The following is a 50,872-nucleotide window of genomic DNA, read 5'->3' on the forward strand; positions in this document are numbered from 1 at the left end:
TCGTTGGACTGGTATTTCGGCAAGCGTGATTATTTACCACCCGCCCGAATTATGAGTGTCGCTGCTTAGATTGGAACTATTCCATTCACACTGAGTCCATAATTGGTTTAGGGAAGCAATCAAGCTAAGACCTTATGGAGGCTCTAGATTAAGATGAAACCGATCATGTTATTACTTGGATCTGTAGGTTTAGTGGCGAATCTAGCACTAGCCGATACCAATAGTCTTTTGCCAGTACAGGATGCCATGGCTGCAGAAGCGCCGGTAGATGCAGATAGTAACAAACTCATGCAAGAATTGTGTGAGAGCTATGCTGAGGATGAAGGTTTGCAGGATGCTGCGCGTGATAGCAGTATCCAAGATTGTTTGGCTAGTATGACCATCGACCTCTCAGATATGGAAACGACGGCGAGTCCTTCAGCAGAGCCTGCTGAGCAACCTGTGGATGAAACTATAAGTCATCCGGAAGCCTTAATTGCGAATGAACTGGTAGAAAAACCGTTGCCCGGTGCGGAAGAGCTAGTGCCCGAAACCTCCTTAAAAACTGAATAGCTATTGACCTGCTGGAAAATAACTCTTAAGGTGTTTGTATAAATATATCAAAGACCTAGGGCTTAGGGTCTAAACACGGGGGCTTATATGTCTGGCAATCCAATTCTTGATAAGGATGTAAACAATCTCTCTACTCCTTTGCCACAAGCGCAAGTATTTGAGGGTGGGCGTTTTTTATTAGAGCAGGGCATTAAAGGCGATTTAGCTAAATTAGAGCAAGTCGCACAAAATTTTGATAACGATCCTTTGACTTTACGCTTGTTGAGTACCTATTTGCGTCGTTGGTATGCAGGACGTTTAAATGGTTTAGAAAGTATCCCTATCCTCTTCGATCAGCGTCCCACAGGACGTGCACTGCGTCGCCTATTAGCTGCTTTTGAAATGAAGTTAGCCGGTGCTTCTGATATGAGTTTGCTGTATCTCGTAAGTTTAAGTGATCAGCCAGTACCTCAATTGCCCATGAAGCTTATTTTCCGCTCAACTTTTGTCGAGCGTTGGTTAAGTCGGCGGGATGATTATGTGCGTTTTTTGGCACCACTCGGTCGTCTGAATGAGGATCATTGGCATTGGGTGGTTGAAAACCTGCGGCGTTTAAACCTGCTGGAACAGCCTATTGCGGGGCATCATGATCTGTTGTTAGTACCTGAGCGGATTCGCCTCTATTTGCGCGAAGAGTTGCGCTTAAAAAATCCAGTAGCTTACAAACAAGGTTGCATAGATCTGGAGAAACTCTTCCGTGAAAATATTGTGCCACTCGTTACACTTGAGGCAGTGGTTGAGGAAAAGCCTAAACCTATCTTGTGGGAAATGAACGAATTAGATGTGGCACAGCAGCAAGTTTTAGCTCTACGTTGTTCCTTAGCTGCACTGCGTCAGCATAGTCACGAGGTACATCAGCACTTATTGAGTATGCATACTGTGAATTTGATTACAGCAACCCAAGAAAATAATCCCACACTGGCCTAGTCAGGTGAAAAACGAGCTGAGATAATCTGTCAGCATGGCATTATTACATCTACGCAATATTCACCTCGAAAACGGGGATAATCGTTTGTTCGACGGCATTGAGCTGCAAATCGAAGCAGGCGAACGCTTATGTCTAGTGGGGCGTAACGGTACGGGTAAATCGACGCTGATGAAGCTCTTGTGCCGTGAGGTGCTAGCGGATGATGGTGAAATTATCCACTCTCCTGATTTAAAAATTGCTCGTTTGCAGCAAGATGTGCCGCATGGTAGCAGCGCCAAAGTATTTGAGATTGTCGCGGCTGGTTTAGGCAATTTGCACGCTGAAGAAGAGTGGCAAACACAATGGCAAATCGAGGCGGTTTTAAGCCGTTTAAACTTAGACGGCGAGCAAGCTTTTGATGATTTATCCGGTGGTTGGAAGCGGCGTGCCTTATTAGCCCGTGCGTTAGTTGCTAATCCTGATCTTTTGCTATTGGATGAACCAACCAATCATTTAGATATTCCAGCGATTGAATGGTTGGAAAACTTCCTACTTAACTACAAAGCCACGCTACTTTTTGTTAGCCATGATCGGGCTTTTGTGCGTAAATTAGCAACCCGCATTATTGAGCTAGATCGTGGGCGCTTAAGCAGTTGGACGGGTAATTTCGATAAATATGTCGAGAATAAACAAGCGGCTTTGGATGCTGAGGCTCAACAATCCGCTCTGTTTGATAAGCGTTTAGCGGAAGAAGAGGTTTGGATTCGCCAAGGGATTAAAGCGCGTCGGACACGGAATGAAGGTCGTGTCAGACGCTTAGAGGCGATGCGCGAAGAATACCGGCAACGACGTAATCTACAAGGCAAGGTTCAAGCTCAAATCGGTCAAGCAGAAGCTTCGGGTAAGGTGGTCTTAGAAGCTAAGCAAATCAGTTATGGTTTTGAACAACAAGTTTTAATCAAGAACTTTAGCACCACCATTTTACGTGGCGATAAAATCGGTATTATTGGCTCGAATGGGGTGGGTAAAACCACCTTAATTAAACTGCTGCTGGGTGAGCTAACTCCCCAAACTGGTGAAATTAAGCAAGGAACTAATTTACAGATTGTTTATTTTGACCAGCACCGGTCACAATTTGAGGATGAGAAGAATCTACGTGAGAATATTGCTCCCGGTTCTGATTTTGTGGAGATCAATGGTCAACGCAAACATGTGATTAGTTATCTGCAAGATTTTCTATTCACGCCTTTGCAGATTCAAAAGCCCGTTAAAGTTTTGTCGGGGGGGGAGCGTAACCGTCTATTATTAGCCCGATTGTTCGCTCAGCCTTCCAATCTTCTAGTGCTTGACGAGCCCACCAATGATTTAGATGCGGAAACTTTAGAACTTCTCGAAGAACTATTGATTGATTATGCAGGTACGTTAATTTTGATCTCGCATGACCGTAGCTTCCTAAATGCAGTGGTGACGCGTAGCCTTGTGTTTGAAAATGATTCGCTCTGTGAATACGCAGGTGGTTATGATGATTGGCTCATGCAACGCCCTGAGCCGTTGACTGAAAAACCTACGGAAAAATCAGCTTCCAAAGCTAATGGGCTTAGTAAAGAAGACACTAAATCAACTGTAAAAGCTAAGAAGCTGAGTTACAAAGAACAACGTGAGCTTGAGCAATTACCGCAATGGATTGAGCAACTGGAAACACAAATGGCTGAATTACAAGCAACCATGGGAACTGCGGAGTTTTATCAGCAGGATGCAGCAAAAATTACCACAAAACAACAAGAGCTGGCGCAAGTAGAAATACAACTCGAAATAGCGTTTGCTCGTTGGGAAGCTTTGGAAAACGCTTAAGTAAGCCACCGCTCATCGTTTTTCTGTTTTCATATCAATAATTAATTGTGTCTAAGAGAGGCTTTTGTTAATTTGGTTTAAGCCCTTTACTTATTAATAACAACACTTAGGCATGAATCAGCTCAAGCCCCTTCTGTGCTTATTAGCTAGTCTCAGTTGGCTAGTTGCTTCTCATACGCAAGCAGCTCAGTCTGTGCAACCTACCGTGCCTATACAGTTTGCTGATGGCCTAAGCACTATTCCAGTGAATCTGACCTATACCGTTACCAGTCCTGAAACTGAAAACACCGCTGGTTTAGCCTTACGCATACACTACAACTCTATGGCCTTAGATTTTACTAGCCAAACCCCTTACACAAGCCAATTACAACCTCTGGGTGTGCTCAGTGACGATACGCAAAATTTGGATGGTGATCTAAATACTGATAAATACTGGGTTCTCGTTTGGGTTGATGTTAATGCTGCTTGGCCGGGTACGGGTAAAATACCCTTAAATTTACTCAGCAGCAGCTTTAGAACAAAGGCGGGTTTTGCTGGTTCATCTGTAGTGCGCTTGACGGCAGCAAGTACAGCAAAAAATACGAGTTTTCAAACAAGTCCTGTAGTAATTTGTGCTAAACCAGTGGTGTCTATCAGCGTGACTGATGCTATTGCTAATGAAAAGAATGCAAACACCGCTAGTTTTCAAGTGAGTCTTGCTGCCGCCTTGCCACTAGAGTGCGGCAATCTGAAGGTGAATTATCAGCTAGCTGGTACAGCTACAGCGGGCAGTGATTACGCGTCTTTAACCGGTAGCGTGATGATTCCAGCCGGTAGCCAACAAGCTAGTATTTTAGTGACACCGCTTGTAGATGGATCAATGGAAGCGGATGAATCAATCACTCTAAATTTACAGGCCAATAGCAACTATCAGTTAGCTAGTAGCACTCAAGCCAGTGCGATTTTGCAGGATGCGAGTGTTAGTTCTCTACCAATGGTCATGCTGACTAGTGCTAAAACACAAGTGATCGAAGGCATAGATACTAGCCTTAATCTTACTCTAGCTCGCCAAACTACCGATCTCAGTCAGGCGCTAACTATTGATTTGCAAACCAGTGGTTCAGCGACTATGGGTAGCGATTATCAAGCTCTACCCAACTCAATCCTTATTCCTGCTGGACAAACCCGAACTAATTTCGTCTTAAATTTATTCAATGATACTCAGCAAGAACAACAAGAAACTCTAAAAATTAGTTTACAAGCGAATCCTCTTTATCAATTAGCTGATCTCAACAATTTAGATATAACACTTCTAGATGATGAGGCTTTAAATAATACAAATTTAGCCTTGGATGAGGGTAAAGCTCAAGCTATCCCAAGTTTAAGTCAGTTGATGCTAATGTTATTAAGTGCTTGTTTAGGCCTATTAGCTCTTATGCAACTGAGGTTGTATCAGCATTTAAAGCTAAGGGCCAAAGCATGAAGAAAATTATTTTGCAGGTTTTAGGATTAAGTTTAAGCACTCTACTTAGCTTCAGTAATCCCAGCCAAGCGGATGAGTTAGTAGAATCTGAAATTTATCAGCCAGCACCCTATGCCTCATCTGCTAATCAAGCGCAACTTAAATTGACTAGCTTAAACCCTGCGCAGCGTGGTTTAAGTGCACTACTTTTCCCTGCGCAGTCCATGCATTTGGGTAAACCTAGTTCAACCGAGTTGAGTGGACTAACTCAGCAAGATACGCGATATAGAGCCTTAAAAATTGGCATTGAGCGCACTGTTCCCGCACTCCCCACTTTAAAAGATTGGGTCTGGCAGCCAGTACTAGGCGGGCAAGCTGCGCAATTTATTATTAGCTCGGAAGCTGCCGCGAATTTGCGCGCTTTAATTCAGCTTGAGCAGGCCTTACCCACTGGCGTAGAACTACGTGTCTTTGCTCCCATGCACGCTGATGAGATTTATGGGGTTTATCAAGTTAGTGATTTTAAAGCGCTGGAAGGCTCCAAGCAGTTAGAACTATGGACGCCCACGCTTACCGGTAGCCAAGTAGGTTTAGAAGTATTTGCGCCTGATGGTGTTGATGTAGGACAGATTCAATTAAGTGTTCCACAAATTTCACATATTGACTATGACTTTCAAACATCCCAATTTAAGTTGGCCGATGAATCTGTTTTAAAGTTTTCTAGTTGTGATGTGAGCATGGCTTGTGCCTCGTCAACTTGGCAGCCGACTGCTCAAGCTGTGGCACGTTATATTTTTACGAATAGTACAGGTAGCAGTTTTCTATGTACCGGTACACTGCTGGTAGATAAAGATACTGGCACGCAAATACCGTATTTTATTACGGCGGCGCACTGTATCAATGATGCAGTTTTAGCGGCCAGCATGGATTTTTACTGGTTTCATCAAGAAACAAGCTGTGGTTCAGGTAATGCATCTTGGGCACGTACGACAGGGGGTGCTGATTTATTAGCTTACCGCACTGAGTTGGATAGTAGTTTAGTACGCTTGCGAAGCTCACCACCAATAGGGGTTATGTTATCAGGCTGGACTTTAAACAGTTTAGCCATGAGTGCTCCCGTTGTAGGCATTCACCATGGTTTGGGTTATCCCAAGCAATTCAGCCAAGGCAATTTTGTAAGCTATGCGAATATGAGTTCTACCACTAGCGGTTTTATAGTAACTAAAGATCCAGCCGGTAGTTTTACGCAAGTGGCTTGGACTCAAGGGATTACAGCACAGGGCAGCAGTGGTTCGGGTTTATGGACGACTATCAATGGCGTACCCTATTTGAAAGGTACTTTAGTCGGGGGTGCATCCAGTTGTGCTACGCCCAACGCGCCCGATGAATATACGCGCTTGGAGCGTTTTCATCCGTATGTGACGACTTGGCTGGAGGCTACCGGTGGTACAGTAACCAGCTTGGTGAATCCTAATCAGCCGTTAACTGCTTTAGTAGATGGTATAATTATGGCGCGCTATTTAGCGGGTAAACATGGGGTTGAGCTAACTAATAATCTTACAACTGCTACAATAAACTTCGCTCAGCTTGAAACTAAACTCGATTTAATGAAACCCACCTTAGATTTGGATGGAGATGGTTTGTTGGAGGCGAACAAAGATGGAGTGCTAATGATTCGCTATCTAGCAGGGTTAACAGAGGCTGCGTTAATTGGGGAGTTTGATTTTACTCATTCTAAAAGAAAAACCGCTACGGAGATTAAACAATACATTGAGACAATTTTATTTTGAGCAAAATTAGTCGCTTAAAATACGGCTCGGATCCAAGTTAATGTTTCCGAGCCAGAATGGGCTACAGGTTTAGTGCACTGTAGCTAGTTTCCTCACTAGCGGTTGAGGAATGAAAAACGAATCAAGTTAAGTCTTGGATGTAGACTTGAGTTTAATCAAAAAATTGCAGAAGTCAAATCTATCTTACCCATAAAGCATTGATTTCAAATATTTTAGTTTATTAGTGAATTCTAAAATATGCGTGCTTTAGCAATTACACTATACTAGCCGATTCCTTTCTCGCAGTAGCACTCATGGCCGAATTTGAATACATTGATAAACCAGAACAATTAAATGCTTTTTTACAAAAAGCTCAGCATTCTGAGTGGATTAGCTTAGACACTGAATTTATTCGAGAAAAAACCTATTACCCACGTCTTTGCTTAATTCAATTGGCCACTGCCGATGATTTAGTTTGTATTGATCCTTTAAATATCGAAGATTTATCAGCCTTTTTTACTTGGTTACAAAATCCTAAGATGCTGAAAGTCTTTCATGCAGCTTGGCAGGATTTGGAAATTCTATATCACCTTAGCGGGCAAGTGCCTGCACCTATTTTTGACACGCAGATAGCGGCTGCAGTCTTAGGCTTAGGGGATCAATTAGGTTACGCACGCTTAGTAGAAGAGTTGTTGGGCGTGCAGTTGGATAAGTCACAATCGCGTACTGATTGGGCACGGCGGCCATTGACTCATCAACAACTCGATTATGCGATTGATGATGTTCGTTACCTACGTCAGATTTACCCACTGCTTAAACAGCGTCTACAAGAAACTGGACGCTTAAACTGGCTGAATAAACCATTTGAACGCTTGACTGAAGCTAGCGAATATACGCCTGATCCTTGGCTGAGTTGGGAGAGGGTCAAAGGTGTACAGCTCTTAAAGCCTAGGCAATTAGCAGTTTTGCGTGAACTATGCGCTTGGCGTGAAGAGCTAGCGATTCAGAAGGACTTGCCCCGCCGTTGGCTATTGACTGATGAAGTATTGGTCGACATGGCACGGATGAAAAATCGGGATTTGCATGATTTTGCGGATATTCGCGGCTTAAGTACTGAGCAGATCGCTCGCTATGGGCAAGGTTGGTTAGAGCTGATTCGGCGTGCGCAAGCTTTACCGGCTGAAGAATGGCCTGACTTACCACGGCGGCGTAAATTGGATGCTGAATTATCCTTAGTAGCTGATTTATTAATGGTCATCGTGAATCAACAAGCGCTGGCTCACAATATTTCAGCCACGATGCTGGCTAATCGTGTGCAAATTGAAAAAATGCTCACTGAAGGTCGTACTCAGCTCTCAGATGATTGGCGGGGTAGTTTAGTGAATGACTTATTCGCCCATATTTTAAGTGGTCGAGCTTGTGTGCGGGTACAAGATCAATCCTTAAAGATCGACGCCTAATCTTATGTAGATCTGTGTTAAACTGCGGTTTTAGCAGTTTGAACTTATAGGCGATGGGTATGACCGAGCGTATTGCTACTGTAGAGCGAAATACTTTAGAAACCCGCATTTCCGTGACGATCAATTTGGATGGCACGGGTAAATCTAGTTTTAATACAGGGGTTCCTTTTCTGGAGCACATGCTCGATCAAGTAGCCCGACATGGGATGATGGATCTTACAATTACTTGCCAAGGCGATCGCCATATCGATGATCATCATAGTGTAGAAGATATTGGGATTACTCTAGGTCAAGCCCTGAGTAAAGCGGTGGGCGATAAGAAGGGCTTACGGCGTTATGGTCATGCTTATGTGCCTCTAGATGAAGCTTTATCCCGAGTCGTTGTCGATTTCTCTGGTCGCCCGGGTATTGAACATCATGCTGATTATCGGCGCTCTCATATTGGTCAATTTGATACGGACTTATTCTTCGAGTTTTTCCAAGGCTTTGTGAACCATGCCTTATTGACTCTGCATATTGATAATTTGCGTGGTCACAATGCGCATCATATTGCTGAAACGATTTTTAAAGCGTTTGGGCGTGCTTTGAGAATGGCGCTGGAGCTTGATCCGCGGATGGCGGGGATTATGCCTTCCACGAAGGGCAGCTTGTAATGAAAGTCGCGATTATTGATTACAATATGGGCAATCTGCATTCGGTGGGACGGGCAGTAAGTCATGTTGCCCCAGCCGGTACTCAGGTTGAAATTACTGCAGATCCTGATTTTATTCGTCATGCTGATCGGATTGTCTTTCCGGGGCAAGGAGCAGCACGCGATTGTATGCGCGAACTGGAGACGCGGGGCTTAAGCGAAATCGTGCGCGAAGTGGCTAAAACCAAACCCTTTCTAGGTATTTGCATGGGCATGCAAGTGCTGATGGAGTTCTCAGAAGAGAACGCAGGGGTGGAGTGCATGGGAGTTTATGCGGGTAAAGTGAACTACTTTAAGCACTTAAATATCGCTCATTTAAAAACGCCGCAAATGGGTTGGAATCAAATTCAGCAAAAAACTGCGCATCCACTCTGGGCTGGAATTCAAGACGGTGCACGTTTTTATTTTGTGCATAGCTACTATGTAGAGCCAACGGACAAGAACTTAGTGACGGGTGAAACTGCTTATGGTTTGAACTATGCTTCAGCGATTGCCAAGGACAATGTGTTTGCGATTCAAGCACACCCTGAAAAGTCGGCAAATGATGGTTTACGGCTGCTCGCAAATTTCATGCAGTGGCAGCCGTAATAATGGTGGCTTAGACTAGCTTATCGTCAAAATCCCACATCACCGTTGCTTGTTGTTTAGCTGCTTTCTTAAGCAGCTCTATCATTGGATAAGCGCGGCGGTTAACAGACACGGTTTCTTCTTCATCCTCATGTTGTTTTGGCGCAACATGCTGATTTTCTTGTTTAGACGCTTCGGTCAGACTCGTTTGAAATGTCTGTAAGGTTTTTTCGATATCAGCCCCTAAAATAGCTCCCGGAATCGTATCGCTATGCCCCATAAGTGTGATCATATGGCGTGCATCCTTTTCAAACATAGAGAAAGTACCGACTTTACTATCAAAACGAACTAACATGGTTTAACTCCTTATCAAGATGTGAGTGTGCTATTTCTGACAGATCAGACCTTTCAAATAATAGCCCTCCGGAAAAGCTAAACGGGTAGGATGATCGCTCGCTTGATCCAGCTTACGAATGATTTGTGCATCACAACCGGCATCCACCGCAGCATCAGCCACGATTTTTTGGAACAAATTGCTATCCATTAAACCAGAGCATGAAAAAGTAAATAGTAGACCATTGGGTTTCAATAACCTAAAGCCTAGTAAATTTATATCCTTATAGCCACGCGCTGCCTTCTCAATTTGGCTCTTATTTTCGGCAAACTTAGGAGGGTCTAAGATGATTAAATCAAATTGGCGACCTTCATCTCGATATTGGCGCAATAGTTGGAAGACGTCGCCTTGAATATTCTCCATCTGCTCTGATGTGAAGCCATTGAGTTGAGCGGCTTGTGCGGCTAAGTCCAAAGCAGTTTGGGAGGCATCAATATTAATAGCTTTGCTTGCGCCACCTTTGAGAGCAGCGATTGAAAAACCACCGGTGTAAGAGAAGCAATTAAGGACAGTTTTACCGTGTGCATAGTGCTCGACTGCTGAGCGATTATCCCGTTGGTCTAAATAGAAACCCGTTTTATGCCCATTGAGTACATCGACGCGATAATGACGGCCTTCTTCAAGAATATCGATACAAGCAGGCGGCATTTCTCCGGCCAATAAGCCTGTGGTAGTACTTAAACCTTCTTTTTTACGAATATCCACATCAGAACGCTCATACACACCTTTGCAAGGAAGCTGTTCCATCAATAGCTCAGCAAGGGTTTGTTTCCAATGCTCTGCGCCAGCCGTGAGGGCTTGCATAATGAGCCAGTCACCAAACTTATCCACAATAACGCCGGGTAAGCTATCCGATTCAGCATTGAGCACTCGATACGCCGTGTTACGTGCAGTGATACCTAAGGCTTGACGTTGCTTTAAAGCGGCTTGGATTTTTTCAGCAAAAAATGCGCGATCAATGGTTGCTCGCCCGACCGCCCATAAGCGTACTTGAATTTGTGATTGTGGCGACCAAGCACCCATGCCAAGCAAATCGCCATGTTCGGAGCGTACTTCAACGGTTTCCCCTAGAGCCGGCTCCCCTTTGACGCTAGCAATCGCACCGGAAAAGACCCAAGGATGGCGGGCACGAATATTTTTATCACGGCCGCGTTGTAGAACCACTTGTGGATAGGACGGTCTAGAAGTAGAGGCTTTAGTAGTCAAGACAGGGTCTCCGATTTACAGCTTGCTGTTATACCTGCCAGCTTTCCCTTTGGTCAATTAAGATCGTATCAGCTTTTGGTAAATGGCTAGCTTGCTCTCGTTGCAGCCGAGGCGTAGAGTATTTTTTTGTAAATAGTTAAGTTCAATCATGTCTGAGTTTCTCGTCTCTTTAGCCTTTTCCCTAAATGTCACAGGCCCGATTTTTCTGATTTTAATGCTGGGGGTTTATTTAAAGCGCATTGGCATGTTAACTGATGCTTTTGTCGAAGCAGGTTCACGCTTAGTTTTTAATGTGACTTTACCGGCATTATTGTTTATCAGTGTCAGCAAAACGCATATCAGTGAAACGGCCAATTTCCAACTGATCGGCTTAGCTGCGTTACTAACGATTGGCACTTTTCTTATCCTAGAGGTATTTGCCTATTACACGGTTAAGCCAACTGAGGATCGTGGTGTGGTTGTGCAGGGTGCTTTCCGTTCCAATATGGGCATTATCGGCCTAGCCTATTGTGCTAATGCTTATGGTGAAGCAGGGGTAGCGGCAGCTTCCTTGTACTTAGGCTTGATCACCATTCTCTTTAATATTCTTTCAGTGATTACATTGAGCCGCTCTCTGCATAAAAAGGATCAAGGGATTATGCCGGTTCTGCAAGGCATTGCGAAAAATCCTTTAATTATCGGTATTTTACTTGCCCTGCCGGTTTCTTATATGGAATGGCAACTGCCAGAGATTGTTCTAAAATCAGGCGAATATTTTGCTCAAATGACGTTGCCCCTCGCGCTAATGTGTACGGGAGCCTCACTAAGCTTTAAATCGATGCGTCAAGATATGCACAATACCGTGAGTGCGAGTTTGGGTAAGTTGATTTTTATTCCTTTTTCATTCACGGCTGGTGGAATTTGGGTGGGATTTAGTGGGATTGAGCTAGGTGTATTAGTCCTGATGTCCTTCGCTCCAACCGCAGCGGCTAGTTATGTGATGGTTAGAGCGATGGGGGGCAATAGTGTATTAGCCGCCAATATCATTGCCTTGACCACCATAGGTTCGGTCTTAAGCACTAGTATGGGTTTTGCTATCGTGAAAAGCCTGGGTTTGATGTAAATCAGGTTTAGGCGGTATCGTCGACCTGCAAGGTAAAATCTCGTTACAATAGGCCACTTTCTGTTTAGCGAGCACGAGCACCAACCATGACTCAACCGGATATTGAAGCGGTTAAGCGCTATTTACTAACCTTGCAAGATGATATTTGTGCGCAATTGAGCGCTGAAGATGGTCAAGCCCAATTCATTGAGGATGCTTGGGAGCGTCCTGGTGGTGGCGGTGGGTGCACCCGAGTTTTGGCAGACTGTGCTGTCTTTGAACAAGGCGGGGTAAATTTTTCTCATGTCTTTGGTTCAACACTGCCACCTTCTGCTACGGCTGCGCGCCCTGAATTAGCCGGGCGTAGTTTCCAAGCGATGGGTGTGTCTTTAGTGATTCACCCGCATAATCCCTTTGTCCCGACCTCACATGCGAATGTACGCTTTTTCATCGCTGAACATCCAACAGAACCTCCAGTGTGGTGGTTCGGTGGTGGCTTTGATTTAACCCCCTATTATGGGTTTGAAGAGGATTGTATTGCTTGGCATCAAACCGCTAAAGAGGCTTGTGATCCTTTCGGCTCTGAAGTGTATGCTAAGTATAAACGCTGGTGTGATGAGTACTTTTTCCTAAAACATCGCAATGAACCGCGTGGAATTGGTGGGCTATTCTTTGACGATTTAAACGAATGGGGCTTTGATCAGACTTTTGCTTTTATGCAAAGCGTGGGTGATCACTATATTCAAGCTTATCGCCCAATTGTGCAGAAGCGTAAAAACTTACCTTTCACTGAAACTCAGCGTGACTTTCAACTCTATCGGCGCGGGCGCTATGTAGAGTTCAATCTGGTCTGTGACCGTGGAACCTTATTCGGCCTACAATCCGGTGGACGCACGGAATCGATTCTGATGTCGCTGCCGCCTTTGGTGAAATGGCGCTATGATTGGCATCCTGAACCAAATTCTGTTGAGGCAAGTTTATACACTGATTTCTTAAAGCCTCGCGATTGGCTGGGTTTAGGCGGCAGCTAAAACGCTCTGGCTGAACTTACCAAGATTTTTCGCCGGGCTGGGGCTTATGATTCGACAGTTTCATAAACTTCCAGAATAGGTAGGCCAGGAAGCCTAAAATGAAAATAATGGTAACGCTCGACATAAATAAAATGCCATTAAAGCTGCTGAAAAAACTTGACATAGCTTGTCTCCTAGTTGAACTGTGACAAGCATAATTTTGAGCTGAGCCTAAAAAACCACTTTGATTTTAATCAAACGCAATCCGCCAAATTGTAGGTTTATTGGCTTATGTCAAGTTTTATGAGAATTAAATGTTAGCGAGCAGCGCGTAAAGCAGCTAAAGCGCGATCTACGTTGACTAATCCATAGCCATAATCATTGTCACGGCCTTGAAGACCTAAATCGATAGCGGTTTGTTCTAAGAGGTGCGGCGTAACCCCTTGTTTATTCATTGAGAGTAAGAGTGCAATTAAGCCAGTTACATGTGCAGTTGCCATGGAAGTGCCAGTTGCTAAATCAAAAGTGCCTGCAGGTGAAGTAGTGAAAATATTAACCCCGGGCGCTGCAACATCAATATAAGCTCCACGGTTAGCACGGCCAAATACGCTTTCCTGCTCATCCACAGCAGTGACTGCTAAGACATTATCAAACGCAGCAGGATAAGCGGGTTCAGCTTGAGGGCCACCATTCCCTGCCGAGGCCACCACAATAATATTGTTTTCGACGGCTTTCTGGATCATTTTGTTAACTAAAGGATCACTTTTACCTGCGAAACTAAGATTAAGGACATCGACTCGTTCTTGAATACAGAGATCAATCGCTTTAGCAACTAAACCTGCCGTACTGCTACGATTATTTGGATTTTTTTGGTCAGAGCTAAAAGCACTTACAGCATAGAGAGAGGCTTCTGGGGCAATGCCAATCCTTGGATTTTGCCCAATTAAGACGCCGGCTATAGCAGTACCATGCTTTTGGTTATTGCTGTCACCAGCCGGGATTAATTCAACACGTCTAACTTTTGAGTTATCTAAAGAGCGGTGCAGAATATCAATCGGTGTATCTACCATACCAATTTTAACACCAGCACCTTTGGTAAATTGGTGCGCTTGAGCAATACCCGTCAAACCTAGAGGATAGCCCACTGATCCAGAGGAGTTATTATCTGGGCTGGCTGCTGCAGTAAAAAATAAACTACTTAAATTGGCTTCGACCTTAGCCTCTTTGTTATTGATAGTATTCACTAAAGACTTAGGATCCTGCCCATTCGTACCCACCGTCAACATTTTAGTGCGGATAGCACCCAGTTCATCGCTACGCTTTTGCGTCAGACGATAACGCTGTAAAATATCCTCAGCAAAACCTGCCGATTGCCTAGCATCGTATAACAGAAGTAGTTCATTCTGCCGATAATCACGACTATTATCGGGCAGATTGCCTACACACCAAGCATTAGAAATTTGACACGCTGGTGAGTCATAACTGATTTTTTTGTCGACTGGTGCTGCGGCCACTAAACTGACTGTGCTGAAACCCAGCAAAATAAAGCCAAAACCTTGAACTTTATGTTTTAAAGCCGCAGCTAATTGGAGGACAATTTTAGTCACTGTGGCTTGTTATCCTCAAACTGCGGACCTAAAAATAGCAAGGGTGAGCTTTGCTGAGCCGTCTGCTGCATAATACTGTCAGCTAAGGCGACTTTATCGATATTCGGGGCGACAGGCATTTCAATCGTGAAAATGTTTTGAGCATTAGGACCCGAAACGATATGTGCCTGCCATTTATTCAAGAACTCACACACTTCTGCGTGTTTGGCGTTATTGGCAAATTGCACTAAGAAGCGACTGACCTCAGTTTTTCCATCCACAGTTATCTTCACTGCATGCGGAGTTTCCACGCTAGCGACTGTAAACTTTGTATCAGAGGCTAAATTAAACTGGCTATAGGCCAAGATCGCAACCTGAGCAATCACTAAGCTTGCAAATACTGCATTTGCTGGTGTCAGCCATTCAAGGTTAAATAAAGGTTTGCGCCATAGAAAATCAAACCAATTTTTTTTAGCTTGAGCTTTTGGCTGAGTGACTGGAGCCGCCTGTCTGCTAGACGCAGCAGTTAAACTCGTTTGGCTAAGATTAGGTTCTTCCAATTTTTCGTCAGCGCGATCAATCCGTCCCAAGAGTTTGTTTAAGCGTTGTTCAGTCGTATCCAGTGCCGATAATTCTAATAAGCTTGTGTTAGTGCGCACGATACGCATCATTTTTTCTTCTTGTACAAGCTCTTGCTGTAGTTCTGGAAACTGCTCCAATGCTTGATTCACTAAGCTGTGTTCTGCTTTGCTAAGCTTATTAGTGAGATACCAAGGAAGTAAGCGGCGCGCTTCTTCCAAGAGTTCGTTAGACTCAGGATGACTCATAAAGATGACCAGTTTAGATATCGAATTCCATGATTCCAGCTTTTTCAAGCATTTGACCTAAACGCTTGCGAGCATAGAACATGCGTGTTTTGACAGTGTTCTCAGAGATTTTAAGAAGCTCAGCTACTTCTTTGACCGACTTATCTTCAAAATAGGTGAGTTTTAAGACATCTCGGTGTTCATCTGTCAAATGGTTCATCATGCGCAGTAATTGATCCTTCATGTCCTCGTCAATCCGTATTTCTTCAGGATTGGGAGCGCTATCTTCCATAGCCAACATGATGGCATCATCATCTAAAGTCACTTCAGATGTTTTTCTTAACCAAGAAATGAGCTTATTACGTGCAATAGAATAAATCCAAGTAGAGGCTTTGGACTTACCTTCAAATTTATCAGCGGATCGCCACACATCAAAGAGCGCATCATCCACAATATCTGCGGCTTGTGCAACATCATCCTTGAGCAAGCGAGCGCAATAACTCACTAAACGTGGTTGATACTTTAAATACAAGCGACTAAATGCTTGTCGATCCCCTTGAGCAATTTGGCTTAAAAGTTCCTCGTCGCCAACATTCCTAATGTTTTGCTCCGCACTATGGCTATCAGTTTCTTGGTGCTTGATTGAACCGTTCATTAGCTTCGTCGCCTTGAGTCATTATTTGGTTTGAACTTCTTGTGATTTTTTCTTGCAGCCCTAGCTAGGTAGAAAAAACAAATGAACCGACGGCTGCACTGGTACGACAGAGAGTCATTGGTTAACAAACTACTGTGGAACTGAGACTTAACCAAACGATACCTCGGATTCATTGAGTAGTAGCTTATGTCTTAGTTGATCATCACTAACACACTCGAACTATTTATCATAAAATTATAATACTCCCTCGCAAATTTATCGGGTCTTCGGACCCGAACTTTTACACCTATTGATCTATATCGTTATCTAAAAGCAAGCTGCTATTATTCTTGAACATTCAAGATCGAGCAAGGCTGCTCTGTCACCGCGCTCATTTAGGGGTTTTTGTTCTATTTTAGGATTAATACTATGTATCAAATTGGTACAACACTCACTCAATATATTATTGAAGAACAGTATACGTATGAAGGGGCTAGGGGACATTTCACGGGATTACTCAATGATATTGCAACCGCTTGTAAAAAATTAGCTGGTTTAACTAGGAAAGGGGCTTTAGTTGGGGTGTTGGGAGCAGCTAATTCAGAGAATGTCCAAGGTGAAATTCAAAAGAAAATGGACATTATCTCTAATGATGTCTTCATTGAGGCTTTAGAAAATAATGGGCATGTGGCCGCTTTAGCATCTGAGGAAATGGAAACCGTCTATAGCCTCAAAGAAGGTAAACGTCGAGGTGACTATCTAGTGACCTTTGATCCACTTGATGGCTCTTCTAACATGGACGTGAATGTGTCAGTAGGTACCATTTTCTCTGTGGTCAAAGCTCCTAAAGGTGTGATGAATCCGACTGCGGAAGATTTTCTCTTACCTGGAACGAAACAGATGGCGGCGGGTTATTGTTTGTATGGGCCATCTACAATAATGGTGATTACCACGGGGCGTGGTGTCAGTATGTTTACTCTCGATACTAGCTGTGGTGAATTTATCCTGACTCGTGACGATGTGAAGATTCCCGAAGATACGAAGGAATTTGCTATTAACACCTCTAACCAACGCCATTGGGAAGCACCGATCCAACGTTATATTCAAGAGTGTTTGGCTGGTAAAGAAGGTGTACGTGGTAAGGACTTCAATATGCGTTGGGTAGCTTCGATGGTGGCAGAAGTTCATCGGATTCTATCGCGGGGTGGCGTTTTTATGTATCCACTGGATGAAAAAATGCGTAAAGCTGGTAAGGAAGGCAAGCTACGTTTACTCTATGAAGCTAACCCAATGAGTATGGTGATAGAGCAAGCAGGTGGATTATCCAGTACGGGACGTGAACGGATTTTAGATATTCAGCCTTATGCTTTGCATCAACGTGTGCCTGTGGTTTTAGGTTCGAAGAACGAAGTTCAGCGCGTGATCGATTATCACCAGTTGTAATTGGTGCTAGTGGAGTAAGCTGCGAGCTTGCTCCACATCGAGTTTTATCTGCTGTTTCAGTAACTCAAAAGAATCAAAGCGTTGTTCGGCACGAATAAAGGCAGTGGGTTCAATCGTCCAATGCTGTCCATAAATCTGTTCAGCAAAATCAAATAAATGAACTTCCAAGCGACTTTCTAAACCATTCACTGTAGGGCGAGAGCCTAGATTAGCAATACCTTTGAACCTTGCCCCACTAGCTCGATAAGCCTGTACCGCATACACCCCTTTACCCAAAGCAATATTGTCTGGAATCCGTAGATTTAACGTAGGAAAACCAATCGTGCGTCCTAACTTATTCCCATGTCGCACCCGCCCAGATAGCGAATACGGCCGCCCTAGCAAGGTTTTTACGGTGTCTAAATCGGCTTGTGCTAAAGCTTGGCGTACCCAAGTACTGCTCACCCGATCATTAGTATGTAATAAAGTCGAGGTTTGTACGACTTCCATACCCTGCTGAGCTCCCATGGTTTGTAACAGTTGATAATCACCACGGCGTTTGCGGCCAAAACGGAAATCATCACCGACTACGAGCGCTCGCACTTGTAAGTCATTTAAAAGAATATCTTGAATAAAAGCCTCAGGCTCCATTTCAGCGAGGGCTTGGTTAAAGGGTAAACAAGCTAGTTGATTCACGCCTAAGCTTTTTAGATAAATTAATTTATCACGCAGCGGTAAAATGCGGCTTGGCGGCGGTTTACGTAAGTATTCAGCAGGTAGGGGTTCAAAGCTAATCACGGTGGATGCTAAGCCTAGATGACTTGCCTTATCTTGTACTTGCCGAATGACACTTTGATGGCCTAAATGTAAGCCATCAAAGTTACCAATCGTTGCAATACAAGCTTGGCTGGAGTGAGTCCATGAGCGAAGCAGCTTCATGGTTAGCTTAAGCCGACAAAGTTTTGCTGACGCAAAGCTTCATAGACGACCACAGCCACGGTATTCGACAAATTCAAACTGCGGCTATCCGGTAACATCGGAATACGTAGTTTTAAATCTTCTGGCAAGCTCGCTAAAAGAATTTCAGGTAAACCACGGGTTTCCGGGCCAAACAGTAAGACATCTTCATCTTGAAAAATAGTTTCCGCATACGAAGTTTTAGCTTTAGTGCTGCAAGCAAATACACGCTTACCCAGCATCGCTTGATTAAAAGCTGCAAAGCTTTCATGCTCTTGCACGGCCGCTAAGTCTCGATAGTCCATCCCTGCTCTTCGTACTTGTTTCTCATCCAAGGAAAATCCTAGTGGATGAATTAAGTGTAAACGACAGCCAGTATTGGCACATAAACGCATAATATTACCCGTATTCGGCGGAATTTCGGGTTCAAATAAAGCAACATGCAGCATGGCTCAGTTAGCCTCCTGAGCTTGAAAAACGGTGTGACCCGCCAACCAAGTACGTTGGATTTGACCATGAAAGCTCCAACCAGCAAACGGTGTATTTTTGCCTTGGCTGAGCATTTTTTCTAAAGTGAAATCCCAAAGGACATCAGGTTTTAATAGCACTAAATCAGCCGGTGCGCCGATAGCAATACAACCTGCTGGGCTACCAATAATACGTGCTGGATTAAACGTGATCTTCCTTAAAGCCTGTAGGAGCGGTAAAACTCCATCTTCCGCTAAGCGCAAAGTGAGAGGAACTAAGGTTTCTAAAGCAGAAATTCCCGGCTCGGTCTGCTGGAACGGTGCTAACTTCGCGTCTAATTCATGCGGTTGATGATCGGAGCAAATGGCATCAATTGTCCCGTCGCTTAAGCCTTGCAATAAGGCATCACGATCCGCTTGGGCGCGTAACGGTGGGCGTACATGGCAGAGGGGATCAAAATCTAGCACATTGCGTTCGGTTAAATACAATTGATGAGCAGCTACATCCGCAGTCACGGCTAAACCATCTCGTTTCGCTTGGCGAATTAAGCGCACACTACCTGCGGCAGATAAACGACAGAAATGCACCCGACTACCCGTTAATTCCATTAAAGCAATAATTTGTGCAACCGCGACCGTCTCAGCCGCTGCAGGAATAGCGGGCAAGCCTAAGCGGGTAGAGACTTCGCCTTCATGCATTACGCCGCCAGCCGCTAGGCCATGCTCTAAAGGGTACATGAACACGGTTAAATCATGCGTAGAAGCATACTCCATTGCACGGCGCATCACATTCAAGTTTTCAAAGGGTTGCCACGCATTGCTAACCCCGACGCAACCTACCCGCTTTAACCCTCCAATATTGCATAAGCGTTTACCTTCTAGCTTAAAAGTCATATTGCCAATGACTTCAACATTGGCTAGTTGTAAACCTTGGTTAATTTTGCGGATTAAGTTCACAGCCGCTGAATTATCAATACTGGTTGCTGGATCAGGTTGATAGCAGAGTGTCGTGACTCCACTCGCGGCGGCAGCACGGGTTTCACTGGCTAAAGTTGCCTTGTGATCTAAGCCCGGCTCACGCAGCCAAGTGGCCAGATCAATTGCACCGGGCATTAGCCATAGACCATTGGCATTAACTTTTTCGGCATCATGAAAGTTTTCTAAAGTGGTTGACTGGTCACCTATGGCAACAATAGTGCCATCTTGGATATAGACATTAGCAGTTTGATCAGTGCGTGAGTTGGGATCAAGAACGCGGGCTTGTTGAATGATTAGATTCTTCATGCTGCACTCCCACCCATAATCATTGCCATCACCGCCATCCGCACGGCAATCCCATTGGTGACTTGTTCTAAAATCACTGAGCGCACTCCATCGGCCACTTCAGTATCAATCTCAACACCGCGATTAATCGGTCCCGGATGCATCACAATCGCATCCGGCTTGGTCAGCGCTAAGCGTTTTTCATTTAAGCCATATAACTTGGCAAACTCACGCTCAGAAGGGAGTAAAGCCCCAGCCATGCGTTCACGTTGTAGGCGTAGCATGATAACCACATCCGTATCGTTTAAACCTTCATCCATATCATGAAAAATTTTTACACCCATGCGCTCAATATTGGCGGGAATTAAAGTTTTCGGGCCAATCACACGAACTTCACCGGTCAAAAGGGTGGTTAATGCATGAATTTGTGAGCGTGCTACGCGTGAATGTAAAACATCCCCCACAATTGCGACTTTGAGCGGCTCGAAAGCGCCTTTCTTTTGGCGGATCGTAAACATATCCAACATGGCTTGGGTCGGATGAGCATGGCGACCATCGCCTGCATTTAGAACACTGATATGCGGTGCGGCATAGCGGGCAATGAATTGTGCCGTACCTGCGTGTTCATGGCGTACCACGAACATATCTGCATTCATCGCCTCTAGATTGCGCGCCGTATCCAATAAGGTTTCACCTTTGGCGGTGGAAGATGTACGAATATCGAGGTTGATGACATCCGCACCGAGGCGTTGGGCGGCAATCTCAAAGGTGACCCGGGTACGGGTAGAGTTTTCAAAGAACAGATTCATCACGGTTTTACCGCGCAACAGTGGTGCTTTCTTTTGCTGTTTCGCAGGTAGGGTGACGAATTGTTCGGCACGATCCATAATATCGTGCAGTAATTGGTAAGGTAGCCCTTCAACAGTCAGGAAATGATTTAATTTATTCCCCGGCGCGAGCTGCATGCTCAAAGGCAAGGGGCCGGGCTTTAGATGAGGGTGCATGAGGCAGATTCGCTAGATGGCTAAGGTGGGAGTATTTTACAAGTTTGTACCTGCCTGTTAAACCCTTTCTCTTAGGCTTTCCTGACCAATTCCATCCGCAGTGGCTCTTGGGAAATATGGTAGATATATTCTTTACCCGGGTCTTCGCGTAGTACACAGACTTGTGGCTCAATCGGTAGTTCGCGACCTTGACGCGCTACAATCGCAGCTAAAGTGATACTGGCCGGACGGCCATAATCAAACAGCTCATTCATTGCCGCTCGAATGGTACGACCTGTATGAATAATGTCATCGACTAAAATAATATGCCGATCTTCTAAACTCAAGGGTAAGCGCGAAGGTTCGGTCTGTACTGGTAGGCCGGTACGATTATAGTCATCGCGATAAAAGCTAATATTTAAAGTCCCTAAATCTTCAGTAAGCTGTAAGCGCTCATGCAACACTTCGGCGAGCCAAACACCAGAACGCTCAATTCCGACTAACAAAGGGTCAATAATTTGATGTTCGCTTAGGTAGGTTTTCAGTTGCTCAGCGAGCTGGGTGAGTAAATTAGGTAAATTATAGTTGTTATTGCTGGGCATAATCGTGCATCCAATTTTCTAAAATAATCGCTGCTGCCAATTGATCGATTTCTTCCTTGCGAATTTTGCGTTTACGACCCGCTTGGCGTGCACTCTTCAAAAGCTGTTCTGCTTCTCGAGAGGATAACTGTTCGTTTGCAGTCTGCACAGGGAGCTTAGTGCGCTTTTCGAGTTCACGACAAAACTTTAGGATGCTTTCCTGCATACTGCTATCAGAACCATCTAATTTTCGTGGCATACCAACGACTAAAACTTGCGGACGCCATAATTGAATTAAACGCTCAATGCTCCCCCAATCTGGTTGATGATTTTGGGAATATAAAACGGTTTCTGGGGTTGCTAAACCAGTGAGTGTATTGCCAACGGCAACGCCAGTACGATTCAAGCCAAAGTCAAAACCTAAGACTGTAATCGACATTAACCGTGCCCAGCCACCGAGCCTAGTAAATTCACATCAATTCCTAGAGTAGAAGCCGCTCCCCGCCAACGATGTGGATAGGGCATCTCGAAAAGAATGGAGTTTTTAGCATCACAGGTGAGCCAGGCATTCTCTTTGATTTCTTGCTCTAATTGCCCCGGACTCCAGCCCGCACAGCCTAATACCAGAAGAAATTGATCAGGACCATCACCCGCCGCAATATCGACAAGAATATCTCGTGAGGAGGTAATCGATAGATTCTCCGCGATATGCAAAGTACTTTCCCAAGCACGATTGGTGTTATGCAGCACAAAGCCTTGCTCCGCTTGCACGGGGCCACCACTCATCGCGACTCGATTAGCCAAGCGAACATCGTTCACTTCAATATCTAATTGAGATAGTAGCTCACCAAAAGTCACTTCTAGGGGACGATTAATGGTCACACCAAAAGCACCTTGCTCATCATGCTGGCAAATTAAGGTCACCGTGTGATCAAAATTTGGATCATGCATACTGGGCATAGCAATCAGCAAATTATTACGCAAATTAGAAATGGCCTGCATAGACTCTATTCTGTGTTGAAAGTACCGCTATGGAAAATCCAAGTGCGGGTGATATTTAATTGATCCCATTTTTTACGAATGTCTGCGGGCAAAGGCGGATAAGGAGAAGCTAAACGCACAATGCGTAGCGCGGCTTTATCCAGCACATTGAAGCCCGATGATACATCAATTTGACTATCGACTACACGCCCTGCATGATCAAGCGTCACATTCAAAATCAGCTTCCCGCTCATATTGCGGCGAATAGCTTCCTCAGGGAAGTTAATATTACCAATGCGCTCGATCTTCTTGATCCAGCTATCAATATACTCGGCTTCTACCGCACTTTTAGCACTCACCGCATCAATGAAATGAATCCGCGGACGCCGTGCATATTGGGCTTCTGCAGCATCTACTTCTGCTAATAGTTGTGCAATTTCTTGTGCACTATCTGCGGTTATCTCTGTAATCAGATCATGCATTGTATCAGGTTGATCGGGTTCTTTACTTAGCTCAGTGAAAGTCGCCGCTTTAGTCGTCAGTATTTGTGGATCAAGTTTAGACTGCAAATCTTCAGTGCTAGCTTCTGACTGAAGCGGTGCTTCACCCTCATTATTTTGCGACAATAAAGAGGCTAGCGGACTGCGCGGTTTATTGTCTTCATCCTCAGTTCCACTGGCTTCCTGATTGGCTTGAGCCAAGAAATTGACTTCTTTCGGTGTGACCTCACTAGGCGTTTGCACAAGCGTAATATCTAGAGCCGGAGGTATCGCTAAACGCGGTAGAACGATAGGCGCAAACGAAATGCCAAAAATAATAGCCGCATGCACTGCCAGCGCTAAGGGCAGCGTTTTGATCAAAGGAGTATGATTCGGTGCGTAAATCGCCTCGTTCATTTACATTGTCTATTTAGGTAGCTAAATGATTCTATTATTTGAGCCACAAACAGCCCTTGGTTATTTACCCTATCTAGTTTAATACTAACATTAGACGTTTTAGATAGGTAGCTTTCTCTTAAAGGCTTATTTTCTGGGCGGTGTTGGCGTGCTCAAAATATCCGCCAGCCGATAACCATCATGCGCATTTAAAATATGCTGACCTTCACTAAACATGGTTTCAGTGTGTCCAGTTAAAGCAAACACATTTTGCATGTTTTGACTGTGTGCAGGCACTACAAAGTCACTAGATTCAGGGCTTTTACTAGTACGCACAATCGACACGTAGCGCATCGCAGGATGGGCTTGATGATTTAGCCAATATAAGAAAGTGCCGGGGCGCTCTTCACGTAATTCAGTGTAAAGCTGCCTAGAGTGTGGTAAGTCTATGCCCATACCTGCAGCCAGTTCAGCTAAGGGCGTATCAATCGCCACTTCTGATAAATCAGCCCAAGGGGTACCGGTATGCGGAGTAGCAATCGTAATTAAAGTATTCACTGGTACAGTATTTAGAGCAACTAACCAATAACGTCCCACTAGACCGCCTGCAGAATGACCAGCCAAAGAGATTGGCTCTTTACGCTGCGCGGAGATCAATTGCAAATACTGATCTAAAACCCCCGCTTGTTGAGTAATCGAGAGTTGATTAGGTAGCTCGAGGGTATAAAGGACTTTTTTTGGGCGCTTAGTTAAGTGTGTACTATTCATAATTCCACGCGGAGTTAAGACTAAATTGCCACCATCCACCCACCCTGAAGACTGCAACGCTGAGGTCACGTGCTGAAAGCGCCAAGCCATCCCTTGTTCTTGAAAGCCGGGGATTAACACTAAAGTTTCTGCCTGAGCTAGTGTGCTCAATAAAGCTAATGTGAGTGTAGCTAGACGCGTAAACAACTTCATATTTTACCCTTATCGGTTAAAGCAGCTATTTACTGCTAGTATAGAGTTTTCCTTAGTTTGACTACTGTTAATGACGATTCACTGTATTGCCTTTGATTTAGACGACACGCTCTGGGATTGCCAAAGCGTCATCGAATATGCCGAACAAGTGATGTATCGTTGGCTGCAAGCTTACTATCCTATTATTAGCCAGCACTATCCTTGTTTAGATAGCCTAGTGGCAAATCGAATAGCTTATGTTAGTCAGCATCCTGAGTTACAGCATGATTTGACTGCTTTACGTACCGATTGGTTGCAACAGCTCTTAGCAGAAAGTGCTTATAACCCAGCTCATGCTGAGCAAATTTTCCAAATATTTTGGCAAGCGCGCAATCAGGTAAAGTTTTTTCCAGAGGTTTTACCCAGTTTAGAACGTTTAGCACAAAACTATGCTTTAGGCGTCATTACCAATGGCAACGCGGATGTACATCATATCGGTATTGGGCATCTATTTGAGTTTGCCTTGAACTCTGCCAAAGCGGGTGTTTCCAAACCTCATCCTGCTATCTTTCAGCAAGCTTTAAATAAACTTCAATTAGAGCCACATCAAATGGTTTACGTTGGTGATGACCCAGAAAAAGATGTGATTGGCGCTCAACAAGTTGGTTTACGTACTATTTGGTTCAACCCTCAACGACGGGAGCCACCTTTGGGACTAAAGCCAGATGCAATTATGACGAATTTTGCTGAAATAGAAGCACTACTTAAATTATTATAAATGCTTCTAAGGGCGTTCGTACTCACTAGAATAATTTATAACCGCCAATCGCTTCATGGATGAAGACGGATAGGATATTTCAGTATGCAACACAGCCAAACCGTCAACTCTAAATCACGTGACCTCGATACTTGGGTACGGCGTTTATGGGTTTCAAACCAAGAGCGTGATTTAGACTTGCTCTATAGAGCGATCAAGCCTTTATTGGATCGTGGTGAATGTGAGCCACTCCAACCTTGCGGCTTAGATGTGGCTGAAAACCTGCGCTTAATTGAAGCCGAGCAACTTACTTTATTAGCCGCTTTGCTCTCCGATCCTTTATATGCCGATGCTTTAAAGCAGGGTGCGATTGAGCGCGAATATGGCAATCAGGTGAGTCGCGTTTGTTTTGGCATGTGGAGTTTGCATTCCTTCCGTGAAAATACCGCTGCAGCCGCTGACCCTACGCAAAAAGAACAAGCCGAATTAGTCCGCAATATGTTGCTCTCAATGGTAGGTGATATGCGGGCTGTGCTGATCAAATTGGCTTGGCAATTACAATATTTGCGTCTGTTAGCGCGTGAAAATTTAGGACCTATCCATACACATGCCGCTAATCTAACCATGATGCTGTTTGCGCCTTTAGCCAATCGTTTAGGAATCAGCCAGATTAAATGGGAGTTAGAGGATTTATCTTTCCGTTTTCTAGAGCCACAGCAATATAAAAGTATCGCCAAAGCCTTAGCCAATACACGTCTGCAACGTGAAAACTATATTAATGACTTTATTCACACTATTCGCATGATGCTGGCCGAAACAGATATTAAAGCCACAGTCTATGGTCGCCCCAAGCATATTTATAGCATTTGGAAAAAAATGCAGCGTAAGCAAGTACCGATTGATCAGCTTTATGACTTACGGGCGATTCGGATTATTGTTGACGACAACGACCTTTGCTATGAAGTTCTGAGTATGGTGCATGCCCGATGGCCCCATATTCAAGAGGAATTTGATAATTATATTGCGCATGCCAAATCCAATGGCTATCAATCCATCCATACTGTAGTCATTGGCCCCCAAGATCGTGCGGTTGAAATTCAAATTCGTACCCACGATATGCACCAGTTTGCAGAGCTGGGGGTTGCAGCTCATTGGCGCTACAAAGAAGGCGGTCGCTATGATCGGAATTTAGAACGGGTGATTAACTCCATGCGCCGCCTCTTAGAGGCTGACATTGATGATAGTGAGTTACTTGAGGATTTTCAGGCAGAGTTATTTTCAGATCGGGTCTTTGTGGTAACGCCTAAAGGTAAAGTTATTGATTTAATCAAAGGTGCGACACCGATTGATTTTGCCTATGCGATTCATACCGATATTGGGCATCGCTGTCATAGTGCACGAGTGAATGATCGATTGACCTCACTCAACTATGAGCTAAAAAATGGTGATAAGGTTGAGATTATCACTAACAAAGAACCGCGTCCGAAAATGAACTGGCTGAATAGCAGCCTTAATTTCATCAAAGCCCCGCGGACTCGGCAAAAAATCAACCACTGGTTCCGCCAGCAAAATCACGAGCGTAATTATCAAGAAGGCCTTGCGATTTTAGATCGTCAGAAGCATTTACTGAATTTTCCTAATCTTAAGCCGCATGACTTATATCAGCAATTCGGCCGACAAAACGAGCGTGATTTTTTGATCGCTTTAGGCCGGGGTGATATTACACCCAAGCAATTTGCTGATTCTCTGATTCGCTCTCGTTCTACTGAAATTCCACTGCGCAAAATCAAAAAGGTGGCACCGACTAAGCCGGTGGGGGGAGTAAGCGTGCAGGGTGTCTCCGATTTAGTCACTCAAATCGCTCAATGTTGTCAACCTCTGCAGGGAGAAGGGATTATTGGCTATATCACAATTGGCCGTGGTGTCTCAGTGCATCGCACAGATTGTAAAAATATTCTACATTTAAACGATGAGCAGAAAAAACGTTTAGTCGATGTGAGTTGGCGAGGGGGAACCATGGATTATGCAGTGGATATTCAAGTTTCTGGGGAGAACAAACCGGGTCTAGTGCGTGATGTAGCGGATGTTTTAGCACGCCTAAATATCAATATTCATGAAATTAATACTCTACCGCGTGAAAATGACGAGGTATCGTTTATTAACTTAACTATTCAAATTCAGGATATCGAGCAATTGTCTGAGGTGTTGGAGCGCCTGATGCAATTACCTTCAGTCCAAGATGCACAACGGCGTTCTTAATCAATCTTTTAAAAACTTACGCGCACAGAGGTGGTTTGCCCGGCGCGTAAAATAGTCAAATCCGCGCTAGCACTACTCATTAAACCCTGCATCGCCTGCAAACTGGAGGAGTTGCTGTTCAAAGGTGTGCCATTGATGCCAGTAACGATATCGCCTGCCTGCAAACCAGTTTGTCTAAATAAAGCCTCATTCTGCCCAGGCACTACTCTAAAACCGGTTAATTGACCTTTCTCAGAAACAGGGCTGGGGCGAACCACTTCTAAAAGCTTTAAATTATTTTGTGCTACTTGCTGACGAAAGCTGCTGAGATCAGATGCACTACCTGCATTTGCTTCAGGGTCTATTTGTGGTTGCGGTACTTGAGGGGGGGCTGCACCAGGCACCAAAGGCGCTTGTTGTGCTTTACCCTCTTCTTCTATTTCTTCTTGTTGTAGTTTTTGCTGTTCGATCTCTTGCTGTTGTAACATTAGTTGATCAGGTACCATTTCAGGCTCTGGTTCAGGTATATACTCCTCAACTGGAGCTGCCTGAACACCGGATCTGGTAGATTCAGCTAATTTGGGCATGCTTAAAGTTTCAATTTTGCCTTGCCAGCTAATTTCTACTTTATCGTAAAAAACCTTTTCTAAAGTAATACCATTACTCTCGCCAATCGTCTCACCCACGCCTACGACTTTCTGATTAGCGCCATTTACTTCTATCACAGCTACCCCACTTTTATTAGGCAGTGCGTAAACACCTACTAGTCTTAAAGGCACACGAGGAGCTTGTCGAGCAGGTGTCGGTTTGGACGTAGGGACTGGAGTCGGTGCTTGGGGTGGCTGATAAACACCTAATAAATGATAATTTGCTAATTCTTGTCCAATGTCGGTGGCACTGGCGGTAGCTGGAATCACTTCGACCGCTGGAGCAATTTCAGTTTGATTGGCTGCGTGGATAGCTGCAGGATCGGCGGGAAATAAAGTCCATGTCAGGCGAGCTAAGAGAAAACCACTGAGTATGACTAATAAAAAGGTCACATGATCAGGAAGTTTTTCCAGCATACGATCCAACAGTTGTTGTTGCTTAAGCTTTTGCATAGATCAAACCTGTGCAGTCAAAAATCAACCTTATAATATGCACGATACCAGCTTATAAACCGACTTATGCCTTCATTAATGGAAGTGCTAGGTCGATAGCCGACAGCCTTTACTAAATCCTCAACATCCGCAAAAGTGTCAGGGACATCACCGGGTTGCAAGGGTAGAAGATTTAGCTGTGCTTTTCTACCTAAATGTGACTCCAGTGCAACAATATAATCAAGCAGCTCAATTGGTTGTTGTTGCCCTATATTATAGACTCGCCACGGCGCAGAACTACTACTTGGATCAGGTTTTTTGCCATTCCATGCGGTATTTTTGACGGCGGGTTGGTCTAGCACATGAATCACACCCTCCACAATGTCATCAATATAAGTAAAGTCACGACGATGTTTACCATAATTATAAACATCTATGGCCTTGCCCGCTAAAATAGCCTTAGTAAATTTAATAGGGGTCATATCGGGGCGACCCCAAGGGCCATAAACCGTAAAAAAGCGTAAACCAGTAGTTGGCAACGCATATAAGTGTGAGTAAGCATGTGCCATCAGTTCATTCGCTTTTTTAGAGGCGGCATATAATGATAACGGATGGTCGACATTATCATGCACTGAATAAGGCATGGCTTCATTGGCACCATAGACGGAACTGGAAGACGCATAAACCAGATGCTTAATTTTTTGCTGGCGACAGCCTTCGAGAATATGCGCAAAACCGACCAGATTACTATCAATATAAGCGAGTGGGTTTTCTAAGGAGTAACGCACACCGGCTTGGGCGGCTAAATGTACTACGCTATCAAACTGCTGGTCAGCAAATAACTGTGCTATCCCTTCACGATCGGCTAGATCCATTTTTATGAATTGAAAACGCTGTTCGCTATCTTGTGCGCGAATCTGCTGTAAACGATCCTGTTTTAACTCAACTGAATAGTAACTATTTAGATTGTCCAAGCCGACAACGCTATCGCCACGTCTTAATAATGACAGGGCTACATGCATGCCAATGAAACCGGCAGCACCTGTAACAAGCACATGCATTGCTAAAATTCCTCAGTTTGACTGGGTTAGCAGTGTAGCTACTTCTCTGTACTTCTCGGCAGTTTTTGCGACAATCGCGCTAGGCAGACTGGGACCCGGATAGGTTTTGTCCCAATCGAGGGTTTCTAAATAGTCACGCACGATTTGTTTATCAAACGAAGGCGGGTTTTTGCCAACTCGATATTCATCAGCTGCCCAGAAACGCGAGGAGTCAGGGGTGAGAATTTCATCAATCAAGACTAATTGGCCTTGCTCATCTAAACCAAACTCGAATTTGGTATCCGCAATAATAATCTTGTGTTCTAAAGCATAAGCAGCGGCACGCTGATATAGCTCAATGCTCACTTGACGCATTTGCGTAGCTAAGTTTTTACCAATTTTCTCTTCGACTTGGGTATAACTGATATTGATGTCATGTAGACCTACATCGGCTTTGGTCGATGGCGTGAAGATAGGTTCAGGTAATTGCTGCGCCATTTGCAAACCGCTGGGTAAAGGTAAGCCGCAGACAGTTCCCGTTTGTTGATAATCTTTCCAGCCTGAGCCAATTAAATAGCCCCGCACAATCGCTTCGACCGGCAAGGTTTTTAGACGTTTTACCAACATACTGCGCCCTGTCAGCATCTGCTTTTCTTCAGCACTCAACGGCAAATCATCTAAACTTAAGTCACTTAAATGATTGGGTACGATGTCTTTAAGTTTTTCAAACCAAAACAATGCCACTTGGGTAAGAATTTTGCCTTTGTCAGCCACTCCAGTAGGTAACACTACATCGAAGGCCGAAAGGCGATCAGTGGCTACAATCAACATATGTTGATCACCAATCGCATAAATATCACGCACTTTACCCCGCGCTAGCAGGGGTAAGTTTTGTAGACTTGTTTCAAGGACAGGGGCAAGTGAATTTGACGTAGTGACAGATTGGCTCATTGCTGCATAAAGTAGTGAGAAATGGATTAAGCCGTTATACTATCAGATTTTTCGTTTCATAAGGGTAGCAAGATGATGCAACCTCTCGTAGGGGTGGTCATGGGCAGCAATAGCGACTGGAAAGTCATGTCCAAGACCGTTGAACTGCTAGAGCAGTTTGGGGTAGCGCACGAATATAAAGTCGTGTCGGCACATCGTACTCCCGACTTGCTGTTTGAATATGCCAGCACCGCACAAATTCGGGGGTTACAATGTATTATTGCGGGTGCAGGTGGTGCCGCTCATTTACCGGGTATGTTGGCAGCTAAGACGCAGATTCCCGTATTAGGTGTACCGGTGCCTTCACGCTATTTGAATGGACAAGACTCTCTCTATTCGATTGTACAGATGCCCAAAGGCATTCCGGTGGCAACCTTTGCGATTGGTGAAGCGGGGGCAGCCAATGCAGCCTTATTCGCGATTGCACAGTTAGCTTTACAAGATCAGGCTTTAGCGCAGCAATTAGCTGATTTCCGTGAGGTACAACGCGAATTTGCCTTGAATATGCCCTTACCGCCCCCTGCGGAATAGGCGCTAGTATTTAAACCCCTATCTTTAAATTGAGTGGCACATTAATGCTTCTTCCCGGTTCGACAATTGGTATGCTCGGTGGTGGGCAGTTGGGGCGCATGTTTACGATAGCAGCGCGCACTTTGGGTTACAAAGTGATTGTGCTCGAGCCAGACCCTTTAAGCCCTGCGGGTCAACTGGCTGATCAGCATCTGTGTGCCGCTTATGATGATCAGCAAGCTTTGCGGCAGTTTGGTGAGCAATGCGATGTCGTGACTACTGAATTTGAAAATATCCCCGCCCATACTTTGGAATTTTTAACTCAATTTTGCCCCGTGCGCCCTTCTGCAAGTGCCGTACAAGTCACCCAAGACCGTATCGTCGAAAAAGAGTTTGTGCGTAGTTGTGGTTTGTCACCTGTCCCCTTTGCGCCGATTCGCCAACTAACGGACATTCCGCAGGCTTGTAGCCAAATCAAGTTTCCAGCCATTCTAAAAACAGTACGTTTAGGCTATGACGGTAAAGGTCAAATCACGGTTAATCATCCAAGTGAGGTCGAATCAGCTTTTCAGCAGTTCAAAGCGGTAGCTTGTGTACTGGAGCAGCGTATCGAGCTAGAAAAAGAAATTTCAGTGGTATTAGCGCGTAACTTAGAAGGCGAAATGCATTGTTTCCCGGTTGCTGAAAATTTGCATCGCAATGGCATTTTGCATCAAACGATTGTTCCTGCTCGAATTAGTGATGCTTTAGCTGAGCAGGCTAAACAGGTGGCACAAAGTATCGCTGCTAAATTAGGATTTATTGGTGTGATGGCGGTTGAGTTTTTTGTTACCCAGCAAGGCGAGTTACTAGTGAATGAAATGGCACCGCGTACCCATAACAGTGGTCATTATACTTTAGATGCTTGTGTCACCTCGCAATTCGAGCAACAAGTACGCATGGTCTGCGCATTACCTTTTGGTGATACTCGTTTACATACGCCAGTCGTGATGATGAATCTTTTGGGGGATTTATGGGGGAGCAGCCAACCTGTTTGGGATGAGCTCCTAAAAAGTCCAAGTAGCAAGCTGCATTTATACGGTAAACATGCAGCGCGGTCAGGGCGAAAGATGGGGCATTTCTGTATGCTACATCCGGATATAAATATTGCTATCCTTGAAGCTGATCGTATTTTTTCCAATTTACCGCAGGTTTAAAATATGACGAATAGCAATTATTTACGCGAGATTCGTCAGGATATTCGCTTTGAAACAGAGTTATGTGAGCATAAATTTACTTTTCTAAGTACATGGGGAATTTTTTCACCACGCGAGATTGATGAAGGAACAGATTTGCTCCTGAAATATTTAGAAATTAATCCCAGTGATGATTGCTTTGACTTAGGTTGTGGCTATGGCCCGGTAGGTTTAGTGATGGCGAAGTTAGCACCCCAAGGGAAAACCTTGATGGTCGATAAAGACTTCATGGCCGTTGAGTATAGCAATCGTAATGCGCAATTAAACAAGTTACCGAATGCTCAGGCAGTGCTGAGTAATGGTTTCCAGCACATTGATCCTAGTTTACGCTTTGATGTGATTGCCTCGAATATTCCTGCCAAAGTCGGCAAGGAAATGATGACGATTCTACTGCATGACATGAAAAAGCATCTAAAGCCCCACGGGCGTATCTATTTAGTTACTATTAATGGTTTGCGCGAGTATATGAAGCGCAATTTGCAAGAGGTACTCGGTAATTATAGCAAGCTCAAGCAGGGCAAAAACTACACCATTTCTTACAGTGAGCAGCGTTAAGTAGGCTTATCGCTTGTTGTTTCCACTTCGTCCTGAAATATAAATTATTTGCTGAACAAAATAATCTATTAACAATGTCTGAACTATACTATTTATTGTCCGCGACTTAGCAGTGGACTTTATCGATCTTATAATGAGGAGTATCACATGGGTGTCGTTGAAATTTTAATCATGCTGGCGATTGGTGCTGTAGCAGGTTGGTTAGCAGGCAACCTGATTCGTGGCGGCGGCTTTGGTTTGATTGGCAATATTATCGTTGGTTTAATCGGCTCAGTTATCGGTACTTTCGTGGGTGGTATGGTAAGTGGTGCGTTAAATTTAAATATTCCAGGGATTGTAGGTGCTATTATTTGGGCCACGATCGGCGCGGTTTTACTCTTATTTATTATCAGCTTGTTTAAACGAGTGTAGTTGTATTTCTAGCTGAGCAAGCACTTATTGATATGCTGCTTGCTCAGTTCTAACCACTGTTCGCGATTTTTTTTCTAAACTTTCTAATCCTTCAGCTTTAAACTCAAGTTTTATACTTCTCTCGCTTGCCTGATCAGGGTAAAGTGAAAGGCTTTCCTTATATTTTCACCGCAGGACTACAACAATGGCTGACGAATTATCCCAAGCTGCTTTGGATTATCACCGCTATCCAATGCCCGGCAAGCTAGAAGTTACCCCTACTAAAAATATGGTCAACCAACGTGATCTAGCCTTGGCTTATTCGCCGGGGGTGGCGGCGGCGAGCTTAGCGATCGCAGAAAACCCCGCTTGTGCAGCGGATTACACTACACGCGGAAATTTAGTTGCGGTTATTTCTAATGGTACGGCAGTCTTAGGTTTAGGTTCGATTGGTGCTTTAGCCTCTAAGCCAGTGATGGAAGGAAAAGCGGTTCTCTTTAAAAAATTCGCGGGGGTGAATGCTTTCGACATTGAAGTGGATACGCTTGATGTGGATCGCTTCGTCGATGCAGTGAGCCTTTTAGAACCCACCTTCGGAGGAATTAACCTCGAAGATATTAAAGCCCCTGAATGTTTCGAAGTGGAAAAACGCTTAAAAGCAAAAATGAAAATCCCCGTTTTCCACGATGACCAACATGGTACGGCGATTTGTGTAGCTGCAGCGATTCGTAATGGTTTGAAAGTTGCAGGGAAAAATCTCGATGAGGTGAAATTAGTCTGTTCAGGTGCGGGGGCTGCAGCGATTGCGTGCTTGAACCTACTCGTGCAAATGGGCTTAAAGAAAGGAAATATCACAGTCAATGATCGCTTTGGCATCATTTACAAAGGTCGTGTCGATGAAATGAACCCCTACAATTCAGCGTATGCCATTGAGACTGAAGCACGCACGCTGGATGATGTGATGGATGGGGTGGATGTATTCTTAGGGTTATCAGCACCACGTGTCCTCAAGCAAGATCACGTAAAGCGGATGGCACCGAATCCCTTGATCCTAGCTTTAGCGAATCCAGAGCCTGAGATTCGTCCTGAGTTGGTTCACGAAGTACGTAGTGATGCCATTATGGCGACCGGACGTAGTGATTACCCCAATCAAGTGAATAATGTTTTATGCTTCCCCTTCTTATTCCGCGGTGCTTTGGATGTGGGTGCGACTGAAATTAATGAAGCCATGAAGATTGCCGTCGTGGAAGCTATTGGCGATTTAGCCATGCGTGAAGCTTCAGACACGGTTGTAGCAGCCTATGGCGGTAAAGCTTTCAGTTTCGGGCGTGAGTATTTAATCCCTAAGCCTTTCGATCCGCGCTTAATGACTATTATCCCGCCACGTGTGGCGAAAGCGGCTATGGAAACCGGCGTAGCTACTCGACCGATTGAAGACTTTGATGCTTATCAACGTCAATTAGAAACCTTCGTGTTCCGTACCGGTATGACCATGAAGCCGGTCTTCGAGCTGGCTAAAGGCAATCCCCAGCGGATTGTGTTTGCTGAAGGTGAATCACAGCGTGTCATAAATGCAGTACAAATCCTAGTCGATGATGGCATTTGTAAACCAATTCTGTTGGGTGACCCAGTTAGTATTCAGCAGAATATTGATAATTATGGTCTGCGCTTAAAAGTCGGCGAAAATATTGAAGTGATTGATCCACGCAATAATCCAGAATATCAAAAGCACAAAGCTGCTTATTACGAATTGATGTGTCGGAAAGGGATTACGCCCTCTTACTCTAAACGAGTGATTGCTACTCGAAACACCGCTTTAGCTGCAATTATGGTTCGTTCTAGTGATGCCGATGCAATGATTTGTGGGGTGGAGGGTAACTTCATTTCGCATTTACGCTATGTGCGTGATTTAATTGGTGCACGTGCTGGTTTGGTGGATGTGGCAGCGGTTACGATGCTAATCCTCAAACGCGGTACTTATTTCCTCACCGATACCCATGTTGGTGTCAATCCGACAGCTGCACAAATCGCGGATAATACTGCATTGGCCGCTGAGTTAGTCAGTGGCTTTGGGATGGAGCCAAAAGCAGCCCTATTGTCGCATTCTAATTTTGGTAGCCGCCAAAACGAACATTCAGAAAAAATGCGTCAAGCCCTACAAATTTTACGCGATAAATATCCCGATTTATTAGCCGAAGGTGAAATGCATGCGGATGCTGCTTTATCCCAAGAAATTCGCGACCGTTTATTCAAGAATTCAGCCTTCACTGGTGAAGCGAATCTGTTGGTTTGCCCATCTTTGAATGCCGCAAACATTGCCTACAATATGACGAAAATGCTGGCAGATGGTTTACCCGTAGGGCCGATGCTCGTGGGTACTAACTATCCAGCCCATATTCTGACTGAAAGTACCACCGTGCGTGGGATTGTGAATATGGCTGCTTTTGCAAGCCTCGATGCGATGAATCGTCGGCGTTAAGTACCTTGGGATACCTCCCTTCTTAGAGGTATCCCTCAACTCGTTGGGCTTGTCTTTGTTTTCGCATAGCGTGCTAAAAATCGATCTAATTGATTAGCGAATGCTTGGCGATCTTGTTGGTTTAACGCGGCGGGTCCACCCGTAATAGCACCGCTACTGCGTAACTCTTCCATTAGATTCCGCATTCTTAAGCGCTCACGCATATTTTCTGGCGTATAAAACTCACCGCGTGGATTCAACGCATGCGCTTGGCGATCAATGACTTGAGCGGCTAAGGGAATATCAGCGGTAATGACCAAATCCCCCTTCTTCACACTTTGGGCAATGTAGTTGTCAGCCATATCAAAACCTGCACTCACTTGTTTGGTTTTAATAAACGCCGAACGTGGGATGCGCAAGGGCTGATTGGCCACTAAAATAACGTCGATCTTTTGTCGCTCAGCCGCCCGGAAGAGAATTTCTTTAATCACATTGGGACAAGCATCAGCATCTACCCAGATTTGCATACCCATTTCCTTTAATCACTCAATTTTTAGCGAATCATAGCGCTTAAAACCAGTAACTTACCATGCATGGCTAGACAGCTTATTTGCATAACGTACAATTCATTCATGGACATATCACCAATTCTTAATTCCCTGAATCCGCCGCAGCGTGAGGCTGTAGGTGCTCCGCCGAAACCTATTCTTGTCTTAGCGGGTGCAGGTAGTGGTAAAACTAAGGTTTTAGTGCATCGCATTGCTTGGCTCTTAGAAGTAGAAGGGGTTTCGCCGTTCAGTATTTTAGCTGTGACTTTCACCAATAAAGCCGCGAATGAAATGCGGGGGCGAATTCAGGATTTGCTAAATGTACAAGTGGGTGGTTTGTGGGTGGGAACCTTCCACGGCTTAGCGCATCGCTTATTGCGTTTACATTGGCGTGAAGCGGGATTGCCGCAAACCTTCCAAATTCTCGATTCAGAAGATCAACTGCGCATGCTCAAGCGCATCCTTAAAGCGCTAGACTTAGATGAAACTCGCTGGCCACCGCGCCAAGTCGCAGGCTTCATTAACAGCCGCAAAGATGAGGGCTCACGCGCTCAGCATCTCGATGATCGGGGTGACCTTGTACAAGCGCAGTTGATTCGTGTGTATAGCCTGTATGAGGAGCAATGCCAGCGCAATGGCGTGGTGGATTTTGCCGAATTGCTGCTACGTTCGCTCGAAGTCTTACGGGATAATCCTGATTTACAAAGCCATTATCGGAATCGCTTCCGACATGTATTGGTCGATGAGTTTCAAGATACCAATGCCTTGCAATACGCTTGGCTGCGCTTGATCGCCGGGCAGAAAAATCCAATTTTTGCCGTCGGGGATGATGACCAATCAATTTATGGTTGGCGGGGTGCAAAGATTGAGAATATCCGCAATTTCACTCACGATTATCCCGACTGTGAAACCATCCGCTTAGAACAAAACTATCGTTCCACCGGCAATATTCTTAAAGCTGCGAATGCCCTGATTGACCATAATCGGGGACGCTTAGGTAAAAATCTGTGGACAGATGGCAGCAATGGCATGCCACTCGATTTATATGCAGCCTTTAATGAACTGGATGAAGCGCGCTATATCGCAGGGCGCATCAAACAATGGGTAGATCAGGGTGCACGCCGTGAAGAGGTAGCGATTCTGTATCGCTCGAATGCACAATCACGGGTATTTGAAAGTGTATTTAACGAACAGCGTATTCCGTATCGGGTTTACGGTGGCTTGCGTTTCTTTGAGCGTGCTGAGATTAAAGATGCACTGGCTTATTTGCGCCTGACTTTAAATCATGCGGATGATCCTTCCCTTGAGCGTATTGTGAATCACCCACCTCGAGGGATTGGTGAGCGTACGGTGGATACTATCCGGCAGTTTGCCCGTGCAGAGGGTCGTGCTATGTGGGAAGTAGCCGAAGAAGCGGCACTTTCTGGGGAGTTTACTCCACGTGCTGCAAATGCCTTGCTGCAATTTATTCATTTAATTAAACAAATGGGTGAGGAAATTCAGCGACTACCTTTAGCTGAGCAAGTAGATACGGTGATTGCGCTAGCTAAATTAAAAGAGCATTTCCTAACTAAAGAAAAGGGTGAGTCTGGTCAAGCACGGGTCGACAACTTAAATGAGTTAATCACCGCTGCTGCGGGCTTCATTCAGGTGCAAACGGATGAATTGCCTGAAATGGATGATCTATCCTCCTTCCTCGCACATGCAGCCTTGGAAGCAGGTGACGGTCAAGGTGAAGCGGGCGAAGATTGTGTACAAATGATGACTTTACACTCAGCCAAAGGTTTGGAGTTTCCTCTAGTTTTTCTCGCCGGTTTAGAAGAAGGACTATTCCCACATCAAATGTCAGCAGATGATCCGGGACGTTTAGAGGAAGAACGGCGGCTTTGTTATGTGGGGATTACACGGGCTGAGCAACAGTTAGTGTTAAGCTATGCCGAGCAGCGTCAATTGCATGGGCAAACCCGATCTAACCCACCTTCGCGCTTTTTGCGTGAGTTGCCAGAAGCGTTGTTGAATGAAGTTCGCCCGAAAGTGCGTACTTATCAAACCAGTTATCGAGCGAGTCATCCTGCCGCTTATAGCTTGCCACGTGGTAGCAAAACCGAAGGCGGCTATAGCATTGGTCAGCGCGTGAGCCATGCTAAGTTTGGTGAGGGAATTATCACGAATGCGGAAGGTGCCGGCCAGCATGCACGAGTGGAAGTCAATTTCAGCGCAGTTGGGCGTAAATGGTTGGTTTTGGCTTATGCAAATTTAGAAAAACTGTAAGTTTTAACGATAAATGCCTTGTTGAATACTCAAGAGGGCATTGACTGCCGCTGCCGCAAACATAATCCCCCCCCAACGCCCCTCAATTAAAATATATTCGACACCTAATTCATCGTAACTTTCTTGTAGAACTTCTTTTCCATATTCAGTGTTAATAAAACCTGAAGGCATAGCAATAATTAAAGAAGGTTTTTCTACCTCCCCTTGTTTTAACAGTTCTAATAAGCGACATAAAGCAGTACTAGAGTAACCAAACACTGTAATGCTATTTTTTAAATAAGGTTTCCATAAATCTACAGCAGTCATAGCACGAGTTTGTTTAGTGCTTTTTGCCATAGAAATAACAGATGATTTATTAATAAAACATAATGGTTCTTGATAGAGCAAACTACTATCTAAATTGCCGCCGAGCATGTCATGGTCATAGAGCATATAGGCATATTTCTTGATAGCTTTTTTGCCTGCTTCGATGGCATGTGGGCTGAATTTAACTCGCTGTGCCAAGGAAGGCTCACCACAAGCACGAATTAAATACAAGACAATTTGTTGCTGATCAGTACTTAACTCTGAGAAATCACTCAACTCGCGGATACGATCCCAGATTTGCACCTCGATTTTCTCGGGGTCGCGAATATATTGCATGATTGTGCTATTACCTAGCTCGCTTTATTGGACGACAAAGTCGAAGTATTGATGCGGATAAGGTTCGTGACGCAGCGTAAAATGCCACCACTCTAGGCCGAAGCCCTGAAAACCATAGCGTTCCATGACTAATTTTAAAAGTAAACGATTGGCACGTTGCTCTGGGGTAAGCTTGGGATAGTCGGGAGCGGAGGCTTTGCCAAAGAAATCAAATTCAGTGCCCATATCCAGTTCTGGATGCGCTGGATTTTGTAAATTGACTAAACTTAAATCGACCGTACTGCCACGCATATGGCTAGAACGTTTAGCAATATAGCCTTGGGCAAATAACTCTGTTTTGCTCAAATCAGGATGAAAACGTGCAGCAATCGCCCGATCTTCGGGCTTATGCTCCCAGCGTAAGAAATGCGCTACCGCACGTTGTGGGCGATAGGCATCAAAAATCTTTAAGCCTAAACCAAACTCCAACAAAGTAGTTTGCACTTGTACTAAGGCTTTAGCCGCTGCAGTGGTGAGGATGGCCTCATTGTTCAGATAGCCATCAACCGTCTCCCCTAGAAAATTATTACTTCCAAAGTAGCGTAGGTCGCGAATAATGGCTGGTGCATACGCCGATAAACGCACAAAACCCGTTGGCAAAGATGTTGTGGTCACTTCACTTTACTGCCTAATAAGCCATCCGTGCGAATCAGGGAACTAATATCTTCGTAAGGAATCGTGAATTCTGTAGGCCCCATCACGTAAGGCGCGACTTCATAACTATTGAAAATAAAGCTTAAGCCATCTCTATTCACGCCGTAATTATCATTCAAGACAAAAGCATTATTCACAAAAGTAAAACCATCTTCCTCAAGGCTAGAATGTTCAGCGAGCTGGCGCGCTTCACGGAAAGCACGTTCACCTTCTACATTTAAAGCGGCTTCATAGCCGGGGTTCATTAGATCATCCAAAGTCACTGGGTTGCCCGTGGCTAAATTCAGTACAATAAATCGGCTGCCATTAAAGGGATGTGCACCACCTGTAAAACCAAACTCCTCAAACAATAAAGTGAGTAAGGTATTGGTATTGTAAACCACTTTGATTTTGCGCTCGATTTCCCAGCTAGAGAAATTATTCACATCATTCTGATAATCTTGAATGAAGTTATCTGCAAAAGCCTCTATTGTTTGGGGAACAGTGGTTTGACTAGGTGCACCGTCAATCGTATCTAGAAGCTGATGCTTAATCAGCTCATTCATTTTGCTGGCTAATTCAGGCTTAGTATCGGAGCTAATTTCTGGATAGCTAAAGCGTACCAATGCGCACAAAACATCCTCGGGTTTAATCCGGATCGTTGCGCTCGGGCATTTAGCCCCACCTTGGCGCTTAAATTCGCGCATTTGATAACTAATACCTAAGGAGGAAGCATTCGCAGTGTCGTTTGCAACTGGGTTGCCACTATCACAAGCAGATAGAACAGATGCCAACAAAAGCATTGGCAAAAAGGGCACTCGCATAAATATTCTCGCTTATAATGGTGCTGTCAGTGATATGAACACCAACAGATAGTCTAGAGTATCAAAGATACTTAGGCTTGCGAAGCTAAAAAACATACTGAGCTAGACTCTTAATCTAAGGGGATAGACGCTCAATTTGCCAGCTATTTTGCTCAGTAAGCCGGTATTCAAAACGATCATGAAGTCGATTCGGACGACCTTGCCAAAACTCCACCGTGTCTGGAATGATGCGAAAGCCACCCCAAAAATCAGGCAATGGAATCTCGCCATGGCTGAATTTTAGCTTCATTTCTTCGAGCTTGGCTTCTAGCAATTTACGTGAACTAATAATGGAGCTTTGCGCTGAAACCCAAGCGCCTAGCTGACTGCCACGTGGGCGGCTAGTAAAGTACTTTAGCGATTCAAGCGTAGACACTTTTTCAACCCGACCCGTGATTTCAACTTGACGCTCTAATTCTTTCCAAAAAAATAGTGCCGCCACTTGTGGGTTTTCGGTGATTTGTTGCGCTTTCTGACTATGGTAATTGGTATAAAATACAAAACCTTGCTCATCAAAGGCCTTCAATAAGACGGTGCGTAAACTGGGTTTGCCTTGAGCTGTCGAGGTGGCAATCTGCATGGCATTGACCTCAGTGATATGTGCTTGATTGGCTTGTTGAAACCAAGTTTCAAATTGTGAAAAAGGATTAGCTGCTAGATTAGCCTTGTTGAGTCCTGCTTGCGTGTATTCGCGTCGTAAAGCTCCGATATCCATGCTGAGTCCCTTAGCGCTTAAAGTCAGGCTTTATTATAGCGCTTAGAACACATAAATAAAAAAGCCAGACACGAGGTCTGGCTAAAAAAGCGCAAAGGAAGGGCTAGAACCTTTGCGCCAATAGGAGTCCAGGCTGGACTCTAGGGGCTAACAACACGAGTAAACTTTATAAACCATAAAAATCAGCAATATACTGTTGTTCTTGCATTGGTACGACTAAGGACGCAGATAGGGGTTGAGGGCTGCTATTGCGTGCTATGGCATACGCTTGTGGCACTGAGCGCTGAGGAGCTACTTGCATCCCCGGAACAGCAACCGTTCTAAAAAAATTTGGCACGATGCCATCTTCTGGGCCGGGTAGGCTTATATGATAGGCTGCGTAAGCTTGTCGCTCCCAGGTTTGGTAAACGGGACTGCTTTGAATGCTGGAACAGCCTACTAATAGCTGGCTAGCCAACACTAGCAACATCAGCCGTTTTGACGGTCTTATTCTTATTGCTTTCATGATGTTTTGGGTCTGTTTGGGTTTGTATAAGCTTATGGTGGCAGAGAATTTTTCTTTATGCATCCATCATTTGGATGAATGGATGGTTCTTTGGATAATTGGCTTTAATTAAGAGATTAAGGGAAGTTTCATTTCAAAATTTAAGTTTTTGCATATTGATCCAAAGCCCATTCAATATGTTCCCGCACTAAAAAGCTAATAGGCTGTTCTAGTTTGGCTAGTAAAGCTTGTTGAGTGCGAAGCTGCCTAGGAGCGTTACCTAGAGCTACTGCCAGATTGCGTAGCCAGCGCTCATAGCCTATCCGACGGATGGGGCTGCCGGCCATTTTTTCTAAAAACTCTGCCTCATCCCAAACAAATAATTCAATTAAATAGGCATTATCTAATTGGTGACGGATTTTAAAATCAGTCTCCTGACTGATAGTGGCAAAACGATTCCACGGGCAAATTAATTGGCAATCATCACAGCCATAAATACGATTACCCATTAGGGAGCGAAACTCTAGCGGAATTGGACCTGCATATTCAATTGTCAAATAGGAAAGACAGCGATTAGCATCTAATACGTAAGGCTGAATAATCGCTTGGGTAGGGCAAATACTCATGCATGCACTACAAGACCCACAGTGCTCAGCCACCTCACCCGTTTCTATTAAAGGTAAATCAGTATAAATCTCACCAAGAAAAAAGTAAGAACCACTGCTACGATTAAGCAAATTTGTATGTTTACCTAACCAACCTAACCCTGCTTTTATTGCAATAGGTTTTTCTAATACAGGTGCGCTATCCACAAACACTCGATAATGCAAACTACCTACTTCAGTTTCTAAGCGTTGAGCCAGTTTTTCTAAGCGTTGGCGCAAGACTTTATGATAGTCGCGTCCTAAGGCATAACGCGAAATATAGGCCAGTTCAGGATGATTCAAGACCAACTCCGCAGGTGCACTGGCTTCTGGCCAATAATTCATCCGCACACTAATAATAGATAAAGTCCCTTCGACTAGTTCTTCAGGGCGACTGCGTTTCGTACCATGCCGTTGCATCCAATCCATGTCACCGTGATACCCTTGCTCTAGCCAAGTCCAAAGTTTTTGTTCGGCACTCGACAAATCAATCGAACTAATCCCTAGTGCATCAAAACCGAGTTCTGCTCCCCATACAGATAATTTAGCGCTAATATCAGCGCTTAAGGCAGCTTTTTTAGGATCATCTACAGGCATGTTGCTTAGCAGTTTTTCTGACAAACTCCCAGTTTACACCATTGAGCAAGTACGTGAGTTAGATCGTATTGCCATTCAAGAACAGGGTATTCCGGGTTATGAACTCATGCAGCGTGCTGCGAATGCTTTATTTGCAGCCATTATGGAGCATTACCCGCAAGCCCACTCAGTTTGCATTGTTTGTGGAGCTGGTAATAATGCAGGGGATGGCTATGTGCTAGCTCGTTTGGCACGAGAAGCTGGTTGGATGGTATTGGTATTAGCCGTGAGTACTCCGAATCAGCTACAGAGCGACGCTCACACAGCCTATCAAGATTATTTAGTGGCTGGTGGTCAAGTTGAGGCCTTCACTGGTGAATTGCCATGTGCCGATTTATTGGTCGATGCTCTATTCGGCACTGGTCTAACGCGTCCCTTACAAGCGGAGTTTGCGATAGCAGTTGAAGCCATGAATGCTTATCCCAAGCCGGTTATTGCAGTCGATATACCTTCTGGCTTAAACGGTAATACTGGGCAGCCTCTTGGTGTAGCGGTGAAGGCTGCTCTGACGGTCACTTTCATTGGTCTAAAGCAAGGTTTATTAACCGGTCAAGCACGTGATTATGTAGGCGATTTAGTACTGGCTGATTTAGCTTTGCCATCTACGGTTCTGCAACAAGTCCCTGCGCACACGTCTACGCTTTCCACTCGTTTATTAACTCAACGGCTACCTAAGCGGGCACGGTGTGCGCACAAAGGTAAGTTTGGGCATGTCTTACTCATTGGTGGACAAGCAGGCATGGCGGGGGCAATTCGCTTAGCAGGTGAGGCGGCTTTACGCACGGGCAGTGGTTTAGTGACCTTAGGTACTGACCCCACCCATGCCGCATGGTTGAACCTCACTCGCCCTGAGTTAATGGTTGCTGCTTTACAACCAAGTGACCTCGATGAACTCTTAATGGGAAAAACAGTGGTAGGCTTAGGACCAGGCTTAGGGAAAACCGCTTTAGCTCAAGTTATTTGGGCGAATACACTAAAAACCGATGTACCCTTAGTCTTAGATGCCGATGCTTTAAATCTGTTAGCACAAGCGCCACAGTTGCGTTCCAACTGGATTCTAACTCCACACCCTGCTGAGGCAGCACGCTTATTAGGTTGTAGTACCCAAGAAATTGAACAAGATCGTTTCACTGCTATTCACGCATTGCAGCAAAAATACGGTGGCGTGATTGTGCTCAAAGGAGCGGGGAGTTTGATTGCTAATGAACAGCAAGTCGCGATCTGTTTAGCAGGTAATCCGGGGATGTCAACGGCAGGTATGGGTGATGTATTGACAGGGATTATTACCAGCTTGGTCGGCCAAGGTTTAAATTTATGGGAAGCTGCTTGTGTTGGCGTGTTACTACATGCCTTGGCTGGGGATGAAGCGGCTAAGCAAGGTGAGCGTGGTATGCTAGCCAGCGATCTAATCAATAGCTTACGTAGTTGGGTTAACCCATGAATCACTCAGAAATTTATCTCGCAGATGAAGCTGCTACCCTTGCTTTAGGTGCTAACATTGCGCAGCAATTCCCCTCAAGTGGCATTATTAAATTGCAAGGTGACTTAGGAGCTGGAAAAACCACTTTAGTTCGTGGCTTATTAAGGGAACTTGGCTATCAAGGGACAGTCAAAAGCCCTACTTATACCTTGGTCGAGCCGTATGATCTAATCAATCGAACTATCTATCACTTTGATTTATATAGGCTAGCTGATCCAGAAGAGTTAGAATATATGGGTATTCGGGATTATTTAGATCAAGATGCACTTTGTATCCTTGAATGGCCAGACAAGGGTGGGGCTTATATTCCAAAGGCTGATTTACAAATTACTCTTCAACAGCATTTAGCGGGAAGAACTGCTTATTTAGAATACACTTAATTCAATAATTTCAATTACTTAAAAAGTATTCATAAAAAAATACTTGAAAAAATTTCGTTGCAAGTTAGTATGTGAGCATACCGTAATCTTTGCTCTGCGACGAATTGTCTATTCCTCAGTGATCATTCGAAGGCTGGCTGGGTCTAAAAATCATGCAAAACCAATATCTGACACGTCGAAATTTTCTTTTAAAGCTTGCCGTTGCCTCGGGCATACTGAGTAGTGGCTTGGTGACCGGTCAATTATGGGCAGCCCCACGTGGTAGATTAGTGGGAGCAAAATTATCGGGTAATGCCAACGCATTAAATGTCTCCTTGCTCTTGAGTGCTCCGGTCAAATATAAAATCTTTACCCTAAGCGACCCGGAGCGGGTTGTTATTGACCTCTATCAAACTGATTTAGATGGAAATCTCAAGCAAGGTCGCCACGATCGTCCACCTTTACAAGCCATTCGCTATGCAGTGCGCGATGATGGCAAGTTACGGGTTGTATTAGACATGGCTAATTCTGTGACATTCGATGCGCAGATGAGCAAGTCTGGTGGCGATAATATTTTAACTCTAAGTATGACGAATAAGGCGGGCAGTACTAACTCACGTCGCCGTCGTCAAGCAGAGAAAGCGAGTAGCCAAGAAGCAGTGCCTGAAGATGAAGATCCCGCTCCCTCCAGCCGCGCCAGTTTCGTGGTAGCGATCGATCCGGGACATGGTGGGCATGACCCCGGTGCGATTGGTCGTGGCGGTACTCAAGAAAAGGATGTGGTTTTAGCTATTGCAAAGAAACTTAAAGCTCGCATCAATGGTGCACCCGGCATGCGTGCCGTTTTGACGCGTAGTGATGATCGCTACGTAGATTTGCGTGAGCGCACGGAAATTGCTCGGCGCAACAATGCTGATTTGTTTATCTCAATCCATGCTGACGCGAATAATCGGGCGAATTTACATGGTTCCTCCGTGTATATTCTCTCAGAACATGGAGCTTCAAGTGAAGCCGCGCGCTTATTAGCTGATAGTGAAAACTCCTATGAATTACGTTTAGGTAATGTACGTTTAGCTGGGAATAGCGACAAAATTGCGTCGATTCTGTTAGACCTAAGCCAAAACGCTACCATGGATCGGAGCTTGTCTTTAGCAAAGCGTACCCTGCGAGAATTATCCTCTGTGAGCAATCCGCTGCGTCCACAAGTAGAGAGTGCGAGTTTTGTGGTCTTGAAAGCGCCTGATATTCCTTCCATGTTGGTGGAAACAGCATTTATTAGTAATCCGGCTGAAGAGCAGCGTCTGCGCAATGTAGATTATCAGCATCAATTAGCGGATGCGATTTTTAAAGGGGTACGTAGTTATCAGCGTGTTTATCATCCGACTAGTCGCCGTAGTAGCTATTCTGCTGATGCCGACACCGCAGATTATGCACAAGTGGATGACTCCTTAGGTTAATTCACAGCTTAAGGTGTTTGGCTACAAAATCTTCTCGATAAGGCAGATGTGCATAAACACTCTGCATATAATCCGCTACCGAGCGCTGTTCATATAAGGTATGTTGGCGCACGGCTTGCTGAAACGCTGGGCTGGCAAGCCAATGACTGGAGCGCGTTAAAGTGGGAATAAAGCCGCGCGGTACTTTATGCTCGCCTTGTGCGCCCGGCTCAAATACCTGCAGCTTGTGCTGAATGCAATATTCAATTCCTTGATAGTAACAGGCCTCAAAATGCAGACTATCGAAATATTCCGTGCAGCCCCAATGCCTGCCATACAGCCGCGTAGCACTACGAAACATTAATGAACCAGCAATACATTCTCCATTTTTATCGGCCATCACTAGAATGACTTGATCAGGTAAGTTAGCAGCCACTTCTTTGAAAAAGCCTTCATTTAAAGTTGGAATGCCCCATTTACTTTCAAAGGTATGCTGATAAAAGAAAGCGAAGCGCTCCCAATCAGTGGCTGTTGCTGTATACCCATCCAAAATCCGTAGCTCGACCCCAGCCTCCTGCACTTTACGGCGCTCTTGCTTAACATTTTTGCGCTTTTTCGAGCTGAAGGTATCAAGAAAAGCATCAAAACTCTGATAGCCGAAATTCCGCCAATGAAATTGGCAATCATGGCGGGTAAAGAGCTGCTGTTGGCTAAGCCAATCTTGTTCTTCCGCTAAAGGAAAGAGCCAATGCAACCCGCTCGCTTCCAAAGTTTCAGCAAGCTGCAAAGCGCTGGCTAACAAGATGGGATAAATTTCAGCCTCTTGCCCTGATTTTGCTAATAAACGTTGCCCACTCGCCGGTGTATAAGGAATCGCCGACACTAATTTAGGGTAATAGCGGAGTTGGTGACGCTTATAAGCTTCTGCCCAAGCATGATCAAACACAAACTCCCCATAGGAGTTGTATTTTTCATACAAAGGCATTGCACCGATTAATTTATCGCCTTCATAGACCGCAATATGCCGTGGTAGCCAACCGAATTGGCTACTCACACAGCTATGATGTTCCAAAGCAGCTAAAAACTCATGGCGTACAAAGGGATTATTATCCTGCACTAAAGCGTTCCATGCGCTGCGTGAAACTTGATCTAAATTAGAAATGATTTGAATATGCATAGTGATATTGTGCCAATTGCTAGCACTACCGCCAATGTCTGCGGAAAAAGTAATACAATTAACCTTGAGCCGCTCTTAAAACGAGGAGAATAAATCAATGCCCATTGCGCCTGCTCTCTTAGCCCGTTTTCCTACTGATTTACGCACTAAGGCTGAATTAGCCTTAAATGCTAGCCCTTATCTCCAAGAGCAATTAACTCGTTTTCCCGAATGGCTAGATGGACTACTGAGCAGCTATCCGTATCAACAAGGTGAATTGATCGACAAGATTGCTGCAGAGATAGCAGCCATCAAGGATGAACCAAGCTTATTAAAAGCAGTGCGGCAAATTCGCCATCGTGAAACCGTGCGCATTGCTTGGCGGGATTTAACTGCAGCGGCTGATTTGGTGGAAACCTTACAGACCACTTCTGATCTGGCTGATGCTTTAGTCGGTAGTGTCTTGGATTGGTGGCAGCAAGCGCTAGTGACTAAACACGGCCAGCCCTTAAACCGTGCTGGTGTACCGCAAAGTATGCTGGTTCTAGGCATGGGTAAACTGGGCGGACGTGAACTGAATTTCTCCTCCGATATTGATTTGATTTTTGCCTTCCCTGAAGCAGGTGAAACCGATGGCCGACGTAGTTTAGACAATCAGACCTTTTTCACCCGTGTTGGGCAAAAACTGATTAATACTTTGGGTCAAGTGACGGGGGATGGCTTTGCCTATCGGGTCGATATGCGTTTACGCCCCTTTGGTGAGGTGGGCGCTTTAGCTTTATCCTTCGATGCGATGGAGCATTATTACCAAACCCACGGGCGCGAGTGGGAGCGCTACGCGATGGTGAAAGCGCGGGCGATGGCAGGCAAGGTGCAAGACGGTCAAGAGCTGATGGAGCGCTTACGACCCTTTGTGTATCGCCGCTATTTAGATTACGGCTCAATTGAGCAATTGCGCGAAATGAAGCTCATGATCAATCGGGAAGCCTTGCGCAAAGGCAAGCAACAAGATGTCAAACTCGGTCAAGGTGGGATTCGCGAAATTGAATTTACGGCTCAAGTATTCCAATTGATGCGGGGTGGACGTGAGCGTACCTTACAAGAGCGCAATCTGTTAAAAACTTTAGCTATTTTAGAGCAGCAGACTTTATTAAGCATAGAAGATGCCCGTATTTTACGCGAGGCTTATTATTTCTTACGTCGCGCTGAAAATCGTGTACAAATGTGGAAAGATGAACAAGCACATGCTTTGCCGATTGAGCCTGAACAGCAGCAATTTATGGCAGCTTCTTTAGGATTTGCCGATTGGCCAAGCTTCATGCAAGTTTTAGATGTACATCGTGAACAAGTGAGCCTAATCTTTAAGCGTATTTTTGCAGTGGACGGGGAGGAAGATAAGCCGGACGAAGACCCAAATCAGGCATTGATGCAACTCTGGCAAGGAAATATGGATGAAGATCATGCCTGTAAGCTGCTACTTACTTGGGGCTTAAAGCCTGAGGCTGAGTGCTGGCAACAGATTCAGACTTTGCGCGCGAGTCGCTTATATCAATCATTGACTGAACTAGCCCGCACGCGTTTAGATCGCTTAATGCCTGAGCTTTTAGCCGTCTGCGCGACCCAGACTAATCCTGCTCAAGCGCTTACCCGTAGTTTACACGTGATTCATGCGATAGCGCGGCGTTCCGGCTATATTGTCATGCTCGTTGATCATCCGGGGGCTTTAGAGCAATTCGTGAAACTGGTGCATGCCAGTGTCTGGATTACCGCCCAACTCACTCAGCATCCAATTTTGCTTGATGCCCTGCTAGATACCCGTCAACTCTATCGCCCGCTCAATCGGCAGGAATTAGGTATCGCGCTTAAACAAGTTTTAGGTAATGTTGAGCCTGAAGATACTGGTTTAGTGCTGGAGCGCTTACGTCAGTTTAAGCAGGCTCAAGTCTTGCGGGTGGCGGCGGCGGACATTACTGGCAAATTACCTTTGATGATTGTCTCCGATCAGCTTACTTGGATTGCGGAAGCTATATTGGAAGAAACGACCCAGCATGTTTGGCAAACCATGACGGCTAAGTCAGGAATTCCGCAATATGTCCTGAATGGGGTAAAACAGGATGCGAGTATGGCTATTGTAGCTTACGGTAAATTAGGCGGCATTGAGCTGGGCTATGGCTCAGATTTAGATCTTGTGTTTTTGCATGATAGTTGTGGCGAACAGCAGTTTACGAACGGCGAGAAACCGCTCGAAAGCCCGGTCTTTTTTGCCCGATTAGCGCAGAAAATCATCAATGCACTGTCTACCTTTACCCATGATGGACGCTTATATGAAACCGATACCCGTTTACGTCCCAGTGGTGCTTCGGGTTTATTAGTGACTAGCGCTGAAGCTTTCCGCCAGTATCAATTAGAAAAAGCTTGGATTTGGGAGCATCAAGCCCTGTTGCGGGCGCGAATGATCACGGGTAGCTCTAAGTTGCGTCAGCAATTTGCATCGATTCGCCATGAAATTCTCTGCCAGCCCCGCGATACTGAGCAGTTGCGGCAAGAAGTAGTGAATATGCGCCAGAAAATGTGGGATGCTTTAGGCAGTAAAGATCAGAAAGTCTTTAATGTGAAAAAAGATCTAGGTGGCATTACTGATATTGAGTTTATTGTGCAATATCTGATTCTCGCACATGCGCATCAGCACCATGCCTTGGTCGAATGGAGCGATAATATTCGCCAATTAGATTCACTACGTAAGGCTAATATCCTAAGCGCACATGAAGTGAGCCGCTTGCAGGATATTTATCGTAGCCTGCGGAATCATACACATAAGCATGCATTACAAGAAGAGTCCGCCACTGTTAGTGCTGAATATTTCATTGAAGAACGTGACTATATCAAAGCAATCTGGCTGAAATACTTAGGGGGCTGAGATTATTTATGAGTAGTTGTGGGAGTGAGATATGAGCTTAAGTGCTAGTATGAGTGTTTTAAAGGGATTTATTAGTAAGTACATCGCTATTAGGAATAAATTGGTCTATCTTAAAGTGTTATGTAAGTTTTGCTTGGTTACTATAAATCTAGTTTTTTTGAGTATTCAGTCGCCAATAGTTTTAGCGTCTGCACCTACTGGTTTTTTAAAAGTAAGTGGCCAAAATATCCTAAATGAGAAAAATCAACAGATTTTCTTAAGAGGGGTAAATTTGCATACTTTAGACCTCTAGCGAAAGTCAAGAGTGAGTCACCATTCGATTAATCAGCCCTGCA

General features: G+C 44.8%; 49 protein-coding genes (1 of these 49 running past the window's edge). 24 read left to right on the forward strand and 25 right to left on the reverse strand.

Going from position 1 to position 50,872, the window contains the following annotated elements:
- From Q0307_RS16245 to hisH, 9 genes are all read left to right on the forward strand, one after another.
- On the forward strand, window positions 1-69 hold the final stretch of the coding sequence (locus Q0307_RS16245) for a putative inorganic carbon transporter subunit DabA (protein WP_298661996.1). Its footprint begins 3,165 nt before the window's first position; 69 of the gene's 3,234 nt are visible here — the last part of the coding sequence; its start codon lies off the left edge, out of view; its stop codon occupies window positions 67-69.
- Between the two features lie 84 nt (window positions 70-153).
- Entirely contained in the window at window positions 154-552 is a 399-nt protein-coding gene (locus tag Q0307_RS16250; RefSeq protein WP_298661998.1) for a hypothetical protein, read from the forward strand.
- Between the two features lie 87 nt (window positions 553-639).
- Entirely contained in the window at window positions 640-1,518 is an 879-nt protein-coding gene (locus Q0307_RS16255) for a hypothetical protein (RefSeq protein ID WP_298661999.1), read from the forward strand.
- A 34-nt stretch (window positions 1,519-1,552) separates the two neighbouring features.
- Window positions 1,553-3,349 carry an ATP-binding cassette domain-containing protein gene (locus Q0307_RS16260; protein WP_298662001.1) on the forward strand — a complete coding sequence of 599 codons (1,797 nt, stop codon included), beginning with the start codon at window positions 1,553-1,555 and terminating at the stop codon, window positions 3,347-3,349.
- Window positions 3,350-3,461: 112 nt separating this feature from the next.
- A complete protein-coding gene (locus Q0307_RS16265) occupies window positions 3,462-4,811 on the forward strand; it encodes an IPTL-CTERM sorting domain-containing protein (protein WP_298662003.1) in 1,350 nt (449 codons plus the stop codon).
- A complete protein-coding gene (locus Q0307_RS16270; protein ID WP_298662005.1) occupies window positions 4,808-6,580 on the forward strand; it encodes a trypsin-like peptidase domain-containing protein in 1,773 nt (590 codons plus the stop codon). Before Q0307_RS16265 ends, Q0307_RS16270 begins: the two co-directional genes overlap by 4 nt.
- A gap of 293 nt (window positions 6,581-6,873) precedes the next feature.
- Window positions 6,874-8,019: a ribonuclease D gene (gene rnd / locus Q0307_RS16275; protein WP_298662007.1), complete on the forward strand. Its 1,146-nt coding sequence runs from the start codon at window positions 6,874-6,876 to the stop codon at window positions 8,017-8,019.
- Window positions 8,020-8,078: 59 nt separating this feature from the next.
- Entirely contained in the window at window positions 8,079-8,672 is a 594-nt protein-coding gene (hisB, locus tag Q0307_RS16280) for an imidazoleglycerol-phosphate dehydratase HisB (protein WP_298662009.1), read from the forward strand.
- Window positions 8,672-9,298: an imidazole glycerol phosphate synthase subunit HisH gene (gene hisH, locus Q0307_RS16285; protein WP_298662011.1), complete on the forward strand. Its 627-nt coding sequence runs from the start codon at window positions 8,672-8,674 to the stop codon at window positions 9,296-9,298. Before hisB ends, hisH begins: the two co-directional genes overlap by 1 nt.
- 10 nt (window positions 9,299-9,308) lie before the next feature.
- On the opposite strand, the gene Q0307_RS16290 is transcribed toward hisH, so the two are convergent.
- On the reverse strand, window positions 9,309-9,632 hold the full coding sequence (locus Q0307_RS16290; RefSeq protein WP_298662013.1) for a DUF1840 family protein: 324 nt from the start codon (window positions 9,630-9,632) through the stop codon (window positions 9,309-9,311).
- Window positions 9,633-9,662: 30 nt separating this feature from the next.
- Window positions 9,663-10,877 carry a class I SAM-dependent methyltransferase gene (locus tag Q0307_RS16295; protein WP_298662015.1) on the reverse strand — a complete coding sequence of 405 codons (1,215 nt, stop codon included), beginning with the start codon at window positions 10,875-10,877 and terminating at the stop codon, window positions 9,663-9,665.
- Window positions 10,878-11,025: 148 nt separating this feature from the next.
- Here Q0307_RS16295 and Q0307_RS16300 point away from each other — a divergent pair, with 148 nt between their 5' ends.
- Together Q0307_RS16300 and hemF are read left to right on the forward strand one after the other, a co-directional pair.
- Complete coding sequence (locus Q0307_RS16300) at window positions 11,026-11,979, forward strand: AEC family transporter (RefSeq protein WP_298662017.1); 954 nt, start codon at window positions 11,026-11,028, stop codon at window positions 11,977-11,979.
- Between the two features lie 86 nt (window positions 11,980-12,065).
- Complete coding sequence (gene hemF / locus Q0307_RS16305; protein ID WP_298662019.1) at window positions 12,066-12,989, forward strand: oxygen-dependent coproporphyrinogen oxidase; 924 nt, start codon at window positions 12,066-12,068, stop codon at window positions 12,987-12,989.
- Between the two features lie 296 nt (window positions 12,990-13,285).
- Here hemF and Q0307_RS16310 read toward each other — a convergent pair whose 3' ends face one another.
- From Q0307_RS16310 to Q0307_RS16320, 3 genes are read right to left on the reverse strand one after another with little or no spacing between them, the layout of a single operon-like run.
- Window positions 13,286-14,575 carry a S8 family serine peptidase gene (locus tag Q0307_RS16310; RefSeq protein ID WP_298662020.1) on the reverse strand — a complete coding sequence of 430 codons (1,290 nt, stop codon included), beginning with the start codon at window positions 14,573-14,575 and terminating at the stop codon, window positions 13,286-13,288.
- Entirely contained in the window at window positions 14,572-15,381 is an 810-nt protein-coding gene (locus Q0307_RS16315) for a hypothetical protein (protein WP_298662022.1), read from the reverse strand. The genes Q0307_RS16310 and Q0307_RS16315 overlap by 4 nt, the downstream gene beginning before the upstream one ends.
- Window positions 15,382-15,394: 13 nt before the next feature.
- On the reverse strand, window positions 15,395-16,015 hold the full coding sequence (locus tag Q0307_RS16320) for a sigma-70 family RNA polymerase sigma factor (protein WP_298662024.1): 621 nt from the start codon (window positions 16,013-16,015) through the stop codon (window positions 15,395-15,397).
- 408 nt (window positions 16,016-16,423) lie between these two features.
- On the opposite strand from Q0307_RS16320, the gene Q0307_RS16325 reads away from it, so the two are divergent.
- Entirely contained in the window at window positions 16,424-17,437 is a 1,014-nt protein-coding gene (locus tag Q0307_RS16325; RefSeq protein WP_298662025.1) for a class 1 fructose-bisphosphatase, read from the forward strand.
- 6 nt (window positions 17,438-17,443) lie between these two features.
- On the opposite strand, the gene ribF is transcribed toward Q0307_RS16325, so the two are convergent.
- The 9 genes from ribF to Q0307_RS16370 form a co-directional block, all read right to left on the reverse strand.
- A complete protein-coding gene (gene ribF / locus Q0307_RS16330; RefSeq protein ID WP_298662026.1) occupies window positions 17,444-18,355 on the reverse strand; it encodes a bifunctional riboflavin kinase/FAD synthetase in 912 nt (303 codons plus the stop codon).
- Window positions 18,356-18,357: 2 nt separating this feature from the next.
- Complete coding sequence (locus tag Q0307_RS16335) at window positions 18,358-18,822, reverse strand: tRNA (cytidine(34)-2'-O)-methyltransferase (RefSeq protein ID WP_298662028.1); 465 nt, start codon at window positions 18,820-18,822, stop codon at window positions 18,358-18,360.
- A 3-nt stretch (window positions 18,823-18,825) separates the two neighbouring features.
- Entirely contained in the window at window positions 18,826-20,124 is a 1,299-nt protein-coding gene (locus tag Q0307_RS16340) for a dihydroorotase (RefSeq protein ID WP_298662030.1), read from the reverse strand.
- Window positions 20,121-21,068: an aspartate carbamoyltransferase catalytic subunit gene (locus Q0307_RS16345; RefSeq protein WP_366936784.1), complete on the reverse strand. Its 948-nt coding sequence runs from the start codon at window positions 21,066-21,068 to the stop codon at window positions 20,121-20,123. Before Q0307_RS16345 ends, Q0307_RS16340 begins: the two co-directional genes overlap by 4 nt.
- A gap of 110 nt (window positions 21,069-21,178) precedes the next feature.
- A complete protein-coding gene (gene pyrR / locus Q0307_RS16350; RefSeq protein ID WP_298662032.1) occupies window positions 21,179-21,688 on the reverse strand; it encodes a bifunctional pyr operon transcriptional regulator/uracil phosphoribosyltransferase PyrR in 510 nt (169 codons plus the stop codon).
- Complete coding sequence (ruvX, locus tag Q0307_RS16355) at window positions 21,675-22,106, reverse strand: Holliday junction resolvase RuvX (RefSeq protein ID WP_298662034.1); 432 nt, start codon at window positions 22,104-22,106, stop codon at window positions 21,675-21,677. Before ruvX ends, pyrR begins: the two co-directional genes overlap by 14 nt.
- Complete coding sequence (locus tag Q0307_RS16360; protein ID WP_298662036.1) at window positions 22,106-22,669, reverse strand: YqgE/AlgH family protein; 564 nt, start codon at window positions 22,667-22,669, stop codon at window positions 22,106-22,108. Before Q0307_RS16360 ends, ruvX begins: the two co-directional genes overlap by 1 nt.
- Window positions 22,670-22,674: 5 nt before the next feature.
- A complete protein-coding gene (locus Q0307_RS16365; protein WP_298662037.1) occupies window positions 22,675-23,544 on the reverse strand; it encodes an energy transducer TonB in 870 nt (289 codons plus the stop codon).
- Between the two features lie 126 nt (window positions 23,545-23,670).
- Window positions 23,671-24,483: a hypothetical protein gene (locus Q0307_RS16370; protein ID WP_298662038.1), complete on the reverse strand. Its 813-nt coding sequence runs from the start codon at window positions 24,481-24,483 to the stop codon at window positions 23,671-23,673.
- A gap of 70 nt (window positions 24,484-24,553) precedes the next feature.
- Between Q0307_RS16370 and Q0307_RS16375 the strand changes: the two genes are divergently transcribed.
- Window positions 24,554-25,240 carry an HAD family hydrolase gene (locus Q0307_RS16375; protein ID WP_298662040.1) on the forward strand — a complete coding sequence of 229 codons (687 nt, stop codon included), beginning with the start codon at window positions 24,554-24,556 and terminating at the stop codon, window positions 25,238-25,240.
- An 84-nt stretch (window positions 25,241-25,324) separates the two neighbouring features.
- On the forward strand, window positions 25,325-27,478 hold the full coding sequence (locus Q0307_RS16380) for a RelA/SpoT family protein (RefSeq protein ID WP_298662042.1): 2,154 nt from the start codon (window positions 25,325-25,327) through the stop codon (window positions 27,476-27,478).
- Window positions 27,479-27,486: 8 nt separating this feature from the next.
- On the opposite strand, the gene Q0307_RS16385 is transcribed toward Q0307_RS16380, so the two are convergent.
- The 3 genes from Q0307_RS16385 to Q0307_RS16395 are packed head-to-tail and all read right to left on the reverse strand — an operon-like array spanning window position 27,487 to window position 30,527.
- On the reverse strand, window positions 27,487-28,557 hold the full coding sequence (locus tag Q0307_RS16385; RefSeq protein WP_298662043.1) for a type II secretion system protein N: 1,071 nt from the start codon (window positions 28,555-28,557) through the stop codon (window positions 27,487-27,489).
- A gap of 17 nt (window positions 28,558-28,574) precedes the next feature.
- Complete coding sequence (locus Q0307_RS16390) at window positions 28,575-29,597, reverse strand: NAD-dependent epimerase (protein ID WP_298662045.1); 1,023 nt, start codon at window positions 29,595-29,597, stop codon at window positions 28,575-28,577.
- Window positions 29,598-29,609: 12 nt separating this feature from the next.
- Window positions 29,610-30,527, reverse strand: a complete 918-nt coding sequence (locus Q0307_RS16395) for a phosphoribosylaminoimidazolesuccinocarboxamide synthase (RefSeq protein ID WP_298662046.1) — start codon at window positions 30,525-30,527, stop codon at window positions 29,610-29,612.
- A gap of 72 nt (window positions 30,528-30,599) precedes the next feature.
- Here Q0307_RS16395 and purE point away from each other — a divergent pair, with 72 nt between their 5' ends.
- The 5 genes from purE (at window position 30,600) to Q0307_RS16420 (ending at window position 35,735) form a co-directional block, all read left to right on the forward strand.
- Window positions 30,600-31,097, forward strand: a complete 498-nt coding sequence (purE, locus tag Q0307_RS16400; RefSeq protein ID WP_298662048.1) for a 5-(carboxyamino)imidazole ribonucleotide mutase — start codon at window positions 30,600-30,602, stop codon at window positions 31,095-31,097.
- 44 nt (window positions 31,098-31,141) lie between these two features.
- On the forward strand, window positions 31,142-32,272 hold the full coding sequence (locus tag Q0307_RS16405) for a 5-(carboxyamino)imidazole ribonucleotide synthase (protein WP_298662050.1): 1,131 nt from the start codon (window positions 31,142-31,144) through the stop codon (window positions 32,270-32,272).
- A gap of 3 nt (window positions 32,273-32,275) precedes the next feature.
- Window positions 32,276-32,866, forward strand: coding sequence for a methyltransferase (locus Q0307_RS16410; RefSeq protein WP_298662051.1), 591 nt, complete (start codon window positions 32,276-32,278; stop codon window positions 32,864-32,866).
- A gap of 147 nt (window positions 32,867-33,013) precedes the next feature.
- Window positions 33,014-33,277 carry a GlsB/YeaQ/YmgE family stress response membrane protein gene (locus Q0307_RS16415; protein ID WP_298662053.1) on the forward strand — a complete coding sequence of 88 codons (264 nt, stop codon included), beginning with the start codon at window positions 33,014-33,016 and terminating at the stop codon, window positions 33,275-33,277.
- Window positions 33,278-33,461: 184 nt separating this feature from the next.
- Window positions 33,462-35,735, forward strand: coding sequence for an NADP-dependent malic enzyme (locus tag Q0307_RS16420; protein WP_298662054.1), 2,274 nt, complete (start codon window positions 33,462-33,464; stop codon window positions 35,733-35,735).
- A gap of 35 nt (window positions 35,736-35,770) precedes the next feature.
- Here the strand turns inward: Q0307_RS16420 and Q0307_RS16425 are convergent, their stop codons facing one another.
- Complete coding sequence (locus Q0307_RS16425) at window positions 35,771-36,241, reverse strand: YaiI/YqxD family protein (protein ID WP_298662057.1); 471 nt, start codon at window positions 36,239-36,241, stop codon at window positions 35,771-35,773.
- Between the two features lie 105 nt (window positions 36,242-36,346).
- On the opposite strand from Q0307_RS16425, the gene uvrD reads away from it, so the two are divergent.
- Window positions 36,347-38,533 (forward strand): DNA helicase II, encoded by a 2,187-nt coding sequence (uvrD, locus tag Q0307_RS16430; RefSeq protein WP_298662058.1) that lies wholly within the window; start codon window positions 36,347-36,349, stop codon window positions 38,531-38,533.
- A 3-nt stretch (window positions 38,534-38,536) separates the two neighbouring features.
- Here uvrD and Q0307_RS16435 read toward each other — a convergent pair whose 3' ends face one another.
- The 6 genes from Q0307_RS16435 to queG form a co-directional block, all read right to left on the reverse strand.
- Complete coding sequence (locus Q0307_RS16435; RefSeq protein ID WP_298662060.1) at window positions 38,537-39,175, reverse strand: precorrin-8X methylmutase; 639 nt, start codon at window positions 39,173-39,175, stop codon at window positions 38,537-38,539.
- A 24-nt stretch (window positions 39,176-39,199) separates the two neighbouring features.
- On the reverse strand, window positions 39,200-39,829 hold the full coding sequence (locus Q0307_RS16440; RefSeq protein ID WP_298662061.1) for a M15 family metallopeptidase: 630 nt from the start codon (window positions 39,827-39,829) through the stop codon (window positions 39,200-39,202).
- Window positions 39,826-40,671 (reverse strand): DUF3298 and DUF4163 domain-containing protein, encoded by an 846-nt coding sequence (locus Q0307_RS16445; RefSeq protein ID WP_298662063.1) that lies wholly within the window; start codon window positions 40,669-40,671, stop codon window positions 39,826-39,828. Before Q0307_RS16445 ends, Q0307_RS16440 begins: the two co-directional genes overlap by 4 nt.
- 115 nt (window positions 40,672-40,786) lie before the next feature.
- Window positions 40,787-41,425, reverse strand: coding sequence for a pyridoxamine 5'-phosphate oxidase (gene pdxH / locus Q0307_RS16450; protein WP_298662065.1), 639 nt, complete (start codon window positions 41,423-41,425; stop codon window positions 40,787-40,789).
- Between the two features lie 166 nt (window positions 41,426-41,591).
- Entirely contained in the window at window positions 41,592-41,930 is a 339-nt protein-coding gene (locus Q0307_RS16455) for a hypothetical protein (protein ID WP_298662067.1), read from the reverse strand.
- 140 nt (window positions 41,931-42,070) lie between these two features.
- Window positions 42,071-43,150 (reverse strand): tRNA epoxyqueuosine(34) reductase QueG, encoded by a 1,080-nt coding sequence (queG, locus tag Q0307_RS16460; RefSeq protein WP_298662069.1) that lies wholly within the window; start codon window positions 43,148-43,150, stop codon window positions 42,071-42,073.
- Here queG and Q0307_RS16465 point away from each other — a divergent pair.
- The 3 genes from Q0307_RS16465 to Q0307_RS16475 all read left to right on the forward strand — a co-directional run bounded on the left by Q0307_RS16465 (window position 43,149) and on the right by Q0307_RS16475 (window position 46,485).
- Window positions 43,149-44,630 carry an NAD(P)H-hydrate dehydratase gene (locus Q0307_RS16465; protein ID WP_298662070.1) on the forward strand — a complete coding sequence of 494 codons (1,482 nt, stop codon included), beginning with the start codon at window positions 43,149-43,151 and terminating at the stop codon, window positions 44,628-44,630. The genes queG and Q0307_RS16465 overlap by 2 nt on opposite strands.
- Entirely contained in the window at window positions 44,627-45,049 is a 423-nt protein-coding gene (gene tsaE / locus Q0307_RS16470) for a tRNA (adenosine(37)-N6)-threonylcarbamoyltransferase complex ATPase subunit type 1 TsaE (RefSeq protein ID WP_298662073.1), read from the forward strand. Before Q0307_RS16465 ends, tsaE begins: the two co-directional genes overlap by 4 nt.
- A gap of 152 nt (window positions 45,050-45,201) precedes the next feature.
- Complete coding sequence (locus Q0307_RS16475; RefSeq protein WP_298662075.1) at window positions 45,202-46,485, forward strand: N-acetylmuramoyl-L-alanine amidase; 1,284 nt, start codon at window positions 45,202-45,204, stop codon at window positions 46,483-46,485.
- A gap of 1 nt (window position 46,486) precedes the next feature.
- Here the strand turns inward: Q0307_RS16475 and Q0307_RS16480 are convergent, their stop codons facing one another.
- Complete coding sequence (locus Q0307_RS16480; RefSeq protein WP_298662076.1) at window positions 46,487-47,641, reverse strand: GNAT family N-acetyltransferase; 1,155 nt, start codon at window positions 47,639-47,641, stop codon at window positions 46,487-46,489.
- A gap of 97 nt (window positions 47,642-47,738) precedes the next feature.
- On the opposite strand from Q0307_RS16480, the gene glnE reads away from it, so the two are divergent.
- Window positions 47,739-50,537 (forward strand): bifunctional [glutamate--ammonia ligase]-adenylyl-L-tyrosine phosphorylase/[glutamate--ammonia-ligase] adenylyltransferase, encoded by a 2,799-nt coding sequence (glnE, locus tag Q0307_RS16485; RefSeq protein ID WP_298662078.1) that lies wholly within the window; start codon window positions 47,739-47,741, stop codon window positions 50,535-50,537.
- The last annotated feature ends 335 nt before the right edge of the window (window positions 50,538-50,872 follow it).

It is taken from the genome of uncultured Thiothrix sp., assembly GCF_937873765.1.
GTDB lineage: Bacteria > Pseudomonadota > Gammaproteobacteria > Thiotrichales > Thiotrichaceae > Thiolinea.

Bases quoted from the DNA above. Each gene is read 5' to 3' on its own strand.
- Q0307_RS16250 (WP_298661998.1), top strand. From the start codon at position 154: ATGAAACCGATCATGTTATTACTTGGATCTGTAGGTTTAGTGGCGAAT.
- Q0307_RS16255 (WP_298661999.1), top strand. From the start codon at position 640: ATGTCTGGCAATCCAATTCTTGATAAGGATGTAAACAATCTCTCTACT.
- Q0307_RS16260 (WP_298662001.1), top strand. From the start codon at position 1,553: ATGGCATTATTACATCTACGCAATATTCACCTCGAAAACGGGGATAAT.
- Q0307_RS16265 (WP_298662003.1), top strand. From the start codon at position 3,462: ATGAATCAGCTCAAGCCCCTTCTGTGCTTATTAGCTAGTCTCAGTTGG.
- Q0307_RS16270 (WP_298662005.1), top strand. From the start codon at position 4,808: ATGAAGAAAATTATTTTGCAGGTTTTAGGATTAAGTTTAAGCACTCTA.
- rnd (WP_298662007.1), top strand. From the start codon at position 6,874: ATGGCCGAATTTGAATACATTGATAAACCAGAACAATTAAATGCTTTT.
- hisB (WP_298662009.1), top strand. From the start codon at position 8,079: ATGACCGAGCGTATTGCTACTGTAGAGCGAAATACTTTAGAAACCCGC.
- hisH (WP_298662011.1), top strand. From the start codon at position 8,672: ATGAAAGTCGCGATTATTGATTACAATATGGGCAATCTGCATTCGGTG.
- Q0307_RS16290 (WP_298662013.1), bottom strand. From the start codon at position 9,632: ATGTTAGTTCGTTTTGATAGTAAAGTCGGTACTTTCTCTATGTTTGAA.
- Q0307_RS16300 (WP_298662017.1), top strand. From the start codon at position 11,026: ATGTCTGAGTTTCTCGTCTCTTTAGCCTTTTCCCTAAATGTCACAGGC.
- hemF (WP_298662019.1), top strand. From the start codon at position 12,066: ATGACTCAACCGGATATTGAAGCGGTTAAGCGCTATTTACTAACCTTG.
- Q0307_RS16315 (WP_298662022.1), bottom strand. From the start codon at position 15,381: ATGAGTCATCCTGAGTCTAACGAACTCTTGGAAGAAGCGCGCCGCTTA.
- Q0307_RS16320 (WP_298662024.1), bottom strand. From the start codon at position 16,015: ATGAACGGTTCAATCAAGCACCAAGAAACTGATAGCCATAGTGCGGAG.
- Q0307_RS16325 (WP_298662025.1), top strand. From the start codon at position 16,424: ATGTATCAAATTGGTACAACACTCACTCAATATATTATTGAAGAACAG.
- ribF (WP_298662026.1), bottom strand. From the start codon at position 18,355: ATGAAGCTGCTTCGCTCATGGACTCACTCCAGCCAAGCTTGTATTGCA.
- Q0307_RS16335 (WP_298662028.1), bottom strand. From the start codon at position 18,822: ATGCTGCATGTTGCTTTATTTGAACCCGAAATTCCGCCGAATACGGGT.
- Q0307_RS16340 (WP_298662030.1), bottom strand. From the start codon at position 20,124: ATGAAGAATCTAATCATTCAACAAGCCCGCGTTCTTGATCCCAACTCA.
- Q0307_RS16345 (WP_366936784.1), bottom strand. From the start codon at position 21,068: ATGCAGCTCGCGCCGGGGAATAAATTAAATCATTTCCTGACTGTTGAA.
- pyrR (WP_298662032.1), bottom strand. From the start codon at position 21,688: ATGCCCAGCAATAACAACTATAATTTACCTAATTTACTCACCCAGCTC.
- ruvX (WP_298662034.1), bottom strand. From the start codon at position 22,106: ATGTCGATTACAGTCTTAGGTTTTGACTTTGGCTTGAATCGTACTGGC.
- Q0307_RS16360 (WP_298662036.1), bottom strand. From the start codon at position 22,669: ATGCAGGCCATTTCTAATTTGCGTAATAATTTGCTGATTGCTATGCCC.
- Q0307_RS16365 (WP_298662037.1), bottom strand. From the start codon at position 23,544: ATGAACGAGGCGATTTACGCACCGAATCATACTCCTTTGATCAAAACG.
- Q0307_RS16370 (WP_298662038.1), bottom strand. From the start codon at position 24,483: ATGAAGTTGTTTACGCGTCTAGCTACACTCACATTAGCTTTATTGAGC.
- Q0307_RS16375 (WP_298662040.1), top strand. From the start codon at position 24,554: ATGACGATTCACTGTATTGCCTTTGATTTAGACGACACGCTCTGGGAT.
- Q0307_RS16380 (WP_298662042.1), top strand. From the start codon at position 25,325: ATGCAACACAGCCAAACCGTCAACTCTAAATCACGTGACCTCGATACT.
- Q0307_RS16385 (WP_298662043.1), bottom strand. From the start codon at position 28,557: ATGCAAAAGCTTAAGCAACAACAACTGTTGGATCGTATGCTGGAAAAA.
- Q0307_RS16390 (WP_298662045.1), bottom strand. From the start codon at position 29,597: ATGCATGTGCTTGTTACAGGTGCTGCCGGTTTCATTGGCATGCATGTA.
- Q0307_RS16395 (WP_298662046.1), bottom strand. From the start codon at position 30,527: ATGAGCCAATCTGTCACTACGTCAAATTCACTTGCCCCTGTCCTTGAA.
- purE (WP_298662048.1), top strand. From the start codon at position 30,600: ATGATGCAACCTCTCGTAGGGGTGGTCATGGGCAGCAATAGCGACTGG.
- Q0307_RS16405 (WP_298662050.1), top strand. From the start codon at position 31,142: ATGCTTCTTCCCGGTTCGACAATTGGTATGCTCGGTGGTGGGCAGTTG.
- Q0307_RS16410 (WP_298662051.1), top strand. From the start codon at position 32,276: ATGACGAATAGCAATTATTTACGCGAGATTCGTCAGGATATTCGCTTT.
- Q0307_RS16415 (WP_298662053.1), top strand. From the start codon at position 33,014: ATGGGTGTCGTTGAAATTTTAATCATGCTGGCGATTGGTGCTGTAGCA.
- Q0307_RS16420 (WP_298662054.1), top strand. From the start codon at position 33,462: ATGGCTGACGAATTATCCCAAGCTGCTTTGGATTATCACCGCTATCCA.
- Q0307_RS16425 (WP_298662057.1), bottom strand. From the start codon at position 36,241: ATGCAAATCTGGGTAGATGCTGATGCTTGTCCCAATGTGATTAAAGAA.
- uvrD (WP_298662058.1), top strand. From the start codon at position 36,347: ATGGACATATCACCAATTCTTAATTCCCTGAATCCGCCGCAGCGTGAG.
- Q0307_RS16435 (WP_298662060.1), bottom strand. From the start codon at position 39,175: ATGCAATATATTCGCGACCCCGAGAAAATCGAGGTGCAAATCTGGGAT.
- Q0307_RS16445 (WP_298662063.1), bottom strand. From the start codon at position 40,671: ATGCGAGTGCCCTTTTTGCCAATGCTTTTGTTGGCATCTGTTCTATCT.
- pdxH (WP_298662065.1), bottom strand. From the start codon at position 41,425: ATGGATATCGGAGCTTTACGACGCGAATACACGCAAGCAGGACTCAAC.
- Q0307_RS16455 (WP_298662067.1), bottom strand. From the start codon at position 41,930: ATGAAAGCAATAAGAATAAGACCGTCAAAACGGCTGATGTTGCTAGTG.
- Q0307_RS16465 (WP_298662070.1), top strand. From the start codon at position 43,149: ATGTTGCTTAGCAGTTTTTCTGACAAACTCCCAGTTTACACCATTGAG.
- queG (WP_298662069.1), bottom strand. From the start codon at position 43,150: ATGCCTGTAGATGATCCTAAAAAAGCTGCCTTAAGCGCTGATATTAGC.
- tsaE (WP_298662073.1), top strand. From the start codon at position 44,627: ATGAATCACTCAGAAATTTATCTCGCAGATGAAGCTGCTACCCTTGCT.
- Q0307_RS16475 (WP_298662075.1), top strand. From the start codon at position 45,202: ATGCAAAACCAATATCTGACACGTCGAAATTTTCTTTTAAAGCTTGCC.
- Q0307_RS16480 (WP_298662076.1), bottom strand. From the start codon at position 47,641: ATGCATATTCAAATCATTTCTAATTTAGATCAAGTTTCACGCAGCGCA.
- glnE (WP_298662078.1), top strand. From the start codon at position 47,739: ATGCCCATTGCGCCTGCTCTCTTAGCCCGTTTTCCTACTGATTTACGC.